Source organism: Mycobacterium sp. 852002-30065_SCH5024008 (assembly GCF_001665645.1).
Lineage (GTDB): Bacteria > Actinomycetota > Actinomycetes > Mycobacteriales > Mycobacteriaceae > Mycobacterium > Mycobacterium paraffinicum.
The window spans coordinates 1-57,171 of the sequence record NZ_LZSZ01000078.1; the positions used below are offsets into that span (position 1 = coordinate 1).

Genomic DNA, 57,171 nt, shown 5'->3' on the forward strand with positions numbered 1-57,171 from the left:
CGACAGGCCCGTCCAGACCGTGATGGGCGGAAACCACCGGTAGAGGGCGTTGACCAGCAGATAACCCGCCACCGCAGTCGCCACCCCCCGCCGCCGAGCAACCACCTCGGCTAGCACCGCCGCCCGCGCCGGAACACACGCCCCGACACGGCGGCGTGGACCCGCAGACTGAGGACTTGAACGGCATGGGCGAGGGCCCCTCGACCGGCGGCCAGTCGGTTGCCGACCTGTTGGCGCGGTTACAGGTGCAGCCGTCCGAGGGCGGCCGGCGCCGTCGTCGCGATGGCTGAGCTGGGAGCTTCCTCACATTGGGTGCCGCCCGGTAATCGACTACAGTTTTAGTGACCGAACGGTACCCACGAAGTGGGACCGGAACGAACGAAGAAATCTGTGAGGTCGTCTGCGATGGTGCAGTTCGACGGTTTGCGCCCGGCCAGGCTCAAGGTGGGGGTCATCTCCGCCGGCCGGGTCGGCACCGCGCTCGGGGTCGCGCTGGAGCGCGCGGACCACGTCGTGGTCGCGTGCAGCGCCATCTCCCACGCGTCGCGGCAGCGGGCGCAGCGTTGGCTGCCCGATACCCCGGTGGTGGCCCCGCCGGATGTGGCCGCCGGCGCAGAGCTGCTGCTGCTGGCCGTTCCCGACAGCGAACTCGCCGGCCTGGTGTCCGGGCTGGCCGCGACGTCGTCGGTGCGGCCTGGCACGATCGTCGCCCACACGTCCGGCGCCAACGGGGTGGGCATTCTCGCGCCGCTGACCCAGGACGGTTGCATCCCGCTCGCGATTCACCCGGCGATGACGTTCACCGGCTCCGATGAGGACATCAGCAGGCTGCCCGACACCTGCTTCGGCATCACCGCGGCCGACGATGTGGGCTACGCGATCGGGCAGTCGCTGGTCCTGGAGATGGGCGGCGAACCGTTCTGCGTGCGTGAGGAAGCGCGGGTGCTCTACCACGCCGCCCTGGCGCATGCGGGCAACCACCTGGTGACGGTGCTCGCCGACGCGCTCGAGGCGTTGCGGGCCGCGCTGCGCGGCAGCGAACTGCTCGGGCAGCAGTCCGTCGACGACCAGCCGGGCGGGATCGCCGAACGCATCGTCGGCCCGCTGGCCCGGGCGGCGCTGGAGAACACCCTGCAACGCGGGCAGGCCGCGCTGACCGGTCCGGTCGCGCGCGGTGACGCCGCCGCGGTCGCCGGGCACCTTGCTGCGCTGAACCAGGCCGACCCGGAACTCGCGCAGGCGTACCGGGTGAACGCCCTGCGGACCGCCCGGCGCGCCCACGCCCCCGCCGACGTCGTCGAGGTCCTGGCGGGATGAGACCAAGCAAGCCGCCCGCCTTCAAGACCGGCGAACTCAACGTGTACTCGCGGTCGCGCGACGTCAGTGACGTCAGCCGGGCTCTGCGCCACACCGGCCGCCGGGTGATGTTGGTGCCGACCATGGGCGCGCTGCACGAGGGTCACCTCACCCTGGTGCGCGCCGCCAAGCGGGTGCCCGGCTCGGTGGTTGCGGTGTCGATCTTCGTCAACCCGCTTCAGTTCGGCGCCGGGGAAGATCTCGACGCCTACCCGCGGACCCTGGACGACGACCTGGCGCTGCTGCGCCGCGAAGGCGTCGAAATCGTATTCGCCCCAACGGCGGCGGCCATGTATCCCGACGGCCTGCGCACCACCGTGCAGCCCGGTCCGCTGGCCGCCGACCTAGAGGGCGGTCCGCGGCCGACCCACTTCGCCGGCGTGTTGACCGTGGTGTGCAAGCTGCTGCAGATCGTGCGCCCGGACCGAGTGTTCTTCGGCGAGAAGGACTATCAGCAACTGGTGCTGATCCGGCAGATGGTCGTCGACCTGAACCTCGACGTCGCGGTGGTCGGCGTGCCCACCGTCCGCGAAGCTGACGGGCTGGCCATGTCGTCGCGCAACCGCTACCTCGATCCGGGGCAGCGTGAGGCGGCCGTGGCGGTCTCGGCGGCGCTGACGGCGGCGGCGCACGCCGCCGACGCCGGGCCGCAGGCCGCGCTGGACGCGGCGCGCGCGGTGCTCGATGCGGTGCCCGAGCTCACGATCGACTACCTCGAGTTGCGCGACGCGGACCTGGGTCCGTTGGGCAGCAACAGAACCGGCCGGTTGCTCGTCGCGGTCCGGCTGGGCAGCACCAGGCTGCTGGACAACATCTCGATCGAGATCGAAACTTCGCCGGCACCCGTGGGGCCGGACGGATATCGGGACACCCGTGAATCATCTTGGAGGAATTGATGCTACGGACGATGCTCAAGTCGAAGATCCACCGCGCCACCGTCACCCAGGCTGACCTGCACTACGTCGGCTCGGTGACCATCGACGCCGACCTGATGGACGCTGCGGACCTGCTCGAGGGCGAGCAGGTGACCATCGTCGACATCGACAACGGCGCCCGCCTGGTGACCTATGCGATCACCGGGGAGCGGGGCAGCGGCGTGATCGGAATCAATGGCGCCGCAGCCCATCTCGTGCACCCCGGCGACCTGGTGATCCTGATCGCGTACGGGGCCATGGAAGAGGCCGAGGCGCGGTCCTACCAGCCTCGGATCGTGTTCGTCGACGCCGACAACAAGCCGATCGACCTTGGCCACGATCCGGCCTTCGTGCCCGCGGACGCCGCCGAGCTGTTGGATCCCCGAATCGTTGCGCGGTAACCGTGCTGCTCGCCATCGACGTCCGTAACACCCACACCGTCGTGGGGCTGATCTCCGGATCCAAGGAGCACGCAAAGGTCGTGCAGCACTGGCGGATCCGGACCGAGTCCGAGGTGACCGCGGACGAGCTGGCCCTGACCATCGACGGTCTGATCGGCGAAGACTCCGAGCGGCTCACCGGCGCGGCCGCCCTCTCCACCGTCCCGTCGGTGCTGCACGAAGTGCGGATCATGCTCGACCAGTACTGGCCCTCGGTGCCGCACGTGTTGATCGAACCCGGGGTGCGCACCGGCATCCCACTGCTCGTCGACAATCCAAAAGAAGTCGGCGCCGACCGAATCGTCAACTGCCTGGCCGCATTTCACCGGTTTCAAAGCGCCGCCATCGTCATCGACTTCGGTTCATCGATCTGCGTCGACGTGGTGTCGGCCAAGGGCGAATTTCTCGGCGGCGCGATCGCGCCGGGCGTGCAGGTCTCCTCGGACGCCGCCGCGGCCCGCTCCGCCGCGCTGCGCCGGGTCGAGCTGTCCCGCCCGCGTTCGGTGGTGGGCAAGAACACCGTCGAATGCATGCAGGCCGGAGCCGTGTTCGGCTTCGCCGGTCTGGTCGACGGTCTGGTCGGGCGCATTCGCCAGGACGTCGAGGGCTTTGCCGGAGACGACGTCGCGGTGGTCGCGACGGGACATTCGGCACCGCTGCTGCTGCCCGAGCTGCACACGGCCAGCCATTACGACCAACATCTGACCCTGCAGGGACTGCGCCTGGTGTTCGAACGCAACCGGGACACCCAGCGCGGTCGGCTGAAAACCGCGCGCTGAGACGGCGTCAACGCAAGCTCGAAGACCAGTCATTTAAGCTGGCACGTCGTGAGTGACGCCGACCCAGCAGACCTGCCCGAGCAGTTCCGCATCCGCCGGGACAAGCGCGCGCGCTTGTTGGCGGAGGGCCGTGAACCGTATCCGGTCGCGATCGAACGCACCCACACCCTGGCGCAGGTCCGCGCCGAGCATCCCGACCTGCCGATCGACACCGCGACCGAAGACGTCGTCGGCGTAGCGGGCCGGGTGATGTTCGCGCGCAACTCCGGGAAATTGTGCTTCGCGACACTTCAGGAGGGCGACGGCACCAGCCTGCAGGTGATGATCAGCCTCGACAAGGTGGGCCCCGAAGCGCTCGATGCGTGGAAAGCCGAGGTCGACCTCGGCGACATCGTCTACGTACACGGCAACGTGATCAGCTCACGCCGCGGCGAATTGTCCGTCCTGGCCGATTCATGGCAAATGGCGGCGAAATCATTGCGACCGCTGCCGGTGGCCCACAAGGAGATGAGCGAAGAGGCGCGGGTGCGGCAGCGCTACGTCGACCTCATCGTCCGGCCCCAGGCCCGGACGGTGGCGCGGCAGCGGATCGCCGTAGTGCGCGCCATACGCAACTCGCTCGAACGGCGCGGGTTTCTCGAAGTCGAAACGCCTATGCTGCAGACGCTGGCGGGAGGCGCGGCGGCGCGGCCGTTCGTCACGCATTCCAATGCTCTCGACATGGATCTGTACCTGCGGATCGCGCCGGAACTGTTCCTCAAGCGCTGCATCGTCGGGGGTTTTGACAAGGTCTTCGAAGTAAATCGAGTCTTCCGAAACGAAGGCGCCGATTCCACCCATTCTCCGGAATTCTCCATGCTGGAGACCTACCAGGCGTACGGAACCTATGACGATTCGGCAGTCGTCACGCGTGAGCTTATTCAAGAGGTCGCCGATGAGGCGATCGGAACCAGACAACTACCGCTGCCCGACGGGAGCGTCTACGACATAGACGGAGAATGGGCGTCGATTCAAATGTACCCGTCGCTGTCGGCGGCACTCGGCGAAGAGATCACACCCGAGACGTCGGTTCAGCGGCTTTGGGCCATCGCGGACCGGCTCGGAGTCGAGATTCCCCGCGATCGCGGCTACGGGCACGGAAAGCTCGTCGAGGAACTCTGGGAGCATACGGTAGGAGATACGCTGACCGCGCCCACCTTTGTGCGGGACTTCCCGGTTGAGACAACGCCTTTGACACGCCAGCACCGCAGCATCCCCGGTGTGACCGAGAAGTGGGACCTCTACGTGCGCGGCGTCGAACTGGCCACCGGCTACTCCGAATTGAACGACCCCGTCGTGCAGCGGGAGAGATTCGCCGCGCAAGCCCGCGCCGCGGCGGCCGGCGACGACGAAGCGATGGTGCTTGACGAAGACTTTCTTGCCGCCCTCGAGTATGCGATGCCGCCGTGCACCGGAACCGGAATGGGTATCGATCGGTTGTTGATGTCTTTGACCGGACTGTCAATTCGAGAGACAGTTTTGTTCCCGATTGTTCGGCCGCACTCTACTTGAAAAGTGCAACTGTGCGGCTTGGGGCCGGATTGAGTATGCTGCGTTGTTATGGCAGATTGATGACCTGGGGAGGCTCACCCAATCTGCTCGGCAACTGCTCAGGACGAAATGCGAGGATAAGCTAATGGCGAAAAAAGTGACCGTCACCCTGGTCGATGATTTCGACGGTGCCGGCGCAGCCGACGAAACGGTGGAATTCGGGCTTGACGGGGTGACCTATGAGATTGACCTTTCGTCTAAGAATGCCGCGAAACTCCGCAGCGACCTGAAGCAGTGGGTGGAAGCCGGCCGTCGGGTCGGCGGTCGTCGGCGTGGGCGTTCCGGCTCCGGCCGCGGCCGTGGCGCGATCGACCGTGAACAGAGCGCGGCGATCCGCGAGTGGGCTCGCCGAAACGGTCACAACGTTTCGACGCGCGGCCGCATCCCGGCCGACGTCATCGACGCGTTCCACGCGGCGACCTGACAAACCTCTCACCGGCGCCCGGGCGGAAGGCCTGGGCGCCGGTTTGTCGTTTCGCTGGCCGCGAAAAATATCGCCGTTGAGTAAGGAAACGAATTGGCACTCGGCCACGTTGATTCGGTTACGGCGCTGTAATCACAGGGAGATCCCCGAAACGGGCCCCGCGGGTCTTGAACAGCAAGGAACCGCAAGGTTATGCCCCCTGGCAGGCCGACCATTACAGTGGATGGCAGGTATGCGATTCCGGCCCCAACGGGGACCGGTGGGCCACTGAAAGGCTAGTACCGATGGTGAGGGAGAGCAGGTAACCACCGATGTTTGAACGATTTACCGACCGTGCCCGCAGGGTCGTCGTCCTGGCGCAAGAAGAGGCCCGGATGCTCAACCACAACTACATCGGCACCGAGCACATCCTGTTGGGTCTGATTCACGAGGGCGAGGGCGTCGCCGCCAAGTCGCTGGAGTCGCTGGGCATCTCCCTCGAGGGCGTCCGCAGCCAGGTCGAGGAGATCATCGGCCAGGGCCAGCAGGCGCCGTCGGGCCACATCCCGTTCACGCCGCGCGCCAAGAAGGTGCTCGAGCTGAGCCTGCGCGAGGCGCTGCAGCTCGGCCACAACTACATCGGCACCGAGCACATCCTGCTGGGCCTGATCCGCGAGGGTGAGGGCGTGGCCGCCCAGGTGTTGGTGAAGCTGGGCGCAGAGCTGACCCGGGTGCGCCAGCAGGTCATCCAGCTGCTCTCCGGCTACCAGGGCAAGGAGGCCGCGGAGGCCGGGACCGGTGGCCGCGGCGGCGAATCGGGCAGCCCGTCAACCTCGTTGGTGCTCGACCAGTTCGGGCGCAACCTGACGGCCGCCGCGATGGAGGGCAAGCTCGACCCGGTCATCGGCCGTGAGAAGGAAATCGAGCGCGTGATGCAGGTGCTGAGCCGGCGCACCAAGAACAACCCGGTGCTGATCGGTGAGCCCGGCGTCGGCAAGACCGCCGTCGTCGAGGGCCTGGCGCAGGCCATCGTGCACGGCCAGGTGCCGGAGACGCTGAAGGACAAGCAGCTCTACACGCTGGACCTCGGCTCGCTGGTCGCCGGCTCGCGCTACCGCGGTGACTTCGAGGAGCGCCTGAAGAAGGTGCTCAAGGAGATCAACACCCGCGGCGACATCATCCTGTTCATCGACGAGCTGCACACGCTCGTCGGAGCGGGTGCCGCCGAGGGCGCGATCGACGCCGCGTCGATCCTCAAGCCCAAGCTGGCCCGCGGCGAGCTGCAGACCATCGGCGCCACCACGCTCGACGAGTACCGCAAGTACATCGAGAAGGACGCCGCCCTGGAGCGCCGCTTCCAGCCGGTGCAGGTGGGCGAGCCGACGGTGGAGCACACCATCGAGATCCTCAAGGGTCTGCGCGACCGCTACGAGGCGCACCACCGGGTGTCGATCTCCGATGCGGCGCTGGTGGCCGCCGCCACCCTGGCGGACCGCTACATCAACGACCGGTTCCTGCCGGACAAGGCGATCGACCTGATCGACGAGGCCGGCGCCCGGATGCGGATCCGCCGCATGACCGCTCCGCCAGACCTGCGCGAGTTCGACGAGAAGATTGCCGACGCGCGGCGGGAGAAGGAGTCCGCGATCGACGCCCAGGACTTTGAGAAGGCGGCCAGCCTCCGCGACCGCGAGAAGACTCTGGTCGCTCAGCGCGCCGAGCGCGAAAAGCAGTGGCGCTCAGGTGATCTCGACGTGGTCGCCGAAGTCGACGACGAGCAGATCGCCGAGGTGCTGGGCAACTGGACCGGCATCCCGGTGTTCAAGCTCACCGAGGCGGAGACCACCCGGCTGCTGCGCATGGAGGATGAGCTGCACAAGCGGATCATCGGCCAGGTGGACGCGGTCAAGGCCGTCTCCAAGGCGATCCGCCGTACCCGTGCCGGGCTGAAGGACCCGAAGCGCCCGTCCGGTTCGTTCATCTTCGCCGGCCCGTCCGGTGTCGGTAAGACCGAGCTGTCCAAGGCGCTGGCCAACTTCCTGTTCGGCGACGACGACGCGCTCATCCAGATCGACATGGGCGAGTTCCACGACCGGTTCACCGCGTCGCGGCTGTTCGGCGCCCCGCCGGGATACGTCGGCTACGAAGAGGGCGGCCAGCTCACCGAGAAGGTGCGGCGCAAGCCGTTCTCGGTTGTGCTGTTCGACGAGATCGAGAAGGCCCACCAGGAGATCTACAACAGCCTGTTGCAGGTCCTCGAGGACGGCCGGCTCACCGACGGCCAGGGACGCACGGTGGACTTCAAGAACACCGTGCTGATCTTCACCTCGAACCTCGGTACGTCCGACATCTCGAAGCCGGTCGGCCTGGGCTTCACCCAGGGTGGCGGTGAGAACAACTACGAGCGGATGAAGCAGAAGGTCAACGACGAGCTGAAGAAGCACTTCCGCCCGGAGTTCCTCAACCGCATCGACGACATCATCGTCTTCCACCAGCTGACCAAGGAAGAGATCATCCAGATGGTCGACCTGATGATCGAACGGGTCGGCAAGCAGCTCAAGGCCAAGGACATGGCTATGGAGCTGACCGACAAGGCGAAGGCGTTGTTGGCGAAGCGGGGCTTCGACCCGGTGCTCGGTGCCCGCCCGCTGCGGCGCACCATTCAGCGCGAGATCGAGGACCAGCTGTCCGAGAAGATCCTCTTCGAGGAGGTCGGGCCGGGACAGATCGTCACAGTCGACGTGGACAACTGGGACGGCGAGAGCGCCGGCGAGGACGCGGTGTTCACCTTCACCGGGACCCGCAAGCCGCCGGCCGAGCCGGACCTGGCGAAGGCCGGGGCCCACGCGGCCCCAGAAACGCCGTAGCACTGCAGCAAACGGGTGGTTAATCTCTGACGGGATTAACCACCCGTTTCGCATGTAGGGAGCCCGCCCGTGCTGATCGTCACCACCAACGACCTCCCGGGCTGGGAGATTCAGCGCGTCTGCGGCGAGGTGTTCGGGCTGACCGTCCGCTCTCGCAACGCGTTCTCACAGATGGGTGCGGGCTTCAAGGCCATGTTCGGCGGCGAGCTGGCCGGCATGACCAAGAACCTGGCCGAAAGCCGCAACGAAGCGATGGGCCGGCTGATCGACGAGGCGCGTAAACGCGGCGGCAACGCGATCGTCGCAATGCGCTTCGACACGACCGAGATCGGCGACGTGTGGACCGAGATCTGCGCGTACGGCACGGCGGTTCAGGCCACACCGGTCACCGAGGCCGCGAAATACACGGCGAGCCAGCTGGGCTACGGCGCCCTACCGCCGCAGCATTGACCCCCGGTTTACACTGACTTCGTCCTGACGGGCAACGGAATCTGGTGAAAGTCCAGAACGGTCGCGCCACTGTCGATAGTCAGACCCATGGCCCGTCATCACCAACGGGGACGCGTATATCCCCGGAAGGAGCGCCATCGTGTCGAATCCTGAGCTGACCGGCAGCCGCACCCGATCGGTTGACCTGTCGGCGACCAGTGCCGCGGTCTGGTTGGCGGCAACCGCTTTCCTGGCGCTGTTGGCGCTCTACTTCGTCGGCGTCGACCAGGGAGCGGTGTCGCTCTTCGGTAGCGATCCGCACGTGCACGAGTTCATGCACGACGCGCGGCACCTGCTCGGCTTCCCCTGCCACTGATCGCGTGGAGAAGCGTCTGATCGGACGCGGCCTGCTGGCCGGTGCAGTCGGCGCGGTGCTGGCGTTCGCCTTCGCCCGCCTCTGCGCCGAGCCGGCGATCGGCCGCGCGATCGCTTTCGAGGACGGCCGCGCCGACGCCGAGAACGCCCATGGCGTGCACGAGCACGGCGCCGAGTTGTTCAGCCGCGGAGTCCAGTCCATTGCCGGGTTGGGCTTCGGTGTGCTCATCTTCGGCCTCGCGATGGGCGCGCTGTTCGGAGTGCTGTTCTGCGTCGTCGCCGCGCGTGCGATAAATGTTGGTGCGCGGGCGCTTTCGCTGCTGCTGGCGGCGGCCGCGTTCGTCGCGGTGTATTTGGTGCCGTTCGTGAAGTATCCGCCGAACCCACCGGCGGTGGGGCAGGCGGACACGATCGGGGCGCGCACCGGCTGGTATCTGGTGATGGTGCTGGCGTCGGTGGTGCTGGCCGTCGCGGCGGCGCGGCTGGCGCGGGGGCTGACGGCCCGGTTCGGCGGGTGGAACGGCCGGCTGGTCGCGGTGGGCGGATACGTCGCGGCGGTGGCGGTAGTGATGATGTTGCTGCCGAACGTCGACGAGACGCCCGTACCGCTGCGCGACGCGTCTGGCGCGATCGTCTATCCGGGCTTTCCCGCCGACGTGCTCTACGAATTCAGGGTGCTGTCGCTGGCCACCCAGCTGGTGTTGTGGGTGACCATCGGCGTGGTGTTCGCGACGCTCGCCGGGCGGCTGGTGGAGGAGCGCGCCGGGAGCGGACGGGTATCGAGCATCGCGGCGTGACGGAGGTCGTCCGGCTGACCTTGGTGTCGCACGCGATGACCGATGCCGTGGCGGCCGGGCTTTTCCCCGCCGACGAACCCCTCAACGACATGGGCCGTCGACAGGCGGAAGCCGCCGCCCAATCAGGCCGTGACGCACGACATTTCACCGGACCCGAGCGGCGGGCCCGTCAAACGGCGGAGCTGCTGGGATTGGATGCCGCAACCGACCCGCTGCTGGCCGACCTGAATTGCGGTCGATGGCGGGGGACGAGGCTTCAGGACGTGCCCTCCGGCGACCTGACGGTCTGGCTGACCGATCCCACCCGGGCGCCGCACGGCGGCGAGTCGATCACCGACCTGATGCGGCGGGTGGCCGGATGGCTGAATTCGTTGACCGAGAGCGCGTCGGCCGCCGTCGCGGTGACGCACCCCGCGGTGATCCGGGCGGCGATCCTGCACGGCCTCGACTCACCCCCGAAATCGTTCTGGGGCATCGACGTTGCACCGATGAGTCGCACCGGACTGCACTTTCGCAACGGCCGCTGGACGCTGCGCCTCTGACTGCGGCCGGACCGACCGGGGCGGGCTATTCTCCGCCAGCGTCGCCGACGATGCGGATGCCGGTGATGATCTCCGGCTGGATCGCGATCATGGTGTCCATGGTCATGTTGACCCAAGGGTGTAAAAGTCGTCCGTAGCGTGCGAGTTGCTGGGGGTCAGTGATCGTGGTTGCCCACCCGGTGACCGCCACGGTCCAGCCGACCCGCCGCTCGGGATCGAGGCTGTCGGCCTCGTAGGCCACCACCGCACCGGCATCGGCGCCCGACCGCACCACGGTGGACACCTTGGCTGCCAGGCGGGTACGCACGATGATCCGCCCGTCGTCAACGACATGGTTCACCAGGCGGATCGCGGGCAGTGCCCTCTCGTTGAACACCACCCGACCATGGTCGACACTGGCCAGCAATCCCATCGCCTCGCGGTCATCGATTTGGATCACCTCGCGCGACGGTGTCAACGCTGTCATTCGGCAGTCTCCGCTCGATACGCGCCACCGTATGCGTGACCGGTGCGGTCGAGAAGATCATGAGGCGCAGCCACTTTCAATCGCCGCCGGCGGCCCATCTGCACATACAAAACCGCACTACCTCCGTCCGGACCCCCGACTCTGGCAGGTTATGCAGTCTCGTCTGGCGACGTACCCGTCGGGAAGGGCCAAAAGTCCCGCGCGGTATGTGGTCTGCATCACTTTGCCTATCGGCCGTATACGCCGCCGCTCCGCCAACCGCTAGCGCGGTGCGATGAGCGCGAAGGCCTGCTTGGCGACCTGCAGCATCCACCCGGTGACCGTCGGCCCGTGGTCGCGCGGCCAGTTGAGCTGGAAGCTGACCACGTACGGCTGCTGGGTTTTGTCGACGGCGTACCAGCTGAAGGTCAGATCACCGGGCAGCCCACCGGCTTTCGCGCCGATGTAAGGCCAGACGTTGCGGTCCAGTTGGATGCCCGCCACCGCGGAGAGGATCTGTCTGACCGGCGCGGCTTTACCGACGGCGTCGGCCTGCAGGGCCGCATGGATGCGGCAGATGTCCTCGGCGTTGCCGTACCACTCCGCGCCGTAGGACGATGCCGGGGAGTGGGCGCGGATCGGATCGGGTTCGTAGGGAGTCGAATTCGCCTGCTCCAACAGTTGGGCGCGTACTTGTGCTGACCCATGCTGCCATTGGGTGCGCAGGTCCGGCTTACCCCAGCCGACCGAGAACAGCTCGTACATCGTGGGGAACGGCGTCATGCTGGCCGGGTCGTGGTGGCCCGCCGTGGCGAGCGCTTCTTCGATGGCGTGTGTGCCCAGCTTTCCGATCAGCAGGTCGGTCGCCATGTTGTCGCTCGTCGCGATCATCTTCTCGGCGGCCGTCCGAACCGAAACCTGCGCTCCGGCGGGCAGTTGCAAACCGGACGAGCCCACCGCGCGGCTCTTGTCGGTGACGGTCAGCTGATCGTCCCAGGAGACCGTTCCGTCCTTGATGGCACCCGCTAGGGCGTGCAGCACGTACAACTTGAAAATCGATGCGAGCGGCAAAGATTCACCGGTGTTGATGCCCGCGACCGGATCGCAGTGCGCGTTGTCGACCTTGGCGACCTGGTAGGAGTAGCGGGCGCCGGTCTTACTCAACACCGCATCGATGTCGTGCCACGAATCGATCTTCGGTGCCTGCGTGTCGAGGTCGAACCGATCGACCCATCCGCCGTCGTCGGTGTGGATGCGGATGTCTTGTCGCGCACCGTAGGAGGACGTCAGGTGCAACGTGGCCACGCTGGCGCCCAGATCAACGCCGTTGAGGGTGAACGGCCGGTCCCACCAAAGCGACTCCATGGTGGTCTCCACCGATTTGACCATGTCTGGCGCGGCGAGGGTGCCGACACCGACCGGGCCGATGGGCCAGTCCGAGTTGAGCATGTCCAGCGTCTGCTGTGCCCGGATACCGGGCGGCGTCCGCACGTCGATCTGCCGGCCGGGATTGGCCGCGTTCGCCTGCGGTGAGGGGGAGGAGGCGCAACCGGGCGCGAACGTGACTACCAGTGCTGCGGCGGCACTCAACGCCACCGCGCGGCGCCGGGCCGAGTACCCGCTAGCCAGCCTGCTTGTTGCCGGCAACGTCCATCACAACCTCGAATTCCAGCAGCGAGGCCCCGGTCGCCACCGGGTTGGCCCGCTCGCCCGCATGGGCCTGAATGGCGGGCCCTTGCGCCCACGCCTGAAATGCCTCCTCGGACTCCCACTGCGTCACGACGAAGTAGCGGTCCTCGCCCTTGATCGGGCGCAGCAGCTGAAACCCGAGGAAGCCGGGCTGGTTGTCGACCGCGTGTGCCCGGTGTGCGAACCGCTTCTCCAGCTCCGGGCCGGCATCGGCGGGCACTTCGATTGCGTTGATCTTCACCACTGACGGCATGCCGCTAGGCTACCCCTTCGCCCGGCCTGTCCATCTGCAGGGCGGGGCACGCAGGATGGTGACATGCCCAGTGAACTGCTGACTTGCCGCGGAAGCCAAGGCGAGCCGTTGGTGCTGGTGCACGGCCTGATGGGGCGGGGTACCACGTGGTCGCGGCAGCTGCCGTGGCTGACTGGGCTGGGCGTGGTGTACACCTACGACGCCTTGTGGCATCGGGGGCGCGGCGTCGACGACCCGAACCCGGTCGGCACCGAACGTTTCGTGGACGACCTGGCCGACGCGGTGAGCACCCTGGAAGCGCCGGTCACGCTGGTCGGCCATTCTATGGGCGCGCTGCACTCGTGGTGTCTGGCCGCGGAGCGTCCGGAACTGGTCTCCGCGCTGGTGCTTGAAGACATGGCCCCCGACTTCCGGGGCCGCACCACCGGTCCATGGGAACCGTGGCTGCACGCGCTGCCAGTCGAATTCGGTTCCGCAGAGCGGGTATTCGAGGAGTTCGGGGCCGTCGCCGGACGGTACTTCCTGGAGGCCTTCGACCGCACCGCCACCGGTTGGCGCCTGCACGGACATACCGCGCGGTGGATCGAGATCGCCGCCGAATGGGGCACGCGCCACTACTGGGAGCAGTGGCGGGCGGTGCGAGCCCCGGCGTTGCTCATCGAGGCCGGCAACTCGGTGACGCCGCCGGGGCAGATGCGGGAAATGGCCGAAATAAACCCGGCCGCAACGTATTTGCATGTGCCCCAAGCCGGCCACCTGATTCATGACGAGGCGCCGCAGGTGTACCGCGACGCGGTCGAATCCTTCTTGGCGACGTTGCCTGCGCGCGACTGACTGTCGCGGGTGCCTGGCCGCTCGATGTGACGACGCGCAGCACCATATGATAAATTCTTCAATTGTTCGAATATAGAAAGCTTGTAGTCTTCAGGAGATTTGCGTGACGGAGCCGCTGTACAAGCTCAAGGCCGAGCTCTTCAAGACGCTGGGGCACCCGGCGCGGATTAGGATCCTCGAGCTTCTGGTGGTTGCTGACAAGTCGGTCGCCGAACTGCTGCCCGAGGTCGGGCTCGAAGCATCGAACCTGTCCCAACAGCTCGGCGTTCTGCGCCGGGCCGGGGTGGTCGAGGCGCTGCGGGATGGCAACACGATGATCTACTCGATCGCCTCTCCAGACATCGCCGAACTGCTGACGCTGGCACGCAAGGTGCTCACCGGGGTGCTGAGCGACCGCGTGGCGATGCTGGAAGGCCTGCGCGCCGGCGGTGCGGAGTAGCGCCGATGGGCTGGATCAGCAAAGCATTGCGCGTCGGCCGGATCGCCGAACCCGCACCCCCGCCACCGGAGGCGACGACCGAGCCGCCCGCCGGGGTGCGTGGTTCGCTGCAGATCCGGCACGTCGACGCGGGTTCGTGCAATGGGTGCGAAGTGGAGATCGCGGGCGCCTTCGGTCCGGTCTATGACGCCGAGCGATTCGGTGCCCGCCTGGTGGCCTCCCCACGGCACGCCGACGCGCTCCTGGTGACCGGTGTCGTGACACACAACATGGCCGGCCCCTTGCGCGCCACGATCGAGGCCACGCCGCGGCCCCGGCGGGTGATCGCCTGTGGGGACTGCGCCATCGATCGAGGGGTGTTCGGCGACGCCTACGGTGTGGCCGGCTCGGTCGGCGAGACGGTGTCCGTGGACGTGGAAATCCCGGGATGCCCGCCGACGCCGAGCCAAATCGTCGTGGCCCTGCGATCGGTGACCGGCAGGTGACCGCTGTCTTGGCGACCAGCGCGGTGCCGGAACCAAATATGTTGCGCCGCAACGGTTCGTCGTCCATCGGCGCGGGCGTGCTGACCTCGCTGCTGGGTGGGGCGGGGGTATGGGCCGGCGGGCTCGGAATGTTCGGGTCGGTGCGCTCGGTTCGAATCGGATGGTTGCTTCCGCTGGCGGGCGTCGAGCTGAGGCTCGATCCGCTGGGCGGATTCTTCATGGCGCTTACCGGGGCGGTCGCGCTGGTGGTCGGGCTGTACACGATCGGATACGCCCGGCGCGAGCGGCTGGGCCCCGTAACCCTGGCCGTCCTGCCGGCGTTCGTCGCGGCGATGCTGCTGGTGCCCGCCGCGGGGTCGGTCACCACCTTCCTGCTGGTGTGGGAGTTGATGGCGGTCGCGTCGCTGGTGCTGGTGCTGACCGACCACACCCGCCCGATGGTGCGCTCGGCCGGCCTGGTGTATGCCGTGATGACCCAGTTGGGGTTCGTGGCGATACTGGTCGGCCTGCTGGCGTTGTCGGCGGCGGGCGGCGCAGACCGGTTCGCCGACCTGCACCGGATACCGCAGGGGGCGTGCACCGCGGTGTTCCTGCTGACGCTTGCGGGGTTCGGCTCCAAGGCCGGGCTGGTGCCGCTGCATGCGTGGTTGCCGCGCGCCCACCCGGAGGCGCCGAGTCCCGTTTCGGCGCTGATGAGTGCGGCGATGGTCAACCTCGGGGTCTACGGCATCTGCCGCGTCGACTTGCAGCTGCTCGGCCCGGGGCCGCGGTGGTGGGGACTCACCTTGATGGTCGTCGGTGGGGTGTCGGCGCTCTACGGCGTGGTGCAGGCCTCGGTGGCCACGGATCTCAAACGGCTACTTGCCTATTCGACTACCGAGAACCTCGGATTGATCACGTTGGCGCTGGGAGCGGCCACGCTGTTCGCGGCCGCCGGCGCGAACGGACCGGCGACGATCGCCGCGGCCGCCGCCATGCTGCACCTCGTCGCGCACGCGGCATTCAAGAGCCTCGGGTTCCTCGCCGCCGGATCGGTGTTGGCCGCCACGGGGCTGCGTGACCTCGACCGGCTGGGCGGTCTGGCCCGCCGGATGCCGGTAACGACAAGCCTTTTCGGAGTGGCCGCGCTCGGGGCGTCCGGACTGCCCCTGGGCGCCGGGTTCGTCAGCGAGTGGCTGCTGGTGCAGTCGCTGATCCACACTGCGCGAGAGCATTCGGCCGTCTTAGCATTGACCACGCCGCTCGCGGTCGGCGCGGTCGCGCTCACCACGGGGCTGGGCGTGGCGGCAATGGTCAAGGCGTTCGGTATCGGATTTCTGGCGCGGCCGCGCTCCGAACAGGCCGCACAGGCACGCGAGGCGCCGCACACCATGCTGGCCGGTATGGCCATCGCGGCGGCCGCCTGCCTGATGCTGGCCGTGGCGCCCGCGGTGGTGGCACCCGCGCTGCGCCAGGCGGTCGCCGCGCTGCCGGCGGCCCGGGCAATGGAATTCACCAGTCTCGGCGCCATGGTGCGCCTGCCGGGCGTCCAGGGCTCGATCGCACCCGGCGCGATCGCCGCCGGCGTCGTGGTGGCCACGCTGACCGCGGCCGCGCTGGCCCGTTGGCGCCGGAGCCGGCGGCCGGCGCCCGCCACATTGCCGCTGTGGGCCTGTGGCGCCGACGATCTCACCGCGCGAATGCAATACACGGCCACATCGTTCGCCGAGCCGCTGCAACGGATCTTCGACGACGTCCTGCGACCCGACACCGACGTCGAAGTCACCCATAGCGTCGAATCCCGGTATCTGGCCGACAAAATCACCTACCGCACCAGAATCGCGGACGCGATCGAGGAACGCTGCTACGCGCCGGTGATCCGGGCGGTTGAGGCGGCGGCGGGCCTGGTGCGGCGCGCCCACACCGGCAGCGTCCACCTGTATCTGGCCTACGGCGCGCTCGGTGTGCTGATCGTGCTGGTGGTGGCCCGATGAATGTCCTGTCCTATGTCGCGGGTGCGGTCCAAATCGGCGGCGTCGTGGCCGGGGCGCCGCTGGTGGTCGGGCTGACCAGGCAGGTGCGCGCGCGCTGGGAAGGCCGCGCCGGCGGCGGCATCTTGCAGCCGTGGCGCGACATCGTCAAACAGCTTGGCAAGCAACAGATCACGCCGTGCGGAACCACGGTGGTATTCGCGGCGGCACCCGCGATCGTCGCCGGAACCACACTGCTGATCGCCGCGATCGCACCGCTGGTCGCCACCGGATCGCCACTGGATGCCGGCGCCGACCTGTTCGCCGTGGTCGGTTTGCTGTTCGTGGGCACCGTGGCGCTGACCCTGGCCGGCATCGACACCGGCACCTCGTTCGGGGGCATGGGTGCCAGCCGCGAGATCACCATAGCCGCGCTGGTCGAACCCACCATTCTGCTGGCGGTGTTCGCGCTCTCCATGCCGGCCGGATCGGCGAATCTCGGTGCGCTGGTGGCGCATACGATCACCCACCCCGGACAGGTGGTGTCGCTGGCGGCTGTGCTGGCGTTCGCCGCGCTGGTGATCGTGATCGTCGCCGAGACCGGCCGGCTACCGGTGGACAACCCGGCCACCCATCTCGAGCTGACGATGGTTCACGAGGCGATGGTCCTCGAATACGCCGGTCCGCGGCTGGCCCTGGTCGAGTGGGCGGCCGGGATGCGGCTGACCGTGCTCTTGGCGCTGCTGGCAAACCTGTTCGCGCCGTGGGGCATTGCGGGGGGCCGGCCCGGTGCCGTTGAGATCATCATCGGTGTCTTGGCGGTGGCGGCCAAGGTCGCGTTCCTGGCAGGGCTGCTGGCCACCGTCGAGGTGTTCGTCGCCAAGCTGCGGCTCTTCCGGGTGCCCGAGTTGCTCGCCGGATCGTTCCTGCTGGCGTTGCTTGCGGTCGTCGCCGCCAACTTCTTCGTGGTTCCGACATGACGTACGGCTCGTTTTCGGTACTCGTCGACCTCGCCGCCGGCGGGCTGCTCCTGGCCGCCGTGCTGATCGTGTGGCGCCGCGACCTGGTCGCCATCATCCGTCTGCTGGCATGGCAGGGCGTCGCCCTCGCGGCTATCCCCATCCTGCGGGGGGTGTACGACGGCGACGGGGCGCTCATCGGTGTCGGTGTGGCCGTGCTGATTTTGCGGGTTGCGGTGCTGCCGCGGCTGCTGGCCCGCGCGGGTGGCACCGAAGCGCGATCGCGCCGGGAAGCCACCCCGCTGGTGAACACCGCCACGTCGCTACTCATCACCGCCGCGCTGACGTTGGCCGCGTTCGCCACCACCCGGCCCCTGGTGAATCTGCAGCCCGCCGCCACGACCACCGCCGTCCCGGCCGCCACCGCGGTGGTGCTCATCGCACTGCTAGTGATGGTCACGCGGCGGCACGCGGTGTCGCAGGCCGCGGGATTCCTCATGCTGGACAACGGGATCGCGGCCACCGCGTTTCTGCTCACCGCCGGGGTACCGCTGATCGTCGAGCTCGGCGCCTCGCTGGACGTGTTGTTCGCGGTCATCGTGATCGGCGTACTGACGGGCCGGCTATCCCGCGCGTTCGGCGGCGCGGACCTGGACGCGTTGCAGGAGCTGCACGACTGATGACCGATTTACTGCTCGCGGCGATCCTTGCCCCGGTCGGCGCCTCAGTCACCGTCCTGATCGCCGGATGGCGCCGGACGACAGCGACACTGATCGTCGGATCGGCCGTCACGGTGCTCGCATGTGGCGCGGCACTCGCGTTCCGGGTCGGGTCGGGAACGCGGTTCGCGTTGGGCGGCCTGCTGCGGCTCGACGCGCTCACCGTCACGATGCTGATCGTCATCGGAATCGTCGCCACACTGGCCACCTGGGCGAGCATCGGGTACCTCGATGCCGAACTCGCCCACGGCCACACCGACGCGCGCGGTGCCCGGGTGTACGGGGCCCTGACGGCGGGATTCCTGTCCGCGATGGTTGTCGCCGTGTGCGCCAACAACATCGGCGTGATCTGGATCGCGATCGAAGCGACCACGGTGATCACCGCCTTCCTGGTCGGGCACCGCCGCACCCGCGGCGCGCTCGAGGCGACGTGGAAGTACGTCGTGATCTGCTCGGTCGGCATCGCCATCGCCTTCCTGGGCACGGTGCTGCTCTACTACGCCGCCGAGCATGCCGGGGCGCCGGCCGGTGCGGCCCTCAACCTCGATGTGCTGGCGGCCCATGCGGGCGGGCTCGATCCGGGCATCGCTCGACTCGCGGGCGGGTTGCTGCTCGTCGGCTACGGCGCCAAGGCCGGGCTGTTTCCCTTCCACACCTGGTTGGCCGACGCCCACAGCCAGGCTCCGGCACCGGTGTCGGCTCTGATGAGCGGGGTGCTGCTGTCGGTGGCCTTCTCGGTACTGATCCGCCTCAAGCCGATCATCGGCACGGCCACCGGACCCACTTTCATGCGGTCGGGCCTGCTGGTGCTCGGGCTCGCGACGCTGCTAATCGCCGCCCTGATGCTCACGGTGACAACGGACATCAAACGCATGCTCGCCTACTCCTCGATGGAGAACATGGGCCTGATCGCGATCGCCGCCGCGGCCGGAACCACGCTGGCCATCGCCGCGCTGCTGCTGCACGTCCTGGCGCACGGGATCGGCAAAACGGTCCTCTTCCTGGCGAGCGGCCAGCTGCAGGCGGCGCACAACTCGACCGCGATAGCCGACATCAGCGCCGTGCTGCGGCGCTCCCGCCTCATCGGCGTGTCGCTCGCCGTCGGCGTGATCGTGCTGCTCGGCATGCCGCCGTTCGCGATGTTCGCCAGTGAGCTCGCCATCGGCCGGTCGCTGGCCGACGCGCGGCTCACCTGGGCGCTCGGCGCTGGCATGGCGCTGGTTGCGGTTGCCTTCGCCGCGCTGGCCCGCAACTCGGGCCGCATCCTGCTGGGCGGCGCCGCTGCCGCTCCCGAAATCGCCGTCCCGCGAACGGTGGCGGCCGCCCTGCTCGTCGGCATTGCCGCATCGATCGCCCTCGGTATCACCGCCGGCCCCCTCACCGACCTGTTCACCGCCGCGGCCAGCGGCGTCGGGGGACCGCGATGAAGGCGCAATGGCAGCGCCACCGGCTGTCTCAGGGCAGGTTGGCCGAAACGACAGAAGACCTGCTGGGCAAGGGGTTTCGGTTGGCTCTGGTGGCCGCCCACGACGACGGCGCCGCTCTACGTGTCGTCTACCTGTTCCTCGCCGGATACCCCGATCGCCGCGTCGAGCTTGAATGCGTTGTGCCGAAGGATGACCCGACGGTCCGATCGCTGGCCTACCTGTCCTTTCCGGCCAGCCGGTTCGAGCGCGAAATCGCGGACCTGTACGGGATCCGGCCCGTGGGGCATCCCAAGGCGCGCCGCCTGGTGCGCCACGCCCACTGGCCCGAGGACTGGTATCCCATGCGCGGTGACGCGTCGCCCGCCCCCAAATTCGATGGCGCTGGCCACTTCCCGTTCGTCACCGTCGAGGGTCCCGGCGTGTACGAAATCCCGGTGGGTCCGGTGCATGCGGGGTTGATCGAACCCGGCCATTTCCGCTTCTCCGTCGCCGGCGAAACCGTGCTGCGGCTCAAGGCCCGACTGTGGTTCGTCCACCGCGGCATGGAGAAGCTGTTCGAGGGCCGGCCGGCCGGCGGTGCGGTCGATCTGGCCGAGCGCGTCAGCGGCGACACCTCCGCCGCGCACGCGCTCGCCCACTGCCTCGCCGTCGAAGACGCGCTCGGAATGGAACTTCCCGACGAGGTGCACCGGTTGCGGGCACTGCTGGTCGAACTCGAACGCCTCTACAACCACGCCGCCGATCTGGGCGCGCTGGCCAATGACGTCGGGTTCGGGCTCGCCAACGCCCACGCTCAACGCATCCGCGAACAACTGCTGCGGCTCAACGCGAATGTCACCGGGCACCGCCTGCTGCGCGGTGCCATCCGCCCGGGCGGGGTCGCGCTGCGGGGGCTACCCGACGTCGCCGACCTGCGGTCCATTGCAGCCGACGTCGCGGAGGTTGCCGAGCTGACCCTGCGCAACTCCGTTGTGTACGACCGATTCGCCGGGACCGCCGTCCTGCAGCGAGACGACGCTCAGGCTCTCGGTTGCCTGGGCTACGTCGCTCGGGCCAGCGGTATGCGCACCGACGCCCGGCTCGAACACCCCACCACCGCATTGCCCGTCACCGAGACCGACGCCGCCGCCGGTGACGTGCTGGCCCGCTACACCGTGCGGCGCGACGAATTCGCCGCATCCACCGAGCTGGCCTGCCATCTGATCGAATCGCACAGCGGCCCAATCGAATACGCCGAAAACGTGGACGTGGCGCGCACACCCGGCAGCGGCATCGGCATCGTCGAAGGTTGGCGCGGCACCATCGTCCACCGCGTCGAAACCGGCGCCGCCAACCGGATCACCCGCGCGAAGATCGTCGATCCGTCATGGTTCAACTGGCCCGCGCTGCCGGTCGCGATGGCCGACACGATCGTCCCCGACTTCCCGCTGGCCAACAAGAGCTTCAACCAGTCCTACGCCGGCAACGACCTCTGAAGACCTATGACGGCGGGACTACGCTTCGCCCGCCAATGCGAACCGGCCGTCGGCCGTCTGCGTCACGAGGCCGTCGGCCAGCAACGAATACAGGGCCCGGTCCCGCTGGGCCGTATCGGTCAACCACGCCACGTCCAGCTCCGCCCGGGTGACCGGAGAGTCGTTGCCGCGCAACACGTCCAGCAGGCGTCCGCGGACCTGCCGGTCGGTTCCGGCGTAGGTCTGCACCCGCCGGGCCGGCCCCTGCGCCGGGGGATGACCGGCGTCCCGCCACGCGCACCGGGCGAGCGGGCACAACCCGCACCGCGGCGTTCGCGCGGTGCACACCGTCGCGCCCAGTTCCATCAGGGCGACGGAATACCGCGGCGCCGTGTCGTTGGCGGGCAGCAGAGCGGAGACATCGGCCATGTCCCGCACCACTGACGCAGAACCCCCGTCGGCCAGCCCGCGCACGGCGCGGGCCACCACCCGGCGAACGTTGGTGTCCACCACCGGAACCGGTTGACGGTAAGCGAAACAGGCGATGGCGCGTGCGGTGTAGCTGCCGATGCCGGGCAGGGTCAGCAGGGTGTCGACGTCGTCGGGAACCACGTCGCCGTGCTCACGCGCGATGACGGTCGCGCACTCGTGCAAGCGCTTGGCCCGCCTCGGATAACCCAGCTTGCCCCACGCCCGCAGCACGTCGGCGGCGCTGGCCTCGGCGGTGGCCGACGGGGTGGGCCACCGCCGCACCCAGTCCGACCAGATCGGCAACACCCGCGACACCGGCGTCTGCTGCAGCATGAACTCGCTGACCAGGATCTGCCATGCGCTGACGCCGGGCTCCCGCCAGGGCAGGTCGCGCCGGGATCGTTCGTACCAGTCGAGCAACTCGTCGGCCGCAATAGTTGGCCGTCCGTTTACCGGCGGATGCGGCATGATGTCAGCCATGCCTAACACCAGCCCGGTAACCGCGTGGAAAGCACTCAAAGAGGGTAACGAGCGATTCGTCGCGGGGAAGCCCCAGCATCCCAGCCAGAGTGTCGAACACCGGGCCAGCCTGGCCGGTGGGCAGAAGCCCACCGCGGTCGTGTTCGGCTGCGCGGACAGCCGGGTGGCGGCGGAGCTCATCTTCGACCAGGGTCTGGGCGACATGTTCGTGGTGCGCACCGCCGGGCAGGCCATCGACTCGGCGGTGCTGGGCTCCATCGAGTTTGCCGTGACGGTCCTCGACGTGCCGCTGATCGTCGTTCTGGGGCATGACAGCTGTGGTGCCGTCAAGGCCGCCCTGGCCGCCATCAACGACGGTGCGATACCGGGCGGTTTCGTGCGCGACGTGGTGGAGCGGGTCGCGCCATCGATCCTGATGGGCCGCCGTGAGGGCCTGAGCCGCGTCGACGAGTTCGAGGAACGGCATGTTCGTGAAACGGTCGCCCAGCTCGTGTCGCGTTCTTCGGCGATCGCCGAGCGGATTGCCGAGCGCACCCTGGCGGTAGCAGGCGCCACCTATCACCTCGCCGACGGGCGCGCCGCCCTGGTCGATCACGTCGGTGACATTGGCGAATAGCGGCCGAATACCCGGCCTCAGCGGCCGTCACTAACACGGCGGTCAGCCAGCAAACCCCGCGACACGCCGAGGCGGGTCAAGCAACTCGACGTGACCTGGACCTACGCTGCAAACGTGCTGGATCTGGAACCGCGTGGCCCGCTACCCACCGAGATCTATTGGCGGCGCCGTGGCCTGGCCGTGGGCGTCGCGGTCGTCGTAGTAGGGATCGTGGTCGCCGCGGTCATCGCCTTCATGGGGCACAACACGGGCGCCAAGCCCGCCAGTGCCGACAAACCCAATTCCGCTCAGAGCAAGCCCGGCGCACCCGTGCCGCAGGCGCCCCCGCCGGCAGCGCCCGGGGAACAGCCGAACCCGGGGGTGCCGCCGCAACAGGGCCAGAACCCGGAGATGCCCACCCCGACCGCTGCAGTGCAGCCGCCGCCGGTGCTGAAAGAGGGCGACGACTGCCCCGATTCGACGCTGGCCGTCAAGGGCCTGACCAATGCGCCCCAGTACTTCATCGGCGATCAGCCGAAGTTCACCATGGTCGTCACCAACATCGGCCTGGTGTCCTGCAAGCGGGACGTCGGCGCCGCGGTGCTGGCGGCTTACGTGTACTCGCTGGACAACAAGCGACTGTGGTCGAACCTGGACTGCGCGCCCTCCAACGAGACCCTGATCAAGGCATTCACTCCGGGCGAGCAGGTGACGACCGCGGTGACGTGGACGGGGATGGGGTCGGCGCCGCACTGCCCGCTGCCCCGGCCGGCCATCGGACCGGGCACCTACAACCTGGTCGTGCAGCTGGGCAACCTGCGCTCGCAGCCGGTTCCGTTCATCATGAACCAGCCGCCACCGCCGCCGGGCCCGGGGCCGGGTCAGCCGGCCGTCGCGCCGCCGCCGGAGGCACCGCCGGCCCCAGCCGGCTAACTCAGCGGATCGGAGATAGTCGACTCCGCGAGCTGCGATAGTCCCTCACGCACGTGGCGGGCCCACATCGCGCCGATGCCCTCGATCGACTGCAGGTCGCCGGCGCTGGCCGCCAGCAAGCCCTGCAGTGTCCCGAACGACCGGACCAGTAGGTCGGAGTGGGCGAACTGCAACCGCGGGATGCTGGCCAGCGCGCGGTAGCCGCGCGGGCTCACGGCCGAGTCCTGCGCCTCGGCCGTGGTCGGATAGCCGAAAACCTTTGCCAGCGCGGTGAGTTCGAGCAGCTCGGTGTCCGAGAGGGCGTCCAGCTCGTCGAGCGTCGCGGTCATCTGCGCCTTGGACAGCGGCTCCGGGCTGGCGTGGTAGTCGCGCACGGTCAGTTCCCGCGCGATGTCGTTGCCGCCCAGCAGCTCGTCGAGCTGCAGCCGTAGCTGGCGACCGTCGGTGCCCAGCTCGACGACGTCGTAGTCGATCACCAGACCGATCCGCCGGACCAGCTCGAGCCGCTGCACCACCGTCATCACGTCGCGCAGCGTGACGAAGTCCTCGATCTCGGCGAGCGACAGCTGCCTGCTGACCTCGTCGAGCCGGGTCTTGTACCGCTCAAGGGTCGCGATCGCCTGGTTGGCCCGGGACAGGATGGTCGCTGAATCGGCCACCACATGGCGTTCCCCGCCGACGTATACGGTCACGATGTTCATCGAGTGGCTCACCGAGATCACCGGGTAACCGGTCTGAATCGCCGCCCGTTCCGCCGAGCGGTGCCGCGTCCCGGATTCGTCGGTGGGTATCGACGGGTCCGGCACCAGCTGCACGTTGGCCCGCACGATGCGGCTGCCGTCGGTGGACAGCACGACGGCACCGTCCATCTTCGCCAGCTCGCGCAGCCGGGTCGGCGCGTACCGGACATCGAGGGCGAAGCCGCCGTCACAGATGGCCTCGACGTTTTCGTCGTTGCCGATGACTATCAGCGCACCGGTGCGGCCACGCAGGATGCGCTCCAGGCCGTCTCGCAGCCCGGTGCCCGGCGCAAGGCGGGCGACGGTCTCACGCAGTGTCGGACGTGTCACAGCGTGTCATTGTGCGGCCCCGCCACGTTACGCGTCCAGCCGTTGCGCTGCTCGGCGATGGCTTTCATGTGTTGGAGCGCCGCGACGATGGTCGGGGCCCGCAGCGCCCGCATCCCATCGGGCACGATCTCGCGGCGGGGGTCGTCGCCGTCCGGGATCAGCGCGATGCTGAATCCCTGGCGCGCGGCCTCGGCCAGTCGCCGCTCCATTCCGCTGACCCGTCGCAGGTCACCTGCCAGCCCCACCTCGCCGATCATCACCGCCGTCGTCGGGAGCGGTCGATCGGAGTATGCCGAGGCCAGCGCGATCGCGACGGCAAGATCCGAGGAGGGATCCGTCAGCCGCATGCCGCCCACAGTGGACAGGTAGATGTCGTGGACGCCGACGGGCAGCCTGCCGTGCTTTTCCAGCACGGCGCTGATCATCGCGGCCCGGGAGGGGTCGATACCGCTGACGGCGCGGCGCGGCGAGCCGCCCCCGGGGGTCGCTAACAGCGCCTGCACCTCCCCGATCAGCGGTCGCTTCCCGTCCAGCGTCACGGTGATGGCGGTCCCGGCGACCGGTGCCGGCCGTTGATCCAGGAAGAGGTTCGACGGGTCGGATACGTCCTCGATTCCGCTGTCGTGCAGCGTGAAACAGCCGACCTCGTCGGCCGCCCCGAACCGGTTCTTGATCCCGCGGACCATCCGCAGCGACCCGTTGCGGTCGCCCTCGAAATGCAGCACCACATCGACCAGGTGTTCCAGCGAGCGCGGCCCGGCGATGGCGCCGTCCTTGGTGACGTGGCCGACCAGGATCAGCGCGACGCCGGTGGCCTTCGCGGCCGCGGTCAGCGCGGCGGTGACCGCGCGGACCTGCGTGACCCCGCCCGCGACGCCGTCGGCCTCGGTCGTGGACATGGTTTGCACCGAGTCCACGATCACCAGGGCGGGCCGCACGGTCGCGATGTGGTCCAGCACCGTGTGCACGTCGGATTCGGCGGCCAGGTAGACCTCGTCGGCGCCGCAGCCGATCCGGTCGGCACGCAGCCGGATCTGGCCGGCGGACTCCTCACCGGAGATGTACAGCGCGCGCCGGCCCGAAAGCGCCCAGCGATGGGCGACTTTGAGCAGCAGCGTCGACTTTCCCACGCCAGGATCGCCGGCCAGCAGCGTGACCGAACCGGGCACCACGCCGCCCCCGAGCACCCGGTCGAGTTCCCCGACGCCGGTCGAGCGGTGCTGGCTGGCGTTGGGTTCGACGGAGGTGATCGGCACGGCCCGGGAAGCGGAAGCCGAGGCCGAACCCGCTCGGCGGCCGCCGACCGCGGTCAGTACCGGCGCCTCGTCGACGGTGCCCCAGGTGCCGCACTCCAAGCACCGGCCCACCCACTTGGCGGTGACGTGCTGGCATTCGGAGCAGCGGTATTGCGAGCGCGGATTTGCCACGCCATGACGGTATCGAGCCGGTACGACAAATCCCGGCTATGACAGGCGGTTACGCGCGCCTAGCTTTGCTGGGGCGGGTTCAACCCGGCCGAAACCGGCACCAGCACGGTGGCCTGCCCGGCCTTCTCGAAATTGAAGGTGAAGTTGTACAGGAGGCCGTTGCTGACCGGCTTGGCTAGGGTGACCGTCGCCTTGGCGGCGTTGGTGTTGGCGCCCAAGGGCCCGGGCGCCACCCTCTGTCCCTCCGGCGTCCCGATCATCAGCCTTCCGCCGGCGGGCAGGCGGCCGTCTCCGCTCAAGGCCACCGAACCGACGTCGCTGGTGATGCTCACCAACCTGTCCGGCATGTCCGGCGACTGGTTGATCGCCACCAGCACCAGATCGACCGTCCGGCCCGGCTGCACGGCTTCACCGGTCTGCGCGGCCTGCATGCGGATGTCGCGCAGCGCCACGTTGTTGAAGGTGACTTTGTTGCCGTTGATGGCGGGCTCCTGGACGGCCATCTGCGAGACCTGGCCGGCCCCGCAGCCACTCAGCAGGACCGCGAGCACCGCGACGAGGCCGACGAGCGCGGCCCGGAACGAGAGGCTGATCTCGAATCGGTTCACTCAATGCCTCCTGCTGGGCCGGTTCGACTGATGCAACTATGCACAGTAGTAGGAACGTTTCGCGCGCGGTAGCGCGGGGCGTCAGACCAGCCCGGCAGCCCATCCAGCGGGGTCTTTTGCGGCGCTCAGGGGCCGCCCTCGGGGCCGAACGGGCGCATTGGTAATGTGCGTCACTGCACGTTCTGCTCCCCCTGTCAACCCCTAATCTGCGCGTGTTGTGCCCCTGACCTGCATCGTTGCTCCACGCGCGATTGGGCGGCCGTGTTAGACTGAAGTAACGAAAGGGGCTCGAATCAGATGATCTTCAAGGTCGGCGACACCGTTGTTTACCCGCATCACGGTGCTGCGTTAGTCGAGGCGATTGAAACCCGCACCATCAAAGGGGAACAAAAGGAATATCTCGTCTTGAAGGTGGCGCAGGGAGACCTCACAGTTCGAGTACCCGCCGACAACGCTGAGTACGTCGGTGTTCGCGACGTCGTCGGGCAAGAAGGCCTCGACAAGGTGTTCCAGGTGCTGCGGGCTCCGCACACCGAAGAGCCGACCAACTGGTCGCGCCGCTACAAGGCCAATCTGGAAAAGCTGGCCTCCGGCGATGTCAACAAGGTGGCCGAGGTAGTTCGCGACCTGTGGCGTCGGGACCAGGAACGTGGCCTGTCCGCCGGCGAGAAGCGCATGCTGGCCAAGGCCCGCCAGATCCTGGTCGGCGAGTTGGCGCTGGCCGAGAGCACCGACGACGCCAAGGCGGAAACCATCCTCGACGAGGTTCTGGCCGCCGCTTCCTGAAGGCCCTGATTTTTCGGTGGTCACGGGGACGATCTCCTCGGGCACGGTTGTCGCAGTGGTCCCGGCCGCAGGGTCGGGCGAGCGACTGGGCGCCGGTGTCCCCAAGGCATTCTGCGAGGTCGACGGGCGCACCCTGTTGGACCGCGCCGTCGAGGGTTTGCTGGAATCCGGAGTCGTCGACCACGTGGTCGTGGCTGTCCCGGCGGCCCGGGTCGACGAGGCCAAGCAGGCCCTGGGGGAGCGAGCGACCGTCGTCCCCGGCGGTGCCGATCGCACCACATCGGTGAGCCTGGCGCTGGCGGCCCTCGCCGGTGAACCCGATTTCGTCCTGGTCCATGACGCCGCACGCGCCCTGACGCCGCCCGAACTGATCGTGCGCGTGGTGGACGCGTTGCGGGCCGGGCACAACGCCGTCGTGCCCGCGCTGCCCCTGCATGACACCATCAAGGCCGTGGATGCCAACGGCGTGGTCCTGGGTACGCCCGAGCGGGCCGGACTGCGCGCCGTGCAGACGCCGCAGGGCTTCGCCCGTGACTTGCTGCTGCGGGCGTACCAGCGCGCGGGAACCGCCGATTTCACCGACGACGCCTCGCTCGTCGAGCACGTCGGCGGCCAGGTCCAGGTGGTCGACGGCGACGTCCTGGCGTTCAAGATCACCACCCAGCTCGATCTGTTGCTGGCCGAAGCGGTCGTGCGCCGGTGAGCGAGCTGCCTCGGGTCGGCCTCGGGGTCGACGTGCACCCGATCGAACCCGGGCGGCCCTGCTGGCTGCTGGGTCTGCTGTTTCCCGGCGCCGACGGCTGCGCCGGCCACTCCGACGGCGACGTGGGGGCGCACGCGCTGTGCGACGCGCTGCTGTCGGCCGCGGGGCTCGGCGACATCGGGACCGTCTTCGGGGTCGACGACCCGCGCTGGAAAGGGGTCACCGGCGCCGACATGCTGCGCCACGTCGCCGATCTGGTGGCTCGGGACGGTTTTCGGGTCGGAAACGCCGCGGTGCAGCTGATCGGCAACGAGCCGAAAATCGGTCCGCGCCGGGCCGAGGCGCAGCGCGTGCTATCGGAGCTGCTGGGGGCTCCGGTCTCGGTGGCGGCGACGACGACCGACGGGCTCGGCCTGACCGGCCGCGGCGAGGGCCGCGCCGCCATCGCCACCGCGTTGGTAATCGCCGCCCGCTAAGGCGCGCGCACCTCCGGGCAACTCGGAACCACCCGGTAAGCTGGCACGTCGTGACCGATCGCGCCCGCTTGCGGCTACACGACACGGCGGCCGGTGCCGTGCGTGATTTCGTTCCGCTGCGCGAGGGCCACGTCTCCATCTACCTGTGCGGCGCCACGGTTCAGGGACTGCCGCACATCGGCCATGTCCGCAGCGGCGTGGCCTTCGACATCCTGCGCCGCTGGCTGATGGCGCGCGGCTGCGACGTCACCTTCATTCGCAACGTCACCGACATCGACGACAAGATCCTCAACAAAGCCGCCGCGGCTGACCGGCCGTGGTGGGAGTGGGCGGCCACTTACGAGCGCGCGTTCAGCGCCGCCTACGACGCCCTGGACGTCCTGCCGCCGTCGGCCGAGCCACGCGCCACCGGGCACGTCACCCAGATGGTCGAGTTGATGGACCGCCTGATCGAAACCGGCCACGCGTACCCGGCGGGCGGCGACGTCTATTTCGACGTGCTCAGCTACCCGGAGTACGGCCAGCTCTCCGGTCACAAGATCGACGACGTCCATCAGGGCGAAGGCGTGGCCACCTGCAAGCGCGATCAACGCGACTTCACGCTGTGGAAGGCCGCCAAGCCCGGCGAGCCGTCGTGGCCCACACCCTGGGGGCGCGGCCGCCCGGGCTGGCACTTGGAATGCTCCGCGATGGCCCGCACCTACCTGGGGCCGGAATTCGACATTCATTGCGGCGGGATGGACTTGGTCTTCCCGCACCACGAGAACGAGATCGCGCAGAGCCGCGCCGCCGGTGACGGATTCGCCCGCTACTGGCTACACAACGGCTGGGTCACCATGGGCGGCGAGAAGATGAGCAAGTCGCTGGGCAACGTGTTGGCCATACCGGCGTTGTTGCAGCGGGTGCGCCCGGCGGAGCTGCGCTACTACCTGGGCAGCGCGCACTACCGTTCGATGCTGGAATTCTCCGACACCGCACTGCAGGACGCGGTGAAAGCCTATGTGGGCGTTGAGGAGTTCCTGCACCGCGTCCGCGTTCGCGTCGGAGCCGTCGAGCCCGGCGAATGGACCCCGCGGTTCGCCGAGGCGCTCGACGACGACCTGGCGGTTCCGGCCGCGCTGGCCGAGGTGCACCACGCCCGGGCCGAGGGCAACCGCGCCCTCGACACCGGCGACCACGACGGCGCGTTGCAGCATGCCCGCGCGATCCGCACCATGATGGGCATCTTGGGCTGCGACCCGCTCGACGAACGCTGGGAAACCCGCGACGAGACGACGGCCGCGCTGGCCGCGGTCGAGGTGTTGGTGCGTGCCGAACTGCAGAACCGGGAAAAGGCTCGCGAGCAACGCAATTGGGCGCTCGCCGACGAGATTCGGGACCGGCTGAAGATCGCCGGCATCGAGGTCACCGACACCGCGGACGGGCCGCAGTGGGAGCTGTCGGCCCGCGAAGAAAAGCACGGCAACTAGATGGCCGGCAATTCGCGGCGCCGCGGGGCAATACGCAAAGCGGGCAGCAAGAAGGGACCCACCGTGGGTTCGGGCGGCCAGCGTCGCCGTGCGCTCGAGGGCCGCGGTCCGACACCGCCGGCGCACCTGCGTCCGAACCATCCCGCCGCCAAACGCGCCCAGTCGCCGCGGCGGCCGGCCAAGCGCGCCACCGACGAGACGGAGACGGTGCTCGGCCGCAACCCGGTGCTGGAGTGCCTGCGGGCCGGGGTGCCGGCGACCGCGCTATACGTGGCCCTGGGCACCGAGGCCGACGAGCGGGTCACCGAAAGCGTCACCCGCGCAGCGGATGCGGGCATCTCGATCCTCGAGATACCGCGTGCCGACCTGGACCGGATGACGAGCAACCACCTGCATCAGGGCATCGCACTGCAGGTGCCGCCGTACGACTACGCCCACCCCGACGACCTGTTGACCACCGCGATCAACTCACCGCCCGCCCTGCTGGTCGCGCTGGACAACATCTCCGATCCGCGCAACCTCGGTGCGATCGTGCGTTCGGTCGCGGCGTTCGGCGGCCACGGTGTGCTGATCCCGCAGCGACGCTCGGCGTCGGTGACGGCGGTGGCCTGGCGCACCAGCGCCGGGGCCGCGGCGCGGATCCCGGTGGCACGGGCCACCAATCTCACCAGGACGCTTAAGGATTGGGCCGACCGCGGCATCCGGGTGATCGGCCTGGACGCCGACGGTGACACCGTCGTCGACGACATCGACGGCGCCGACCCGCTGGTGGTGGTCGTCGGATCCGAAGGCAAAGGGCTGTCACGACTTGTGCGGCAGAACTGCGACGAGGTGGTGTCCATTCCGATGGCCGGGCACGCCGAATCGCTGAACGCCTCGGTGGCCGCCGGGGTGGTGCTCGCCGAAATCGCGCGCCAGCGCAGGGCTTAGCTCCGGTGCGCCGGTGGCCCGTGCGCCTCGGAGCCGCGCTGGCCCTACTCGTTGTGCTGGCGCCCGCGGCCGGCGCCCAAGCCCCCGAATTCGACTTGCAGGCTCATCGCGGCGGGCGCGGGGAGACCACAGAAGAGTCGTTGCGCGCCTTCGCGAAATCAATCGAATTGGGCGTCAGCACACTCGAACTCGACATCAACATAACCAGAGACGGGCAACCGCTGGTGTGGCACGATCCGACGATCGACGCCGAGAAATGCGCCGACACCGGGCCCGCCTTCCCCGGCGATCCGCAGTATCCCTACGTCGGCAAGTTGGTGCACGAACTCACCCTGAACCAGATCCGCACGCTGGACTGCGGGCGGAGGCTGGCCGAATTTCCCAATGCTGAAGTGGTGCGGGGCAACAAGATAGCCGTCCTGGCGGAGGTTTTTGCGCTGGCCGATTCCTACCATGCGGCCGTGCGCTACAACGTCGAGACGAAGGTGGCAGCCGACAAGCCCGGCACCTCGGCCGATCCCCAACAGTTCGTCGACGTGATACTGGCGGCGGTCAGGTCGGCCGGCAAGGTCGACCGGGTGGAGATCCAGAGCTTCGACTGGCGGACCCTGCCGTTGGTGCACCGGGAAGAGTCGTCGATTCCGTTGGTGGCGTTGTACAACGAGGACACCTGGGTGCCGGATTCGCCATGGCTGGCCGGGGAGAACGCCGCCGCCATCGGTGACCCGATGATCGGAGCGAAGCTGGTGGGCGCGGAGATCATCTCGCCCAGGTACCAGCTGGTCGCGGGCAAACCGTACGTCGATCGCGCGCATGCGTTGGGGCTGAAGGTGATCCCGTGGACGGTCGACGATGCGGCCGCGATGCGCGAACAGATCGCCGACGGCGTCGACGGCATCATCACCGACTTCCCGACTCGGTTGCGCGGCGTGCTCGCCGAGCTCGGGATGCCGCTACCGCCGGCCTACCACCGTGCTTAGCGTCAGGACACAGCCGTCACCGGAACGTCGGCGGGCGCGACATCGGCATCGATGGCGGGTCGGGGCCCGCGGGCGGCGCGCCAGAGCATGTTCGGGCGTAACAGCCGCGTCGCGGGGTCGACGAGCGAGGTCACTCTGATGAACTGATTCAGCGCGGCGGTGTCGCTTTCGGCCGCGGCGAGCACCCGATCGACGTATTTGTTGAACAGCCGCGCGACCAGCGGTGCGGTGCCGTGGATTTCGGGCAGGGCAAGGTCGGGGTTGGTCGATAGCTGCCAAGCCTGGCGGATTGGCGCTGCCGCCGCGCGGAAGAAGCGCCGCGCCAAATCGTCAGTACCGGCAGACAAGCAGTCGCGCAGCGCCAACGCCTCGAGCGCGGCGACCGTCATGCCCTGGCCGTAGATCGGGTTGAAGCTGCAGATCGCGTCACCGGTGACCAGCAGGCCCTCGGGGAAGCGCCGCAGCTTGTCGTAGCGGCGCCATCGACTGCACGGCGTCCGGTGCCGCACCGGTTCGCCGATGGGTTCGGCGGCTCGCACCGCGGCGAGCAGGTGGGCCGGCGCGCAGTCCGCCACGAAATCACACATCTCCGCAAGATCGAGCGACGCCGGTTCCTGGCCGGCGACCCCCATCACCGTGAGCAGCCAGGTGTCGTCCTCGCAGTGCAACAGGCCGCAACCTCTCGGCCTGCCGGGCACGATACCGATGAGGAAGCCGAGCTCCCGTGGCGCTTCCGCCGTCATGCGCAGCGCCTGGCTGGCGTAGGTCAGCTGCACGTCGACGCGATCCTCATGCGGGCGGTCGTACCCCAAGTTGTCCAGCCAGGTCGGGGTACGGGCGGCACGCCCGGTGGCATCGACGACCAACTCGGCGGGCAGCGTGGTGGGTTCGCCGGTGCGGCCGAAGACCACCCGCACTCCCGTGACGCGGTGGCGGTCGAGGGTCGACACCGGGCCCAGGATGAAGTGCTCGTCGAGCAGGGTGACGTTGGGAATCTCGCGCAGCCGCGTGCGGACGTGGTCTTCGAGGAAGGGCCGTGTCGCGCTGTAGGCGGTCAGCCCGGTTGCGCTGCCGCGGCGCGCCATCAGGTGTCCGCCCACGTTGTAGTAGAGCTCGGAGAGATCCCCGCCGTCGAAGTGGTGTGCGCCGTCGTGGACCATCTCGTCGAGGACGCCGGGGAACATCCCCTCGATCACCTGTGCTCCGCGGGCCAACAGGGCGTGCAAGTGCCGGCCCTGCGGCACGCCCCTGCGAGGGGCGTGGGCGTCGGGGAGCGGGTCACGCTCCACGACCGTCACCGTGCCGAAGAAGTCGGCTAGCGATCGCGCGGCCAGCAAACCGGCCATGCTCGCTCCCAACACCACCGCGTGACTGCCGATCTTGGTCTTCGTGTCGAACATGGCACTCCGCCTTTCTGACCGCTGGCTGACAAAAGTCATGCTCACAGCGCTCGGTGGGCGCCGATAGCGTAGTCGGGTACGCGAGTCGGGCACCGGCAGTGGACACCGGCCGGTCAAACCGCACCCGAAACGGTGGCAATCCGGCCCCCGCGGTGCCGCCGCGCGGTTATAGTCGCCGCGTGATCGGCGGCGACCTGCTGATTGGGCGCGACAGCGAGTTGGCAACCATTCGCCGCGCCCTGAGCGGCGCTGACCAGCACTCCGGGGTGTTGATCGCAGGCGCCGCCGGGGTGGGCAAGACCCGGTTGGCCCGCGAAGCGCTGCGGCGCGCCGGGGCGTCGGGCGAGCGCACCCAATGGATTGTCGGCACCCAGTCGGCCCATGCGCTGCCCCTAGGGGCGTTCATCGGCCTACTGGGCGACGGGATGTCGGATCCGCTGTCCAACGTGCGGCGCGTGATCGAATCGTTTGTGGCGCGACAACGCCGGGGCCGGGTGGTGGTGGGCGTTGACGACGCGCACCTGCTGGATGGGTTGTCCGCGCTCGTGATTCACCAGCTGGCACAGTCCGGCGGGGCCCGGCTGGTGGTCACGGTGCGCTCCGGCAGCGAAGAGCCCGATGCGGTGACGGCGCTGTGGAAGGACGGCCTGCTGACTCGCCTGGATTTGGAACCGCTTTCGGCTGCGGCGACGCGCGAGGTCATCGAGCGCGCGCTGGGCGGTCCGGTGGATGCGCGCTGCGCGGCCCGGTTCCGGCGGCTCACCGGGGGGAACACGCTGTTTCTTCGGCAGCTGCTGAGCGATCAGATGGCGGCCGGACGGGTTCGGCAAGTGGCCGGGGTGTGGATGTGGGACGGAGACGTCGCGGTCTCGGCGAGCTTGTCCGACACGGTGGGGCGCCAACTTGGTCGCCTGACGCCGCCGTTGGCGCTGGTGGTCGACACGCTCTCCCAATGCGAGCCGCTACCCGTCGACTTGTTGTGCGACTTGGTATGTCGCGAGGACCTGGTGGCGGCCGAAGCGATGGGCCTGGTGAACGTCGAACGCGCAGCCAGTGGGTTGATGGCCAGACTCGCACACCCGCTGTTCGGTGAGCTTCGCCGCGCGGGCACCGGCGAGATGTATTTGTCGAAGGTGCGGGGCCGGTTGGCGACGCGGCTTGGGCGGGACGGTGACGCCGACGTGCAAGCCACGGTGCGTCGGGCGTTGCTGAGCCTGGAGTCGGATCTGGCCCCGCAACCCGAGCTGTATCTGGAATCGGCGCGGCATGCGATGACGCTGTTGGATCTGGATCTGGCCGACCGGCTGGCCAACGCCGCGGCGCAGGCCGGGGCACCGGGGGCGTCGGGGGTGCGGGCGATGAACCTGATGCTGCTCGGCCGCGGGGAGCAGGCCGAGTTGGCGTTGCGCGCGATCACCGACGGCGATCCGCCCGATGGCCATTACTGGGCGACCCTGCGCGCGGCAAACCTGGTGTGGATGCTCGGCAGGCCGGCGGACGCCTCGGAGATCCTCGACGGCCTGGCCGCGACCCGCGAGACGCCGGCGCAGGTCGCCGAGCGTCTGGCGGTGCAGGCGTGCCTGGATGCGGTGGCCGCGCGCTGCGAGATCGCCTCCGAAAGAGCCGGGGCCGCACTGGATTCAGACACGCTGCCAGAATTCCACGCGATGATGGCGTCGCTGGCGTTGATCATGGCCATGGGGGCGTTGGGGGAGGTCGACTGCCTGGCAAGCGTGGCCGAGCAGGCGCTACGCCGGGCGACGACGTCGTTTGAGGCGTCGCACATGCGATTCTGGTTCGGCGCGGTGTACGGCCGGGCCTGCCGGTTGACAGGGCGCATCGACGAATTCGTCATCTTGGCAAAGGAAGTGGCCGACTCGGCCCGCGACATCCCGGGTCTGGCCTACGCGAACCTGGCCCTCCTGCTTGGAAACGCCGACTTGGCGCGCGGGGCCGTCGCCGACGCGGTCCGGCTGGTGCACGAAGCGCTTGCCGGGGCGCAAATACACGCCATAACAACCGGTTTAACACCGGCGAGCTATTTCGCGTTGGCCGAGGCCCACGGCAAGCTCGGGCACGCGGCCGAAGCGAACGACGCGGTCGCCGGGGCGCGGGCCTGCGTGCCCGCCGACTTTTTGTTCATGCACACCGGCTTGTCGCTGGCCGGTGGGTGGGCGCTGGCGGCAAGCGGTCGCCTGGGCGAGGCCGTGGCGACCGCACAGGCGGCCGCGCAACTCGCGCGCGACCGGGGCCAGCCGACCCACGAACTGGCCTGCCTACAAGCCGCGGCGCAATGGGGGGATACCTCGGGCGCGGCGCGGGCCCGGGCGCTGGCCGACGTGCTGTCGCTGCCGCTGGCCGAGGCCATCGCCTCGCACGCCGAGGCCCTGCGGGCCGGGAACGGCGAAGGGCTCCTGGCGGTTTCGGCCGCCTATCGCGCAATCGGCGATCGGGCCGCGGCCGCCGACGCGGCGGCGCAGGCCTCTGTTGCGTTCATCGAAGGGCAGCAGCACAAGCGCGGGCTCTATGCGTCGGCGCTGGCCCGTGAACTGGCCGAGGAATGTGGCGGTTTGTGCACGCCCGCGTTGCGGACTCCGGCGGGTCTCAAACTCTCGGGTCGCCAGCGCGATGTCATCGAACTCGTCGTGGCCGGTCTGTCCAACCGCCAGATCGCCGAGAAATTGGTGATGTCTGTGCGCACCGTGGAGGGTCATGTCTACCGGGCCTGCCAGCGGGTGGGCGCCCAGTCCCGCGAGGAACTGGCATCAATAATCCGATCGGGACCGGTGTCTGACTGACGCACGGGATATTCGAGTAGTCGAGTACTCGTGAGCACAACGGAAATCGGCCATATCGTTGCGATCCCAACGAGAAAAGGAGAGCGCGATGAAGTACGTAGTGGCTTGGACATATCGCTTGAACGGCACGGCGGCCGAGAACGACGAAAGTCTGCGACGGGGCTTGGCCGCATACTCGAAGTGGTCGCAACCGCAGACCACGATGTATCACCAGTTCGTCGGCCGCATCGACGGCGATGGTGGATTCGCGGTGGTGGAGTCCGACAACCCGGCCGATTTGGTTGAGACCACAAGCCAATTCGCCACGATCCTGGATTACCAGGTCTATCCCGTTGTGGACATCGCCGAAGCCGCGCAAGCGCTGCAGCAAGGCGTGGAATTCAGGGAGGCGATCGGCTAGATGCCGAGCACCCTGGCCGACGCCCACAGCGCGACGACCGCGACCACCAGCGACACGGGCACGGTGCACAGCCCCAGGCGGGTGTATTCCCCGACACCGGCATCCACATCGTGCTGGCGAAGCACGCGCCGCCACAACAGGTTCGACAAGGACCCGACGTAGGTCAGGTTGGGTCCGATGTTGACCCCGAGCAGGACGGCCAGAATCGCGACCGGTCCGCTTGGCGCGACCAGTGGCAGCAACACAAGGGTGGCGGGCAGGTTGTTCACGACGTTGGCCAGCACCGCGGCCACCGCGGCGATGGCGAGCAGCGCGGGCAGTGTCGAACCGGCCGGCAGCACCGCCGACATCGCCCTGTCCATGCCGTTGAGCATGACTGCCCGCACGACGACGCCCAGTGCCAGCACGAACACCAGGAACGACACGTGCGCCGAGCGCGCGATGTCCACCACCGAGGTGTGCCCACGGCTCAGGCTGCGCACGGCCAGGGCCGCGGCGCCGGCGAGCGCCACCCAGGCGGGGGCCACCCCGATGGACTGGGCGACCCCGAAGCCGGCCAGCGTCAGCCCGACCACCGCCAACACGAAAATCGGCGGCCGCGGCGCCGGCCCGGGTTGCTCAGGGTGCGGCTGCACGCGCAGGTCGGCGGCGAAAAACCAGCGGAATACCGCATACAGCGTGACCACCGCGCCCACCCACGGCAACGCCATCAACAAGGTGAACCGCGTGAACGAAAGGCCGGCGGTGTGAAACGCCAACAGGTTGGTCAGGTTGGACACCGGCAGCAGCAGGGAGGCGCCGTTGGCCAGGTGCGCGGTGGCATAGGCGTACGGCCGCACCGGGGTTCGCAGCCGGCGGACGCCCGCCAGCACGACCGGGGTCAGCAGCACCACCGCGGTGTCCAGGCTCAGGACGGCGGTGATCAGGGAGGCGATGGCGAATACCCGCAGCAGCAGGCCGCTCGACCCGACGCGGCCGCGCGTCATCGCCGCACCCGCCGCCTCGAACAGGCCCTCGTCGTCGCACAGCTTGGCCAGCACCAGCACCGCGCCCAGGAACCCGACCACCCCCGAGAGACCGGCCACCTCCTCGACCGCCTGATGCACCGATATGGCGCCCACCGCGATCAGGATGAGGGCCGCGGGGACCGCCGCCGCCGCCTCCGGCCAGCCCCTCGGGCGCACGACGGCGAAGGCCAGGACGGCAGCGAGCAGCACCAGCGCAAGTGCCAGGGTCAAGGCTTTATAACCGCTTCACGCCCAGGGGTTTTCGCGCCGCCACACCGTCGGCAGGTGCAGCGCGATACCGTCCTGTGCGGCCAACTCGTCCAGGATGCGGATCGATGCGTCCAGGTCATCGCCCGCATAGGGCAAGGCCCGCAGCGGCTTTGACAGCGGCCGGAAGAAGTCGTCCCAGTGAATGAGGATCACCCGGCGTGCCCCCACCGCGCGCACGGTCTCGGTCCAGTAGTCGACCAGGTACGGCCTCGGTTGCAGGCCCAGCTGCCCGGCACTCAGATAGACCGCTTCGGCGCGGTGGCCCGCCAGCGCGCCCTTGACGAAACCGGCGCTGCCCTGGATCAGCACCCGCCGGCCCGACGGACGGTGATGCACCAGCGTCGACCAGGCCTCCCCGCAGCGATAGGCGGACGCCCTGACCGGCGGGGTCACCGGCGCGTCGATCACGCCGGGAAACCGGTCCGGCGGGCAGTGATGCGATTCGACCAGCGTTACGTCAAAGGCGCCCAACGCAATCGGCTCGCCGCTAACGGCGACGACGAGCCGGTCCTCGGGAAGTCCGTATCCGCGCCCGACGTTGGCCGCCGACCGGCCGCCGACCAGTCGTGCCCCGGTGCGGTCGGCGACGAGCGCGGAATCCAGCACGTGGTCGATGTGGGTGTGCACCGGGATCACGGCCTCCAGCCGGGACACCTTGGCCCGGGCCAGGCAACCATCCACGCGGGCCGGCGACGGCGCCACCCTGCCGGCCGCCACCCGCGCGAGGCCCGGCCGGGAGAAGTAGCCGTCGGTCAGCAGCGCCGACGACCCGTCGTCAATGAGCAACGTCGCCACGCCCATCCACGTCACCGACAGGGCTCCGGGTTCGGCGCCGGGCGCGTCGAACCGATCCGCATACCGTCCGATGTCGGGCCGGCCGAGTTTCAGCCGCATCAGCCGAACGCCCCGATCTCGACGCCGGCGGCCGCGAGCCGGTCGCGGACGGCCGTCGCGATCTGCACCGCACCGGGCGAATCGCCGTGCACGCAGACCGATTCCACGCTGACCGCGATCGGTGTGCCGTCAACGGCGGTGACCCGGCCGGAGGCCACCATGCCCACTACGCGGTCGGCGATCGCCGCCGGGTCGTGCAGTACCGCGCCGGGTTCGCGGCGGGACACCAACTGGCCGTCCGCCCGGTAGGCGCGGTCGGCGAAGGCCTCGGCCACCGTGCGCAGGCCGCGGCGCGAGGCCTCGTCGAAGAACACCGAGCCCGCCATGCCCAGCACCGGCAGCGCCGGGTCCACCAGCCGCACCGCCTCCGCGACGGCGGCCGCCTGATCGCTGTTGGTCACGATCGTGTTATACAGCGCGCCATGGGGTTTGACGTAGGACACCGCGGAACCCGATGCGCGCGCGACCGCCTGCAGCGCGCCGATCTGATACACCACATCGGCGACCAGGTCGTCGGCGGCGATGTCGATGAAGCGCCTGCCGAAACCGGCCAGGTCGCGATAGCTCACCTGTGCCCCGATGCGGACGCCGCGCTCGGCCGCGGACCGGCAGACCCGCAACAATCCGGCTGGATCCCCGGCGTGGAACCCGCACGCCACGTTGGCGCTGGTGACGATCCGCAGCATGGCCTCGTCATCACCGAGGCGCCAGACGCCGAAGCCCTCGCCCAGGTCGGCGTTGAGGTCGATGCGGGCCACCCGCCCAGCTTATGGGGCGGCGCCAGTGCCATCCGGAGAGGCGGTCGTCTTCCCCGTCGCTACCGGGTGACGACCGCGGCCGCGATCTGTTGGGCGACGTCGACCGCGGACCCACCGGGTAGGAAGGAGCCGCAGGCGGCCACATCGATGACGACGTTGTTGCGCGCGGTCAGCGCGCGCTGGCACCGCCAGCCGTCCTCGCTGCCCACCTGCTCTTCGGACGTGCTGAGCGTGCCGCCGACCTGGTGGGAATCGGCCACCGCCCACGCGATCTCGGGCTGGCCGGCGGGATGGTCGACGAAGCGGCGGTTGGCACAGGCGGACCACCTCCTGACCGAGGCCTCGTAGAACGCGTTGGCCTGGCGGGCCGTGGGGTAGGCGATCACGGCCTGGTTGACGGAGTCGTTGCGCACCTTGGGGTTGTCGAAGCTGTCGTCCAGTCGCTCGCCGCGCACCGCGGTCCATCCGGTGTCCGCATATACGGCCTGCTGGGCGGGCCCGGCCATCGCCAGGCAGCTCTTCTCGCTGAACGTCTGGCTCGAGTCCCACATCTCCTGCGTGCGAAGCCGGATTCGCATTCCCGCCCCCAGGATGTCGTTGACCTTCCTGTCGTCGAGCAGCAGCCCGTCCAGGGTGGTGACGGTCACCGGGGCCTGCGTGAGCGGACCGCGGGTGTCCGCGGGCGCTGCGCTTCCGCCGACGACGGTGGTGCAGCCGGCCGCGAGGGCGCACACCGCCGCCTGCAGGAGGATTGGGAGTTGCCTACGCACCAGAGCCTTTCGGACGCGGGGCCCGTCTGTGCCGACAAGCTTAGGAGGCGGCTTCCTGCCGTCGTCCCAGCAGCCAGCAGAACAGATAGATCGCGAACGAAATCCCCGCGACGAAGACCGACACCGGGACACCCGGCGCCAGCGATAGCACGATGCCGCCGACGGCGGAAACCTCGGCGAAGACGACTGAGGTGACCATCGCCGCCGCCGGCGAGGCCACCACTCGGGCGGCCGCGGCGGCCGGCGTGATCAGCAACGACATCACCAGCAGCGCCCCGACGATCTGTACGGCCTGAGCGGCCACCACGCCGACCAGTGCGGCGAACACGATGCCCAGCGCGCGAACGGGCACGCCGCGGGCCGCGGCGACGTCGGGGTCGACGGTGGCGAACAACAGCGGGCGGTAGCACGTCGCGATGATGGCGATGACGAGCAGGCACACCAGCGCCAGCATGCTCAGTCCGGTGTAGCCGACGCCGACTATCTGTCCGGTGAGCAGCGCGAAGCTGGTCGCGGTCCGGCCCGGGTACAGGTAGATGAACAGCACGGCCAGGCCCAGGCCGAAGGCCAGCACCACGCCGATGACCGAGTCGCGTTCGCGGGCCCGCCGCCCCAGAACGCCGAACAGCGCGGCCGCCAAAGCGCTGCCGACCAGCGCGCCCACCCCCACCTCGACGCCGACCAGCAGTGCGAAAGCCGCTCCCGTCAACGACAATTCGCTGGAACCGTGCACGGCGAAAGACATCTGACGCATCACGATGAACGGCCCGATCAACCCGGCCACCAGCCCCAGCAGCGCGGCCGCGAGCAGGGCCTGCTGGACGAAGTCGTGGCCGAGCAGGTGGGCGGTGACGTCGAAGTCGAGCAGGTGGGCCAGGACGCCCGTGAGCCGATGGTTCACTGGTGGGCCCAGTCGGTCGGCTCGCCCACCACCACGTAGCGGTCCTTGACCTTCACCACCTGGATGTCGGCCCCATACAGCATGGACAGGGTCTCCGTGGTCATCACTTCTTCGACGGTGCCGATCCGGAATCGTCCGTCGACCAGATAGATCAACCGGTCCACGTAGGACAGGATCGGGTTGACGTCGTGGGTGACGACGATGACGGTGGTCGACGCATCGCGGCGGCGGCGGTCGATCAGGGCGGACACCAGCTTCGCGTTCGCCGGGTCCAGGGCCAGCAGCGGCTCGTCGCACAGCAGCAGCATCGGGTCGCTGACCAGCGCCTGTGCGATGCGAATCCGCTGCAGCTCGCCGCCCGACATCACCCCCACCCGGACGTCGGCCAGGTGTTCGGCGTTGACCTGTCGCAGCGCCTCGCGCACGGCCGCGCGCCGGCGGGCCCGGTCGGCGGATCTCAGGGGCATGGCGCCCCAACGGTGTCCGTCGACGCCCAGCCGAACCAGGTCGCGTCCACGCAGCATCACGTCGTGGTCCATCGGTCGGTGTTGCGGCACGTAGCCGACGCGTCCGCTGCCCGAGTTCATCGGCTTTCCGTCCACCAGCGCGACCCCGGCGGACAGCGACAGCTGGCCCAGCAGCACCTTGAGTAGTGACGTCTTGCCGCTGCCGTTGGGACCGAGGACGGCGATGAACTCGCCGCGCGACACCGACAGGTCGAGGTGATCCCACAGCACGCGGTCACCGAACGCCAGCCGGGCCCCCCGCAGCGAGACGGTATCCGGGTAGCGGTCGACGGCCGGGACCGCATCGAGGCTCACGGCTGTACTGACCGGCCGGACTGCAGCGCCGTCAGCAGCTGGTTGACCGTATTGCGCTGCCAGCTCAGGTAATCGGTCCCGTCGGGAAGGGTCTCGCTCACCTCGGTCACCGGCAGGCCCGCGCGGCGCGCGGCATCCCGCACGCCGTTGATCGCGGCGGTCGAGGTCTGGGGGTTGATCAGCACCGCCGACACCTGACGATGGTCGATCAGGTCGAGGACGAAGGCCATGTCGGCCGGCGCAGGATCTGTTTCGTTCTCGTTGGCCGCGGTGAAGGCTTGCGGGGTGCGGTTGACCAGGCCGGACGCCGCCAGCAGGTAGTACGCGACAGGTTCGGTCGTGACGACCCCGGTGCCGGGGTATGCGCTGGCGATGGCGTGTTCGGAAATGGCGATCGCGTCGGCGCCGCGGCAGAACTCGGCGGCGTTGGCGCGGTAGTCGGCGGCGTGGACCGAGTCGACTACGGCCATGCGGTCGGCGATGGCGAACGCGACCGATTTGGCGACGTCCAGGTTGTAGAAGACGTGCTCGTTGGCCTGCTCTGCCGTCCCGGCGTTTTTCAGGAACGCATAGGCGTCGATCGATTTCACGCCGGGATGCCCGGCCAGCACCTGGTCGACCCACGGGTCGTAGCCGCCGCCGTTGTAGACGACCAGGCTGGCGTCGGTGATGGCGGCCGCGTCCGATGGGCTGGCCTGGTAGGAGTGCGGGTCGGTGTCGCCGCCGGCCAGCAGGGCGTTGACCGCGACACGACGGCCGGTGATGGCGCGGGCCACGCTGCCCCATACACCGGTAGAGGCCACGACGGCGGCCGCGCGCGGATGCGCCGGGCTGCCGCAGCCGGTGGGCGCGGTGCCGGCAGCGAGCAGGACCAGCACGGCCGGCAGCCAACGCAGTGCGTTGGCGGCCGCGCTTCGTCCCCGCTTGAGCGCCATGCGCACGTCCGATGTCCTCTCGCTGGCCGACTGGCCGACACATAATACTAATGAAAATCGTTTCCATTACAAAGTGACGAGTGGAAGCCGCTTAGGCGCGTGTGCGGATTCGCTGTAGCGTCACCGACCGTGAGCCCCGCACCGCGCCGGCGTGCGACTCTGGCGTCGTTGGCGGACGAACTGAAGGTTTCGCGCACCACGATCTCGAACGCCTTCAACCGGCCGGATCAGCTCTCCTCCGACCTGCGTGAGCGCGTGCTGGCGACGGCCAAGCGGCTGGGTTACCCGGGTCCCGATCCGGTGGCGCGCTCGCTGCGCACCCGCAAGGCCGGTGCTGTCGGGCTGGTGATGGCCGAACCGCTGACCTACTTCTTCAGCGACCCGGCGGCACGGGATTTCGTCGCAGGGGTCGCCCAGTCCTGCGAAGAGCTCGGGCAGGGACTGCTGCTGGTGGCCGTCGGGCCGGGCCGCAGCATCCAGGACGGTACGGGCGCGGTGCTCGGCGCCGGTGTGGACGGCTTCGTGGTGTATTCGGTGTGCGAAGAGGATCCGTACCTGCAGGTCGTCTTGCAGCGCCGGTTGCCGGTCGTGGTCGTCGACCAGCCGAAGGGGCTCGCCGGTGTGTCCCGGGTGGGCATCGACGACCGGGCGGCGATGCGCGAGCTGGCGGACTACGTGCTCGGGCTGGGGCATCGCGAGATCGGGCTGCTGACGATGCGGCTGGGCCGGGACCGCCGGCAGGGGCTGGTGGACGCGGACCGGTTGCGGTCGCCGGCCTTCGACGTGCAGCGTGAACGCATCATCGGCGTGTGGGAGGCGATGACGGCCGCCGGCGTCGACCGCGATGCGCTGACCGTGGTGGAGAGCTACGAGCACCTGCCGGATTCCGGGGGAGCCGCCGCCAAGGTGGCGCTGGAGGCCAATCCGCGGATCACCGCGCTGATGTGCACGGCCGACATCTTGGCCCTGTCCGCCATGGATTACCTTCGCGCACATGGCATTTACGTGCCCGGGCAGATGACGGTCACCGGTTTCGACGGCGTGCCTGACGCGATCGGCCGTGGGCTGACCACCGTGTCTCAGCCGAGCCTGCAGAAGGGCCGCCGGGCCGGTGAGCTGTTGCTGAGTCCGCCGCGGTCAGGCCTGCCGGTCGCGGAGGTCCTGGCTACCGAGCTGATCCGGGGGCGCACCGCCGGTCCGCCGGCCTAGTCTGATGCGGCGACCCGTCCCCCAGCTTCGCGGGGGTACCCCCAGCGCCCGGCAACGCCGCGCTTGCGATCGCCGCCTAGTCTGATGGCGGCGACCCGCCGCGCCCGGCTAGGCCGCGCTTGCGATCGCCGCTAGCCGCCGTTCTGGTCGCCGATCAACAACCGCACGGCCAGATCCAGCCGCTTGCTGACGTCGGTGGCGGAGGCGCGCCGGGTGAGCCAGGCGAGCAGGTTGGACAGCCAGACGTCGGAGATCACCCTGGCGATGTGGTACTGGTCCTCGGTCGGTTCGCCGTCGGCCATCGCCCGGGCGAACATGGAGTCGATGAGCTTCTCAACCTGGTCGACCTCGCTGGCCGCGGAGGCGTCGGCGAAGACGTAGGCCCGCGTCATGGCCTCGGTGAGCAGGGGATTGCGCTGCATCGCGCGGTTGAGCTTGCCGACCATGAAGTTCAGCCGCTGAAACGGCGTGCCCCCGGCGACCGACGAGCGGTCGGTCTTGGCGTCGATGCGGCTGAATTCGCGGCCCAGGGCCGACACCAGCAGGTGCACCTTCGAGGGGAAATATCGGTACAGCGTCCCCACCGCCACATCGGCGCGGTCGGCGACCGCGCGCATCTGGACCGCCTCGTAGCCGCCCTTGGACGCGATGGCCATGGTGGCGTCCAGGATCCGCTTGCGGCGTTCCCGCTGTGCCTCCGAGCCGAGTTCGGACTCCGCCAATACCGCCACGTTCATGACCTCGCGCGGTTGCGAGTCAGAAGCGCGGCTCGCGTTGGCCCGCGAGTTGGCACCGGCTGGCATATGACGGGTTGCTCCTGTTCCTGGCGGCTCGCTTGCAAACGATACGCATGCTGAGTGTGAATTTCCCACCTCCGTACCGCCGGGACAGCCGCGTGTGCTGCTGTGATGGCGTTCGACTTGACGGTCGATCGCTGGCACTATTAGAACACGTTCTAGTCTGCGACGAGGCGGGTTGCGCAGCGACCCGAGACACGCAGGAGAATCGAGAGCTAGGGGTCGTAGGCCCCAACGTCACGTCGAGTCGAAGGACGCGGAGGTCCCGAGGGTGGTAGCGACCGTCACAGACGAGCAGTTCGCCGCGCGTGCGCTGGTGCGCGACTGGGCCCGCAATTCGGCGGCGGGGCCCGGCGGGACCACCGCGATTCGCGAGGTCGAGCAGGGCGACCCCGACGCGTGGCGCCCGGTGTTCGCCCGCCTCGCCGAGCTGGGCATTTTCGGTGTCGCGATCGCGGAGCAGCACGGCGGCGCGGGTGGCAGCGTCGAGGACCTGTGCGCGATGGTGGAGGAGGCGGCCAAGGCGCTGGTGCCCGGGCCGGTGGCGACCACGGCGCTGGCAACGCTCGTCGTCTCCGACCCCGAACTGCTGGCGCAACTGGCCGCCGGCGAACGCTTCGCCGGGCTGGCGCTGGACGGGGATGCGCAGTTCGACAGCGAGACCTCGCGGGCATCGGGCGTGCTGCCATTGGTGTTGGGTGCCGCCGGCGGGGGCGTCCTGTTGCTGCCGGCCGGCGGGACCTGGCTGCTGGTCGACTCCGAGAGCGACGGCGTGCAGATCGAGACGCTGGACGCCACCGACTTCTCCCGGCCGTTGGCCCGGGTGGTGCTGACGTCGGCGCCGGCGACCAAGATCACGGCGTCGCCCCAGCGCGTCGAGGAGCTGGCGGCGACCGTGCTGGCGGCCGAGGCGGCGGGCGTGACCCGGTGGTCGCTGGACACCGCCGTCGACTACGCCAAGGTCCGCGAGCAGTTCGGCAAGCCGATCGGCAGTTTCCAGGCCGTCAAGCATTTGTGCGCGGAGATGCTGTGTCGCGCCGAGCAGTCGGAGGTGGCGGCCGCCGACGCCGCCCGCGCCGCCGCGGATAGCGATGCTGACCAGCTTTCGATCGCGGCCGCTTTGGCGGCGAGCATCGGCATCGCCGCCGCGAAAGCCAACGTCAAGGACTGCATCCAGGTGCTCGGCGGCATCGGCTGCACCTGGGAACACGACGCGCACCTGTACCTGAGACGGGCGCACGCCATCGGTAGCTTCCTCGGCGGCGCCGAGCGCTGGTTGCGCCGCGTCACCGAACTGACGCAGGGCGGTGTGCGGCGGCGCCTGGGGATCGACCTCACCGAGGTTGAGGGCCAGCGTACGGAGATCGCCGCCGCCATCGCCGAAATCGCCGCGCTGCCGGAAGAGAAGCGGCAGGCGGCGCTCGCCGAGGCCGGGCTGCAGGCGCCGCACTGGCCGGAGCCGCACGGGCGTGCCGCGTCGCCGGCCGAGCAGTTGCTGATCGATCAGGAGATGGCGGCGGCGGGCACGGTGCGCCCGGACCTGGTGATCGGCTGGTGGGCGGCGCCGACCATCCTCGAGCACGGCACGCCGGAGCAGATCGAGCGCTTCGTGCCGGGCACCCTGCGCGGTGAATTCCTTTGGTGCCAACTGTTTTCCGAGCCGGGGGCCGGCTCCGACCTGGCGTCGCTGCGCACCAAGGCGGTGCGCGGTGACGGCGGCTGGCTGCTCACCGGGCAGAAGGTGTGGACGTCGGCGGCGCACAAGGCGCGGTGGGGTGTCTGCCTGGCGCGCACCGACCCCGACGCGCCGAAGCACAAGGGCATCACCTACTTCCTGGTGGACATGAAGTCACCGGGCATCGAGATCCGCCCGCTGCGGGAGATCACCGGCGACTCATTGTTCAACGAGGTCTTCCTGGACAACGTGTTCGTCCCCGATGAGATGGTGGTCGGCGAGGTGAACGACGGCTGGCGGCTGGCCCGGACGACGCTGGCCAACGAGCGGATCGCGATGGCCACCGGCACCGCGCTGGGCAACCCGATGGAGGAGCTGCTCAAGGTGCTGGCGGAGCTGGATCTCGATGCCGCGCAGCAGGATCGGCTCGGCCGGTTGATCGTCATCGCCCAAACCGGCGCGCTGCTGGACCAGCGGATCGCCCAGCTCGCCGTGGGCGGGCAGGACCCGGGGGCGCAGTCCAGCGTCCGCAAGCTCATCGGGGTGCGCTACCGGCAGGCGCTGGCCGAGTACATGATGGACGTTTCCGAGGGCGGCGGGCTGGTCCGCGACCACGCGGTGTACGACTTCCTCAATACCCGCTGCCTCACCATCGCCGGTGGCACCGAGCAGATCCTGCTCACCGTGGCCGCCGAGCGGCTCCTCGGGCTACCTCGCTGACGCGCTATAAGCGGCTCTAGGAAAACGTGGTCTGGGCGCAGGTGCTGGGGGAGGTGATGTTGACCCCGGGGTAGACCACCTGGATGTGGGTGCAGACGATGACGTTGTTGTCGGTCTTGGGCTGACCCGTCTGCCAATCGGTGGAGTCGATGCGGCCGGTCGTCTGGTACTTGTCCGGCGGGCCCTCACCGAAGTAGACGGTGGTGATCTCGTCGGACCCCATCGACTTCATCACCCGCTCGTGCTCACCGGTGGCGTGCGCGTCCAGGTAGGCCAGCCGGTTCGACGATCGGATCTCCGTGGTCTGGCGGGCCCACAGGCCGGACGGGAAGCCGGTCACCCCGTCGGGCGTCAGCATGTCCGCGCCGGCGGTGAAGTCGCAGTGGCCGTCGGACTTGAAGCAATTCAGGATGGTGCGCGTCTCCAGCTGGTTGGGGCCGTCCAGCGGGAACAACGTGGTCGCGGTGTTGCTGGCCGCGCCGGCGACCGGGCCCGGCAGGAACGTCAGCGCCGATCCGACCACCGCAAACCCGGTTATCAGCCGCTTCATGCTGTTCCCCTCTCGGTTCGCCAACCCTAGCGGTGAACCTAACCCCGCCACTACTCGTCGTAGGTGACTTCTACCGAATCAGATTCCGGGTGAGATTGACAGGCCAGAATCAGGCCGTCGTCGAGGTCCTGCTGCTCGAGCACGTCGTTGACCTCCATGCTCACCTTGCCGCTGCGCAAGGTGCACGCGCACGCGCCGCAGTGGCCCTCGCGGCAGGAGAACGGCGCATCCAAACCTTTCGCGAGCAACACATCGAGCAGCTTGGCGTTGCGCGGCCACGACACGGTGTGCGTTTCACCGTCCAGCTGCACCACGGCGGTGGCCGGCGGCTGGTCGCCCGGGGCGGTGTCGTCGATCTTCACCGCCGCGAACGGGTCGGAGTCCAGCGACTTGAACACCTCGATATGTACTTGCTGCGCAGGCACTTTCAGTGATTCCAGCGCTTCGCGGGCGGCATCCATGAAAGGGCCGGGCCCGCAGATGTACACGGGGCGATCGGTATAGGGGGCGGCGAGCTTCGCCAGCGCGGTCACGCTCGGCATGCCCTGCACCGATTCCAGCCAGTGCACCACCGTGAGCCGGTCGGGATATTTGGCCGACAGCTCGCGCAGCGCGTCGGAGAAGATCACCGACCGGTCATCGCGATTGGCGTAGAGCAGCGTCACCTGGCCGCTGCCCTCGGCGAGGGCCGACTTGCAGATCGACATGATCGGGGTGATCCCGCTGCCCGCGGCCATCAACAGGAAGTCGTCGTCGAGCGTCTTGGGCACGAAGTTGCCCGACGGCGCCAGCACGTGGATCCGCATGCCCGCCCGCGCGTGCTCGCACAGCCAGTTCGACGCGTATCCGTCGGCGGTCCGTTTGATGGTGACGGTCAGCGCGTCGTCGGTGAACGGCGAACTGCACAGCGAGTAGCAGCGGGCCACCGATCCGGTGCGCTCGCTGGGAACGCGCAACGTCAAGAACTGGCCCGGTGCGTAGCGCAGCCGCTCGGGCGGGATGTCGGGATCGCCCGGCTCGTCGGGCACCGCGAACACCAGCGACCGCGCGTCATCCGTTTCGGCGACGACCTCGGCGATCTGCAGTTCAAGGACGTGGTCGCCGAGCGGCTCGTCGAGATTGGCCTCGGCCAAGACCCAATCCTCCCTCTCGTTACAACTAGAACATGTTACAGAAAAGCGGATTCGTATCGCTACCAGCCGCAGGAATACCCTGCTCGACACAAATCGGAACGTGTTCTAGTCTCTGGTGTAAGTCCGCTGAGTAAGTTTGGCCCAGGAGGCAAACCTAGTGACGTCCATTCAACAACGCGACGCGCAGTCGGTTTTGGCTGGCATCGATGATCTGCTGCCCCGGATTCGGGAGCGCGCTCAGGCGACGGAGGATTTGCGGCGGCTGCCCGACGAGACCGTTCAGGATCTGCAGGACGTCGGCTTCTTCACCCTGCTCCAGCCCGAACAGTGGGGTGGACTGCAATGCGATCCCGCCCTGTTCTACGAGGCGGTGCGGCGGCTGGCCAGCGCGTGCGGCTCCACCGGCTGGGTGAGCTCCATCATCGGCGTGCACAACTGGCACCTGGCGCTGTTCGACCAGCAGGCCCAGGAGGAAGTCTGGAGCGACGACCCGAACGTGCGGGTCTCGTCGTCGTACGCGCCGATGGGCGCGGGCGTGGTGACCGACGGCGGATATCTGGTCAACGGTTCCTGGAACTGGTCGTCGGGATGTGACCACGCCACATGGGCCTTCCTCGGCGGTCCGGTGATCAAGGACGGCCGTCCGGTCGACTTCGGCAGCTTCCTGATCCCGCGCAGCGAGTACCGCATCGACGACGTGTGGCATGTCGTCGGCTTGCGCGGCACCGGCAGCAACACGGTGGTCGTCAAGGACGTCTTCGTGCCCCGGCACCGGTTCCTGTCCTATAAGGCGATGAACGACGGCACTGCCGGCGGGTACCAGACGAACACCGCCCCAGTTTACAAGATGCCTTGGGGCACAATGCACCCCACCACCATCTCCGCGCCGATCGTCGGCATGGCCTACGGCGCGTACGACGCGCACGTGGAGCACCAGGGCAAGCGGGTGCGCGCGGCGTTCGCCGGGGAGAAGGCCAAGGACGATCCGTTCGCCAAGGTGCGCATCGCCGAGGCGGCCAGCGACATCGACGCGGCCTGGCGCCAGTTGAGCGGCAACGTCGCCGACGAGTACGCGTTGTTGTCCGCGGGCAAGGAGATCCCGTTCGAGCTGCGCGCCCGCGCCCGCCGCGACCAGGTGCGGGCGACCGGACGTGCGATCGCTTCCATCGACCGGCTGTTCGAGGCTTCCGGCGCCACCGCCCTGGGCAACGACCAACCGGTGCAACGGTTCTGGCGCGACGCGCACGCCGGCAGGGTGCACGCCGCCAACGATCCCGAGCGGGCTTACCAGATCTTCGGGAACAACGAGTTCGGGTTGCCGCCGGGCGACACGATGGTCTAGCCGTGCGCGCCGGCGACGATGCAGAGCGAAGCGATGAGGAGGAGCGGCGCTGAATGACGGCTACCGAAGAGCTGACGTTCGAGTCCACCTCGCGCTTTGTCGATGTCGATGTCGACGGACCGCTGAAGCTGCACTACCACGAGGCCGGGGTCGGCAACGACCAAACGGTGGTGCTGCTGCACGGCGGTGGTCCCGGCGCTGCGAGCTGGACGAACTTCTCGCGCAACATTCCAGTGCTGGCGCAGCGGTTCCATGTGCTGGCCGTCGATCAGCCCGGCTACGGGCTTTCGGACAAGCGCGCCGAGCACGGCCAGTTCAACCACTACGCCGCGCGGGCGCTCAAGGGGCTATTCGACCAGCTCGGGCTGGGACGCGTTCCGCTGGTGGGGAATTCGCTGGGCGGGGGCACCGCCGTGCGGTTCGCCCTCGACTATCCCGATCGGGCCGGCCGACTGGTGTTGATGGGGCCCGGCGGGCTGAGCATCAACCTGTTCGCCCCGGATCCGACCGAGGGCGTCAAGCGGCTGGGGAAGTTCTCCGTCGAACCCACTCGGGAAAATCTCGAGGCGTTCCTGCGGGTCATGGTCTATGACCAGAAGCTCATCACGCCGGAGCTGATCGACGAGCGGTTCGCGCTGGCCAGCACGCCGGAATCACTGACGGCGACCCGGGCGATGGGAATGTCGTTCGCGGGGGCCGACTTCGAGCTCGGGATGATGTGGCGCGAGGTGCACCGGCTGCGCCAGCCCGTGCTGTTGATCTGGGGTCGCGAGGACCGGGTGAACCCGCTGGACGGTGCGCTGGTCGCACTGAAGACCATTCCGCGTGCGCAGCTCCACGTTTTCGGGCAGTGTGGACATTGGGCGCAGGTGGAGAAGTTCGACGAGTTCAACAAGTTGACCGTTGATTTCCTGGGAGGTGCGTGATGAGCATCCGATCGCTGGGCTATCTACGCATCGAGGCCACCGACATGGCGGCCTGGCGTGAGTACGGCCTGAAGGTACTCGGCATGGTCGAGGGCAGCGGCGCAGAAGAGGGCGCGCTCTACCTGCGCATGGACGATTTCCCGGCCCGGTTGGTGATCGTGCCCGGCGAGCGCGACCACCTCATGGAGGCCGGCTGGGAATGCGCCAATGCCGAAGGGCTGCAAGAGATCCGGAACCGGCTCGACGTCGAGGGCGTACCCTACAAGGAGGCCACCGCCGCCGAGCTGGCGGATCGCCGCGTCGTCGAGATGATCCGGTTCGCCGACCCGTCCGGCAACTGCCTGGAGGTCTTCCACGGCGTCGCGCTGGAGCACCGCCGCGTGGTCAGCCCGTACGGGCACAAGTTCGTCACCAGCGAGCAGGGCTTGGGCCACGTGGTGTTGTCCACCCGCGATGACGACGAGGCCCTGCACTTCTACCGTGACGTGCTCGGCTTCAAGCTGCGCGACTCCATGCGGATGCCGCCGCAATTGGTCGGCCGACCGGCCGACGGTGCGCCCGCGTGGCTGCGGTTCTTCGGTTGCAACCCGCGTCACCACAGCCTGGCCTTCCTGCCGCTGCCGACGCCGAGCGGCATCGTGCACCTGATGATGGAGGTCGAGAACTCCGACGACGTCGGGCTCTGCCTGGACCGCGCGTTGCGCCGCAAGGTACCCATGTCGGCCACGCTTGGCCGGCACGTCAACGACCTGATGCTGTCCTTCTACATGAAGACACCCGGCGGCTTCGACATCGAATTCGGCTGCGAGGGAAGGCAAGTCGAGGATAACGATTGGGTCGCCCGGGAGAGCACGGCCGTCAGCCTGTGGGGCCACGACTTCACGGTCGGCGCCCGCGGATAGTCATGTCTGCGCCGATCGATCCGCGGTCCTTCCGGCAGGTGCTGGGTCAGTTCTGCACCGGCATCACCATCATCACCACGGTGCACGACGACGTCCCTATCGGCTTCGCCTGCCAATCGTTCGCGGCGCTGTCGCTGGACCCGCCGTTGGTGTTGTTCTGCCCCACCAAGGTGTCGCGATCCTGGCAGGCCATCGAGGCCAGCGGCCGGTTCTGCGTCAACGTGCTGACCGAGAAGCAGAAGCACGTTTCAGCGCGATTCGGATCGAAGGAGCCCGACAAGTTCGCCGGAATCGACTGGCACGCTTCCGAACTCGGCTCACCGGTCATTGACGGGTCGCTGGCCTACATCGACTGCACGGTGGCGTCGGTGCACGATGGCGGCGACCACTTCGTCGTGTTCGGCGCGGTCCAGTCGCTGTCGGAGGCACCCAAGATCAAGCCGCGCCCGCTGTTGTTCTATCGCGGCGAATACACCGGGATCGAACCGGACAAGACCACACCGGCCCAGTGGCGCGACGACCTCGAAGCGTTCCTCACCGCCACCACCCAGGACACCTGGCTCTAGAGCTCAGCCGGGCGTCCCGCGGTAGGTCTCGTGCCCGACGGTCTCGGCGTCGGTCGTCGGCTCGTGCGACTCCGAGGACCGCACCGCATTGGGATCGTCGTGCTCACCCGCTGGCTTCGCGGCGGCCTCCGGGTGCAGTTCATCGGCGCGCTTGAACTGCTCCTGCAGTTGTTCGCGCGACGCCGCGACCTCGCTCTGATGGTTGGCCGCTCGCTCCTGCAGCCGGGCGGCTTCGGCCGCTTTGGCCTCCGCCTCGGCCTGGGCGGCGCGGGCCTTGGCGGCCGTTTCCTGGGCAAGGGCTTCGCGCCGCTCGACCTTTGCCGTCTCCAGCTTGGCCTGCTCGCGGATCTCTTCGGCCTGCCGCTGCCGTCGGCGGCGCCGCATTCTGCTCAGTGCGACGACGACAACGAGAATCACCAAGACCGCCGCGGCGGCGACCACGATCCAGATAGCGGTGCTATTCATCATGGGCTCCCATCAGGTCGGTTTTCGCCTGGCGCGAGGCGCCGGCTCGTAGTGGAATCCCCGTATCTGGCGCAAGTAAAACAATGGGGCGGGATCGGCGACTCTGGCCAGGTGACCTTGGCCTCTACTCGGTCGCCGCGGACGCCGAAATCATGAGACCGCGTAAGCCGAGGGCTACTGGCAGGTGAGGTCGATGGCAGGTCGCTGTGACACGCTGCGTTTCGCGTACTGGGCCGGAGCCGTGGTGGATGCCGTGATGGTGGTGCCACTGCTGGTGCCGCGCGTGGCCGCCGCGATGTTGGGTCTCCACGGGTTCACCCCGGCACCCGATTACCGCTACGCTGCCGCGCTGTGTGCGGCATTGATGGCTGGATGGACGGCGCTGCTCGTGTGGGCCGGTCGTGCACCTGTCGAGCGGCGAGGGGTATTGCTGCTCACGGTGTGCCCGGTGCTCGTGGGGCTCGCGGCCGCGGGGGGTTATGCGATCAGCAGCGGGCTGGTTCGGGTCGGCTTTATGGCGCCCATGCTGGCCGTCCAGTTGGGTCTTGCGGTGCTGTTCCTCAGTGCCTACCGGCGCGCCCGTTTCCTCGCGGATGAGGCGGATCGTCGGGGGTGATCCGGAAGACCGGGTAGTGGGCGGCGATCCGCTCGAATTCCGTCAGCGGAGCGTCGCTGCAAAGCGGAATGTGTGGGCGCGCTCCGGGCGCCACCGCGACGTAGCGGCGCAAGATGGGTGCGCGGTCGTCGGTGGCGACCTCGAGCAGGTGCACGGGCACGGCGTGCCTGCGGCGCATGACCGCACGCCCGCCCGCCGCGCGAACATTGCGCACCCAGTTCGCGTCATCGCCCAGCATCGATACCAGGTAGCGCTCGCCATCGTGACCGACCACGACCACGGGGACCGAGACCACTCGTCCGGACCGCCGTCCCAGCACCTCGAGCGTCATCGCCCGCGCCGGTGACAGGACACCCGCTGAATACTGCAGCGCGGAAAGCCGATTCATCACTCTGGCCGGAAATCCCGGTCTCCCACCGCGATACATCCACCGCTTGGCGGCATACAGCCAGTCGACAACCCGTCGCCGATTCATCGTCGCGCGCTCACGGGGCAGGCCCTACATGAAGTCCAGCGCCTCCACGGTCGCGATCGGGCCCTCGTGGGTCGGCCGGTTCGCGCCGCCGATGCAGTAGACGGTGTTCCCGACCGTCGCCACCACCTCGGCGTGGCGTGCGGTCGGCATCGGCGGCAGGGTGCTCCACTTCGCGTCGGCGATGTCGTACATCTCGACGACGTTCAGCACCATCGTCGGTTCCTCGCCGCCGACGACCACGATGCGGCTGTCGATGTAGGTCGCGCCGTAGCTCCCGCGCGGGGTCGGCATGCCCACCAGCTTGGTCCAGTTGCCCGATTGCGGATCGAACCGCTCGTTGGCCGCGGAGTTCTTGTCGGCGGAGAGGAACCTACCGCCGATCGCGTACACGTAGGTGCCATCCGACACCGCGGCCAGATGTTCGCGCGGTGTCGGCATGTCGGCCGCGTCGTTCCACGAACTGCCGTCGAAGACCTCGGTCTGCGGAACAACCTGTTTGGCGTTCTGGCCACCCACCGCGACGAGCTTGTCACCCACCACCGCCGCGGCCGGCGCCGCACGCGCGTGCGTCAGATGCGGCAGCTCAACCCAAGAGCCGCCGCGCAGCGCGAACACCTTGTCGGATGCGTTGGCCAGCTGATCGCTGGCACCGCCGAGCACCACCACCTCGCCGCGGTAGGCCGCCGCCGCCGCGTGATGCAGCGGGATCGGCAGGGGCGGCCCGGTCTCCCAGGCGCCGGTGTGCGGGTCGTAGCTCTCCACGGTCTGCAGTGCGACGCCGTTCCGCAGGCCGCCAACGATCCAGATCTTGTCGTTGACCACGGCCCATGCCGTCATCAGCCGGGGCGTCGGCGCGTCCGGCAGTGACCGCCACTGCGACGCCGGCTGGATCCGGCGGGCCGGCAGCTTCAGCGCTTCGGCCGACGACGTCAGCTGGCCGTCGCCGACGGCGGTCGACCCGCCGATCGCGTACACGGACTTCTCCACCGCGTCGACGGCCATGCCGTGCCGCGCGGTCGTCATGTCGGGCAGGGCGGACCACGCCTTTGTCATCAGGTCGAAGGCGGCGACGCTCTTGAGAAGTCGTCCGGCCGAAACGCCGCCGACCGCGACCAGGCGCCCGTCGACGATCGCCGCGCCGAGGTCGCTGCGCGGCTCGCTCAGCGCGGGCAACGGCGTCCACGTCTTCGCGGCCGGATCGTACGCCTCGACCGTCGCCAGATCCGTGGAGCCGCTGGCACCGCCCACGGTGTACACCAGCTTCCCGTCCGAGGCCGCGGCCAGCATCTGACGCGGCGTCGGGATGGGCGCGCCGAGGGTCCAGGCGTTGCCATCGAACACCTCGGTCGTGTTCAGCAGCGCGCCGCTTGCGTCGACGCCGCCCGTGACGACCAGCCGGTCGCCGACCACGGCCGCCGCCGCGGCCGCCCGGGGCTGCAACAGGTGCGGAAGCTCGACCCAGCGGCTGTTGATGATCCGCCAAACCTGGTCGCTCGCAACGTTTTTGCCGCCCTCGGACTTCCAGCCGCCGAGCACCACCGGGTTGCCCTGCCAGGTGACCGCCATCGCGTGCGCAACGGGGACCGGCAGGTCGTCGCCGACCTTCCAGCTGTCGATGACAGGGTCGTAGCCCTCCTGCAGTCCGGTCAGGCCACCGTCGCTGCGGATGCCGCCGAAGATCCAGATGGTGCCGTCGGCCTGCGTGGTGGCCGCCGCGTCCCGCGAAATGCGCGCGTTGGTGATCGGTTTCCATTGCATGGGCGGCTGCGCGGTCGGCTGGCCCGACGTCCCTTTCGACCCGGCGTTGTTGTCCGGCGAAAGCGCGAAAATGACGCCGCCGATGACCAACAGCACGACCGCGGCGACCGCTCCGGCCACCAGCGCGATGCGGTTCCGCTTCTTCCCCGGCTCCGCGAACCACGCGGCGGCCCGGTCCGTGGGACCGCGCGGCGGGCCCTGGGCGCCGCCGTTTCGGCCCGACGGCGGGGCAGCGTTGGGTGGCCGCACCTTCGGTTGCGTCGCCGACCCCTGTCCGCCACGCAGCAAGCTCGCCAGCTCAGCGGGTGCCGACTGCGGAAGGGCCGCCGTTTCCAGCGCATGTTCGTGCCCGAGCGGGGCGCTGATCGCGGAGGTCGGGTCGTCGTGCCCTCTCGGCCCACGCGTCGGTGCGGGCATGCTCGACGTGTTGGGGAGGGGCGGGTGCGCCACCTCGCTGTGGCCGCCGGGCGGGACGGGCGCGGCATATGGGGCATCCGCCGCCACGGCCGAGGGCCGTCCGGTGATGGCCATCGCGTCGGGTTTCAGCCCGTTGCGGCGCTGGGCGGCCTGTAGCTCGCGGCCGAACTCCTCGGCCGAGGCGGGCCGCTCGGCGGGGTCGATCGACATCGCCCTCTCGATCGCCGTGCACACCGCGTCCGGGATGCCGTCGGGCCGCATGTCCGGGATCCCGGCGGTGCTGATGCGCAGATACTGCGCGATCAGGTCCTCGCCCTTCTTGCGCTCGTGCGCGGCGTTGCCCGCGATGAGCGCATACAGCGTGGCCCCAAGCGAATACATGTCGGACGCGATCGTCGCCGGGTTGCCCGTCATGACCTCCGGCGCGGTGAAATCGATCGTCCCGGAGAAGAACCCGGTCGCGGTCTCATACCCGCCTTCGATGTGGGCGATGCCGAAATCGCTTAGTTGCGGCTCGCCGTAGTCATTGACGAGGATGTTGGCCGGCTTGATATCGCGGTGCAAGGTCCCGGTCCGGTGCGCGGTTTCCAGTG

General features: G+C 68.8%; 57 protein-coding genes and 1 pseudogene (1 of these 58 only partly in view). 36 read left to right on the forward strand and 22 right to left on the reverse strand.

Annotation, left to right across the window (positions count from 1 at the left end):
• A pseudogene (locus tag A5781_RS26125) lies at nt 1-117 on the reverse strand (hypothetical protein); the annotation flags it as partial.
• Nucleotides 118-405: 288 nt separating this feature from the next.
• Between A5781_RS26125 and A5781_RS09670 the strand changes: the two are divergent.
• The 11 genes from A5781_RS09670 (at nt 406) to A5781_RS09720 (ending at nt 10,492) form a co-directional block, all read left to right on the forward strand.
• Nucleotides 406-1,317, forward strand: a complete 912-nt coding sequence (locus A5781_RS09670; RefSeq protein ID WP_067204155.1) for a Rossmann-like and DUF2520 domain-containing protein — start codon at nt 406-408, stop codon at nt 1,315-1,317.
• Entirely contained in the window at nt 1,314-2,252 is a 939-nt protein-coding gene (gene panC / locus A5781_RS09675; RefSeq protein WP_067204159.1) for a pantoate--beta-alanine ligase, read from the forward strand. Before A5781_RS09670 ends, panC begins: the two co-directional genes overlap by 4 nt.
• Complete coding sequence (panD, locus tag A5781_RS09680; RefSeq protein ID WP_067204162.1) at nt 2,252-2,671, forward strand: aspartate 1-decarboxylase; 420 nt, start codon at nt 2,252-2,254, stop codon at nt 2,669-2,671. The genes panC and panD overlap by 1 nt, the downstream gene beginning before the upstream one ends.
• A gap of 2 nt (nt 2,672-2,673) precedes the next feature.
• On the forward strand, nt 2,674-3,489 hold the full coding sequence (locus A5781_RS09685; protein WP_067204166.1) for a type III pantothenate kinase: 816 nt from the start codon (nt 2,674-2,676) through the stop codon (nt 3,487-3,489).
• Between the two features lie 48 nt (nt 3,490-3,537).
• Nucleotides 3,538-5,040: a lysine--tRNA ligase gene (gene lysS / locus A5781_RS09690; RefSeq protein ID WP_067204169.1), complete on the forward strand. Its 1,503-nt coding sequence runs from the start codon at nt 3,538-3,540 to the stop codon at nt 5,038-5,040.
• Nucleotides 5,041-5,164: 124 nt separating this feature from the next.
• Nucleotides 5,165-5,503, forward strand: a complete 339-nt coding sequence (lsr2, locus tag A5781_RS09695; protein WP_066955505.1) for a histone-like nucleoid-structuring protein Lsr2 — start codon at nt 5,165-5,167, stop codon at nt 5,501-5,503.
• Nucleotides 5,504-5,814: 311 nt separating this feature from the next.
• Nucleotides 5,815-8,349, forward strand: coding sequence for an ATP-dependent protease ATP-binding subunit ClpC (clpC1, locus tag A5781_RS09700; RefSeq protein WP_067204174.1), 2,535 nt, complete (start codon nt 5,815-5,817; stop codon nt 8,347-8,349).
• 69 nt (nt 8,350-8,418) lie between these two features.
• Nucleotides 8,419-8,799, forward strand: a complete 381-nt coding sequence (locus A5781_RS09705) for a YbjQ family protein (RefSeq protein ID WP_067204179.1) — start codon at nt 8,419-8,421, stop codon at nt 8,797-8,799.
• 139 nt (nt 8,800-8,938) lie between these two features.
• Entirely contained in the window at nt 8,939-9,154 is a 216-nt protein-coding gene (locus A5781_RS09710; RefSeq protein ID WP_067204182.1) for a CbtB domain-containing protein, read from the forward strand.
• A gap of 4 nt (nt 9,155-9,158) precedes the next feature.
• The gene (locus A5781_RS09715; protein WP_067204185.1) at nt 9,159-9,950 is read left to right on the forward strand and encodes a CbtA family protein; all 792 of its coding nucleotides are present in this window, start codon (nt 9,159-9,161) and stop codon (nt 9,948-9,950) included.
• Nucleotides 9,947-10,492 (forward strand): histidine phosphatase family protein, encoded by a 546-nt coding sequence (locus A5781_RS09720; protein WP_067204187.1) that lies wholly within the window; start codon nt 9,947-9,949, stop codon nt 10,490-10,492. The genes A5781_RS09715 and A5781_RS09720 overlap by 4 nt, the downstream gene beginning before the upstream one ends.
• A gap of 25 nt (nt 10,493-10,517) precedes the next feature.
• On the opposite strand, the gene A5781_RS09725 is transcribed toward A5781_RS09720, so the two are convergent.
• The 3 genes from A5781_RS09725 to mhuD form a co-directional block, all read right to left on the reverse strand.
• Nucleotides 10,518-10,958: a pyridoxamine 5'-phosphate oxidase family protein gene (locus A5781_RS09725; RefSeq protein WP_067204190.1), complete on the reverse strand. Its 441-nt coding sequence runs from the start codon at nt 10,956-10,958 to the stop codon at nt 10,518-10,520.
• A gap of 261 nt (nt 10,959-11,219) precedes the next feature.
• Nucleotides 11,220-12,584, reverse strand: a complete 1,365-nt coding sequence (locus A5781_RS09730) for a serine hydrolase (protein ID WP_067204194.1) — start codon at nt 12,582-12,584, stop codon at nt 11,220-11,222.
• Nucleotides 12,559-12,879: a mycobilin-forming heme oxygenase MhuD gene (gene mhuD, locus A5781_RS09735; RefSeq protein ID WP_067204197.1), complete on the reverse strand. Its 321-nt coding sequence runs from the start codon at nt 12,877-12,879 to the stop codon at nt 12,559-12,561. The genes A5781_RS09730 and mhuD overlap by 26 nt, the downstream gene beginning before the upstream one ends.
• A gap of 63 nt (nt 12,880-12,942) precedes the next feature.
• On the opposite strand from mhuD, the gene A5781_RS09740 reads away from it, so the two are divergent.
• The 8 genes from A5781_RS09740 to A5781_RS09775 all read left to right on the forward strand — a co-directional run bounded on the left by A5781_RS09740 (nt 12,943) and on the right by A5781_RS09775 (nt 21,166).
• Complete coding sequence (locus A5781_RS09740) at nt 12,943-13,713, forward strand: alpha/beta fold hydrolase (RefSeq protein WP_067204200.1); 771 nt, start codon at nt 12,943-12,945, stop codon at nt 13,711-13,713.
• Nucleotides 13,714-13,816: 103 nt separating this feature from the next.
• On the forward strand, nt 13,817-14,152 hold the full coding sequence (locus A5781_RS09745) for a lsr2/espR transcriptional regulator (RefSeq protein WP_067204203.1): 336 nt from the start codon (nt 13,817-13,819) through the stop codon (nt 14,150-14,152).
• Nucleotides 14,153-14,157: 5 nt separating this feature from the next.
• A complete protein-coding gene (locus tag A5781_RS09750; RefSeq protein ID WP_067204207.1) occupies nt 14,158-14,637 on the forward strand; it encodes an NADH-quinone oxidoreductase subunit B family protein in 480 nt (159 codons plus the stop codon).
• A gap of 38 nt (nt 14,638-14,675) precedes the next feature.
• Entirely contained in the window at nt 14,676-16,610 is a 1,935-nt protein-coding gene (locus tag A5781_RS09755) for a proton-conducting transporter membrane subunit (RefSeq protein WP_067204478.1), read from the forward strand.
• Between the two features lie 5 nt (nt 16,611-16,615).
• A complete protein-coding gene (locus tag A5781_RS09760; RefSeq protein WP_067204482.1) occupies nt 16,616-17,566 on the forward strand; it encodes a respiratory chain complex I subunit 1 family protein in 951 nt (316 codons plus the stop codon).
• Nucleotides 17,563-18,225 carry a hypothetical protein gene (locus A5781_RS09765; RefSeq protein WP_067204211.1) on the forward strand — a complete coding sequence of 221 codons (663 nt, stop codon included), beginning with the start codon at nt 17,563-17,565 and terminating at the stop codon, nt 18,223-18,225. The genes A5781_RS09760 and A5781_RS09765 overlap by 4 nt, the downstream gene beginning before the upstream one ends.
• Nucleotides 18,225-19,691, forward strand: coding sequence for a proton-conducting transporter membrane subunit (locus A5781_RS09770; RefSeq protein WP_067204214.1), 1,467 nt, complete (start codon nt 18,225-18,227; stop codon nt 19,689-19,691). The genes A5781_RS09765 and A5781_RS09770 overlap by 1 nt, the downstream gene beginning before the upstream one ends.
• A complete protein-coding gene (locus tag A5781_RS09775; RefSeq protein WP_067204217.1) occupies nt 19,688-21,166 on the forward strand; it encodes an NADH-quinone oxidoreductase subunit C in 1,479 nt (492 codons plus the stop codon). Before A5781_RS09770 ends, A5781_RS09775 begins: the two co-directional genes overlap by 4 nt.
• An 18-nt stretch (nt 21,167-21,184) precedes the next feature.
• On the opposite strand, the gene A5781_RS09780 is transcribed toward A5781_RS09775, so the two are convergent.
• The gene (locus A5781_RS09780) at nt 21,185-22,096 is read right to left on the reverse strand and encodes an A/G-specific adenine glycosylase (protein WP_067204220.1); all 912 of its coding nucleotides are present in this window, start codon (nt 22,094-22,096) and stop codon (nt 21,185-21,187) included.
• On the opposite strand from A5781_RS09780, the gene A5781_RS09785 reads away from it, so the two are divergent.
• Together A5781_RS09785 and A5781_RS09790 are read left to right on the forward strand one after the other, a co-directional pair.
• Nucleotides 22,095-22,712 carry a carbonic anhydrase gene (locus tag A5781_RS09785; protein ID WP_067204223.1) on the forward strand — a complete coding sequence of 206 codons (618 nt, stop codon included), beginning with the start codon at nt 22,095-22,097 and terminating at the stop codon, nt 22,710-22,712. The two genes, A5781_RS09780 and A5781_RS09785, sit on opposite strands and share 2 nt — an antisense overlap.
• Before the next feature lie 114 nt (nt 22,713-22,826).
• Nucleotides 22,827-23,624 carry a hypothetical protein gene (locus A5781_RS09790; protein ID WP_156624518.1) on the forward strand — a complete coding sequence of 266 codons (798 nt, stop codon included), beginning with the start codon at nt 22,827-22,829 and terminating at the stop codon, nt 23,622-23,624.
• Here A5781_RS09790 and disA read toward each other — a convergent pair.
• From disA to A5781_RS09805, 3 genes are read right to left on the reverse strand one after another with little or no spacing between them, the layout of a single operon-like run.
• On the reverse strand, nt 23,621-24,694 hold the full coding sequence (gene disA, locus A5781_RS09795) for a DNA integrity scanning diadenylate cyclase DisA (RefSeq protein WP_067204230.1): 1,074 nt from the start codon (nt 24,692-24,694) through the stop codon (nt 23,621-23,623). The two genes, A5781_RS09790 and disA, sit on opposite strands and share 4 nt — an antisense overlap.
• Complete coding sequence (gene radA / locus A5781_RS09800; RefSeq protein ID WP_067204233.1) at nt 24,691-26,121, reverse strand: DNA repair protein RadA; 1,431 nt, start codon at nt 26,119-26,121, stop codon at nt 24,691-24,693. Before radA ends, disA begins: the two co-directional genes overlap by 4 nt.
• Before the next feature lie 59 nt (nt 26,122-26,180).
• On the reverse strand, nt 26,181-26,729 hold the full coding sequence (locus tag A5781_RS09805) for a hypothetical protein (RefSeq protein ID WP_067204235.1): 549 nt from the start codon (nt 26,727-26,729) through the stop codon (nt 26,181-26,183).
• A gap of 297 nt (nt 26,730-27,026) precedes the next feature.
• On the opposite strand from A5781_RS09805, the gene carD reads away from it, so the two are divergent.
• The 6 genes from carD to A5781_RS09835 are packed head-to-tail and all read left to right on the forward strand — an operon-like array spanning nt 27,027 to nt 32,073.
• A complete protein-coding gene (gene carD, locus A5781_RS09810) occupies nt 27,027-27,515 on the forward strand; it encodes an RNA polymerase-binding transcription factor CarD (RefSeq protein ID WP_007166539.1) in 489 nt (162 codons plus the stop codon).
• A gap of 31 nt (nt 27,516-27,546) precedes the next feature.
• The gene (ispD, locus tag A5781_RS09815; RefSeq protein WP_067204485.1) at nt 27,547-28,218 is read left to right on the forward strand and encodes a 2-C-methyl-D-erythritol 4-phosphate cytidylyltransferase; all 672 of its coding nucleotides are present in this window, start codon (nt 27,547-27,549) and stop codon (nt 28,216-28,218) included.
• Nucleotides 28,215-28,694, forward strand: a complete 480-nt coding sequence (ispF, locus tag A5781_RS09820; protein ID WP_067204238.1) for a 2-C-methyl-D-erythritol 2,4-cyclodiphosphate synthase — start codon at nt 28,215-28,217, stop codon at nt 28,692-28,694. Before ispD ends, ispF begins: the two co-directional genes overlap by 4 nt.
• Before the next feature lie 50 nt (nt 28,695-28,744).
• Nucleotides 28,745-30,163, forward strand: coding sequence for a cysteine--tRNA ligase (gene cysS, locus A5781_RS09825; RefSeq protein WP_067204242.1), 1,419 nt, complete (start codon nt 28,745-28,747; stop codon nt 30,161-30,163).
• Entirely contained in the window at nt 30,164-31,093 is a 930-nt protein-coding gene (gene rlmB / locus A5781_RS09830) for a 23S rRNA (guanosine(2251)-2'-O)-methyltransferase RlmB (protein WP_067204245.1), read from the forward strand.
• A gap of 20 nt (nt 31,094-31,113) precedes the next feature.
• Nucleotides 31,114-32,073 (forward strand): glycerophosphodiester phosphodiesterase, encoded by a 960-nt coding sequence (locus A5781_RS09835; protein WP_067204489.1) that lies wholly within the window; start codon nt 31,114-31,116, stop codon nt 32,071-32,073.
• A gap of 2 nt (nt 32,074-32,075) precedes the next feature.
• Here the strand turns inward: A5781_RS09835 and A5781_RS09840 are convergent, their stop codons facing one another.
• Nucleotides 32,076-33,473 (reverse strand): NAD(P)/FAD-dependent oxidoreductase, encoded by a 1,398-nt coding sequence (locus tag A5781_RS09840; RefSeq protein ID WP_067204248.1) that lies wholly within the window; start codon nt 33,471-33,473, stop codon nt 32,076-32,078.
• A 179-nt stretch (nt 33,474-33,652) separates the two neighbouring features.
• Here A5781_RS09840 and A5781_RS09845 point away from each other — a divergent pair, with 179 nt between their 5' ends.
• Together A5781_RS09845 and A5781_RS09850 are read left to right on the forward strand one after the other, a co-directional pair.
• Nucleotides 33,653-36,271 carry a LuxR family transcriptional regulator gene (locus A5781_RS09845; RefSeq protein ID WP_067204492.1) on the forward strand — a complete coding sequence of 873 codons (2,619 nt, stop codon included), beginning with the start codon at nt 33,653-33,655 and terminating at the stop codon, nt 36,269-36,271.
• Between the two features lie 88 nt (nt 36,272-36,359).
• Nucleotides 36,360-36,671 (forward strand): DUF3303 domain-containing protein, encoded by a 312-nt coding sequence (locus A5781_RS09850; RefSeq protein ID WP_067204251.1) that lies wholly within the window; start codon nt 36,360-36,362, stop codon nt 36,669-36,671.
• Here the strand turns inward: A5781_RS09850 and A5781_RS09855 are convergent.
• Genes A5781_RS09855 through A5781_RS09885 form a run of 7 tightly spaced genes read right to left on the reverse strand, consistent with a single transcriptional unit; the run spans nt 36,668 to nt 43,027 of the window.
• Nucleotides 36,668-37,909, reverse strand: a complete 1,242-nt coding sequence (locus A5781_RS09855; RefSeq protein WP_067204255.1) for an SLC13 family permease — start codon at nt 37,907-37,909, stop codon at nt 36,668-36,670. The genes A5781_RS09850 and A5781_RS09855 overlap by 4 nt on opposite strands.
• A gap of 15 nt (nt 37,910-37,924) precedes the next feature.
• Nucleotides 37,925-38,842: an MBL fold metallo-hydrolase gene (locus A5781_RS09860; RefSeq protein WP_067204258.1), complete on the reverse strand. Its 918-nt coding sequence runs from the start codon at nt 38,840-38,842 to the stop codon at nt 37,925-37,927.
• Entirely contained in the window at nt 38,842-39,600 is a 759-nt protein-coding gene (locus A5781_RS09865; protein ID WP_067204262.1) for a LamB/YcsF family protein, read from the reverse strand. Before A5781_RS09865 ends, A5781_RS09860 begins: the two co-directional genes overlap by 1 nt.
• Before the next feature lie 59 nt (nt 39,601-39,659).
• A complete protein-coding gene (locus tag A5781_RS09870) occupies nt 39,660-40,370 on the reverse strand; it encodes a sensor domain-containing protein (RefSeq protein ID WP_231990683.1) in 711 nt (236 codons plus the stop codon).
• A gap of 40 nt (nt 40,371-40,410) precedes the next feature.
• Nucleotides 40,411-41,271: a metal ABC transporter permease gene (locus A5781_RS09875; protein ID WP_067204265.1), complete on the reverse strand. Its 861-nt coding sequence runs from the start codon at nt 41,269-41,271 to the stop codon at nt 40,411-40,413.
• The gene (locus A5781_RS09880) at nt 41,268-42,092 is read right to left on the reverse strand and encodes a metal ABC transporter ATP-binding protein (protein ID WP_067204269.1); all 825 of its coding nucleotides are present in this window, start codon (nt 42,090-42,092) and stop codon (nt 41,268-41,270) included. The genes A5781_RS09875 and A5781_RS09880 overlap by 4 nt, the downstream gene beginning before the upstream one ends.
• Entirely contained in the window at nt 42,089-43,027 is a 939-nt protein-coding gene (locus A5781_RS09885) for a metal ABC transporter solute-binding protein, Zn/Mn family (RefSeq protein WP_067204273.1), read from the reverse strand. The genes A5781_RS09880 and A5781_RS09885 overlap by 4 nt, the downstream gene beginning before the upstream one ends.
• Before the next feature lie 129 nt (nt 43,028-43,156).
• Between A5781_RS09885 and A5781_RS09890 the strand changes: the two genes are divergently transcribed.
• Complete coding sequence (locus tag A5781_RS09890; protein ID WP_067204276.1) at nt 43,157-44,236, forward strand: LacI family DNA-binding transcriptional regulator; 1,080 nt, start codon at nt 43,157-43,159, stop codon at nt 44,234-44,236.
• Nucleotides 44,237-44,367: 131 nt separating this feature from the next.
• Here A5781_RS09890 and kstR read toward each other — a convergent pair whose 3' ends face one another.
• Nucleotides 44,368-44,967, reverse strand: coding sequence for a cholesterol catabolism transcriptional regulator KstR (gene kstR / locus A5781_RS09895; protein ID WP_040621610.1), 600 nt, complete (start codon nt 44,965-44,967; stop codon nt 44,368-44,370).
• A gap of 337 nt (nt 44,968-45,304) precedes the next feature.
• Between kstR and A5781_RS09900 the strand changes: the two genes are divergently transcribed.
• Nucleotides 45,305-47,428 carry an acyl-CoA dehydrogenase gene (locus tag A5781_RS09900; protein WP_067204279.1) on the forward strand — a complete coding sequence of 708 codons (2,124 nt, stop codon included), beginning with the start codon at nt 45,305-45,307 and terminating at the stop codon, nt 47,426-47,428.
• A gap of 16 nt (nt 47,429-47,444) precedes the next feature.
• Here the strand turns inward: A5781_RS09900 and A5781_RS09905 are convergent, their stop codons facing one another.
• Together A5781_RS09905 and A5781_RS09910 are read right to left on the reverse strand one after the other, a co-directional pair.
• Nucleotides 47,445-47,978: a hypothetical protein gene (locus A5781_RS09905; protein ID WP_067204282.1), complete on the reverse strand. Its 534-nt coding sequence runs from the start codon at nt 47,976-47,978 to the stop codon at nt 47,445-47,447.
• A gap of 50 nt (nt 47,979-48,028) precedes the next feature.
• Entirely contained in the window at nt 48,029-49,111 is a 1,083-nt protein-coding gene (locus tag A5781_RS09910; protein ID WP_067204285.1) for a ferredoxin--NADP reductase, read from the reverse strand.
• 157 nt (nt 49,112-49,268) lie between these two features.
• Between A5781_RS09910 and hsaA the strand changes: the two genes are divergently transcribed.
• The 4 genes from hsaA to hsaB are packed head-to-tail and all read left to right on the forward strand — an operon-like array spanning nt 49,269 to nt 52,847.
• Entirely contained in the window at nt 49,269-50,453 is a 1,185-nt protein-coding gene (gene hsaA / locus A5781_RS09915) for a 3-hydroxy-9,10-secoandrosta-1,3,5(10)-triene-9,17-dione monooxygenase oxygenase subunit (protein WP_067204289.1), read from the forward strand.
• A 53-nt stretch (nt 50,454-50,506) separates the two neighbouring features.
• Nucleotides 50,507-51,379, forward strand: coding sequence for a 4,5:9,10-diseco-3-hydroxy-5,9,17-trioxoandrosta-1(10),2-diene-4-oate hydrolase (gene hsaD / locus A5781_RS09920; protein WP_067204292.1), 873 nt, complete (start codon nt 50,507-50,509; stop codon nt 51,377-51,379).
• The gene (gene hsaC / locus A5781_RS09925; protein WP_067204295.1) at nt 51,379-52,281 is read left to right on the forward strand and encodes an iron-dependent extradiol dioxygenase HsaC; all 903 of its coding nucleotides are present in this window, start codon (nt 51,379-51,381) and stop codon (nt 52,279-52,281) included. The genes hsaD and hsaC overlap by 1 nt, the downstream gene beginning before the upstream one ends.
• Before the next feature lie 2 nt (nt 52,282-52,283).
• Entirely contained in the window at nt 52,284-52,847 is a 564-nt protein-coding gene (hsaB, locus tag A5781_RS09930; protein WP_067204299.1) for a 3-hydroxy-9,10-secoandrosta-1,3,5(10)-triene-9,17-dione monooxygenase reductase subunit, read from the forward strand.
• Between the two features lie 3 nt (nt 52,848-52,850).
• On the opposite strand, the gene A5781_RS09935 is transcribed toward hsaB, so the two are convergent.
• Nucleotides 52,851-53,312 (reverse strand): hypothetical protein, encoded by a 462-nt coding sequence (locus A5781_RS09935; RefSeq protein WP_231990684.1) that lies wholly within the window; start codon nt 53,310-53,312, stop codon nt 52,851-52,853.
• A gap of 193 nt (nt 53,313-53,505) precedes the next feature.
• Here A5781_RS09935 and A5781_RS09940 point away from each other — a divergent pair, with 193 nt between their 5' ends.
• Nucleotides 53,506-53,928 (forward strand): hypothetical protein, encoded by a 423-nt coding sequence (locus A5781_RS09940; RefSeq protein WP_156624520.1) that lies wholly within the window; start codon nt 53,506-53,508, stop codon nt 53,926-53,928.
• Here the strand turns inward: A5781_RS09940 and A5781_RS09945 are convergent.
• Together A5781_RS09945 and A5781_RS09950 are read right to left on the reverse strand one after the other, a co-directional pair.
• Complete coding sequence (locus tag A5781_RS09945) at nt 53,873-54,403, reverse strand: nitroreductase family deazaflavin-dependent oxidoreductase (protein ID WP_067204308.1); 531 nt, start codon at nt 54,401-54,403, stop codon at nt 53,873-53,875. The two genes, A5781_RS09940 and A5781_RS09945, sit on opposite strands and share 56 nt — an antisense overlap.
• 24 nt (nt 54,404-54,427) lie before the next feature.
• Nucleotides 54,428-57,171, reverse strand: the 3' portion of a protein-coding gene (locus A5781_RS09950; RefSeq protein ID WP_067204311.1) for a serine/threonine-protein kinase. It continues 406 nt past the right edge of the window; the window shows 2,744 of its 3,150 coding nt (coding positions 407-3,150); its start codon lies off the right edge, out of view; it ends in the stop codon at nt 54,428-54,430.

Coding starts and splice junctions, on each gene's coding strand:
- A5781_RS09860 (WP_067204258.1), bottom strand. CDS start 38,842: ATGCGGCTGAAACTCGGCCGGCCCGACATCGGACGGTATGCGGATCGG.
- A5781_RS09940 (WP_156624520.1), top strand. CDS start 53,506: ATGGCAGGTCGCTGTGACACGCTGCGTTTCGCGTACTGGGCCGGAGCC.
- hsaB (WP_067204299.1), top strand. CDS start 52,284: ATGTCTGCGCCGATCGATCCGCGGTCCTTCCGGCAGGTGCTGGGTCAG.
- A5781_RS09740 (WP_067204200.1), top strand. CDS start 12,943: ATGCCCAGTGAACTGCTGACTTGCCGCGGAAGCCAAGGCGAGCCGTTG.
- hsaD (WP_067204292.1), top strand. CDS start 50,507: ATGACGGCTACCGAAGAGCTGACGTTCGAGTCCACCTCGCGCTTTGTC.
- A5781_RS09945 (WP_067204308.1), bottom strand. CDS start 54,403: ATGAATCGGCGACGGGTTGTCGACTGGCTGTATGCCGCCAAGCGGTGG.
- A5781_RS09725 (WP_067204190.1), bottom strand. CDS start 10,958: ATGACAGCGTTGACACCGTCGCGCGAGGTGATCCAAATCGATGACCGC.
- A5781_RS09765 (WP_067204211.1), top strand. CDS start 17,563: ATGACGTACGGCTCGTTTTCGGTACTCGTCGACCTCGCCGCCGGCGGG.
- panC (WP_067204159.1), top strand. CDS start 1,314: ATGAGACCAAGCAAGCCGCCCGCCTTCAAGACCGGCGAACTCAACGTG.
- rlmB (WP_067204245.1), top strand. CDS start 30,164: ATGGCCGGCAATTCGCGGCGCCGCGGGGCAATACGCAAAGCGGGCAGC.
- lsr2 (WP_066955505.1), top strand. CDS start 5,165: ATGGCGAAAAAAGTGACCGTCACCCTGGTCGATGATTTCGACGGTGCC.
- A5781_RS09785 (WP_067204223.1), top strand. CDS start 22,095: ATGCCTAACACCAGCCCGGTAACCGCGTGGAAAGCACTCAAAGAGGGT.
- A5781_RS09905 (WP_067204282.1), bottom strand. CDS start 47,978: ATGAAGCGGCTGATAACCGGGTTTGCGGTGGTCGGATCGGCGCTGACG.
- mhuD (WP_067204197.1), bottom strand. CDS start 12,879: ATGCCGTCAGTGGTGAAGATCAACGCAATCGAAGTGCCCGCCGATGCC.
- A5781_RS09885 (WP_067204273.1), bottom strand. CDS start 43,027: ATGGCGCTCAAGCGGGGACGAAGCGCGGCCGCCAACGCACTGCGTTGG.
- A5781_RS09935 (WP_231990684.1), bottom strand. CDS start 53,312: ATGAATAGCACCGCTATCTGGATCGTGGTCGCCGCCGCGGCGGTCTTG.
- A5781_RS09775 (WP_067204217.1), top strand. CDS start 19,688: ATGAAGGCGCAATGGCAGCGCCACCGGCTGTCTCAGGGCAGGTTGGCC.
- A5781_RS09750 (WP_067204207.1), top strand. CDS start 14,158: ATGGGCTGGATCAGCAAAGCATTGCGCGTCGGCCGGATCGCCGAACCC.
- panD (WP_067204162.1), top strand. CDS start 2,252: ATGCTACGGACGATGCTCAAGTCGAAGATCCACCGCGCCACCGTCACC.
- hsaC (WP_067204295.1), top strand. CDS start 51,379: ATGAGCATCCGATCGCTGGGCTATCTACGCATCGAGGCCACCGACATG.
- A5781_RS09770 (WP_067204214.1), top strand. CDS start 18,225: ATGACCGATTTACTGCTCGCGGCGATCCTTGCCCCGGTCGGCGCCTCA.
- A5781_RS09850 (WP_067204251.1), top strand. CDS start 36,360: ATGAAGTACGTAGTGGCTTGGACATATCGCTTGAACGGCACGGCGGCC.
- A5781_RS09780 (WP_067204220.1), bottom strand. CDS start 22,096: ATGGCTGACATCATGCCGCATCCGCCGGTAAACGGACGGCCAACTATT.
- carD (WP_007166539.1), top strand. CDS start 27,027: ATGATCTTCAAGGTCGGCGACACCGTTGTTTACCCGCATCACGGTGCT.
- A5781_RS09840 (WP_067204248.1), bottom strand. CDS start 33,473: ATGTTCGACACGAAGACCAAGATCGGCAGTCACGCGGTGGTGTTGGGA.
- A5781_RS09670 (WP_067204155.1), top strand. CDS start 406: ATGGTGCAGTTCGACGGTTTGCGCCCGGCCAGGCTCAAGGTGGGGGTC.
- clpC1 (WP_067204174.1), top strand. CDS start 5,815: ATGTTTGAACGATTTACCGACCGTGCCCGCAGGGTCGTCGTCCTGGCG.
- A5781_RS09755 (WP_067204478.1), top strand. CDS start 14,676: ATGTTGCGCCGCAACGGTTCGTCGTCCATCGGCGCGGGCGTGCTGACC.